This is a genomic window from Parendozoicomonas callyspongiae, from assembly GCF_023502345.1.
GTDB classification, from domain to species: domain Bacteria; phylum Pseudomonadota; class Gammaproteobacteria; order Pseudomonadales; family Endozoicomonadaceae; genus Sansalvadorimonas; species Sansalvadorimonas callyspongiae.
In genome coordinates, this window is the sequence record NZ_JAMFLX010000001.1 from 173015 (window position 1) to 229944 (window position 56930).

Annotated in this window: 59 protein-coding genes (2 of these 59 running past the window's edge); 15 read left to right on the forward strand and 44 right to left on the reverse strand. The window is 46.8% G+C overall.

Annotated elements, in window-relative coordinates; all coding sequences use genetic code 11:
* Positions 1-1181: the 3' portion of a hypothetical protein gene (locus tag M3P05_RS00730; RefSeq protein WP_249697309.1), read on the forward strand. It extends 40 nt beyond the left edge of the window; only the last 1181 of its 1221 coding nucleotides appear in the window; its start codon lies beyond the left edge, outside the window; its stop codon occupies positions 1179-1181.
* A 14-nt stretch (positions 1182-1195) separates the two neighbouring features.
* The gene (locus M3P05_RS00735; RefSeq protein ID WP_249697310.1) at positions 1196-3337 is read left to right on the forward strand and encodes a hypothetical protein; all 2142 of its coding nucleotides are present in this window, start codon (positions 1196-1198) and stop codon (positions 3335-3337) included.
* Between the two features lie 8 nt (positions 3338-3345).
* Here the strand turns inward: M3P05_RS00735 and M3P05_RS00740 are convergent, their stop codons facing one another.
* On the reverse strand, positions 3346-4164 hold the full coding sequence (locus M3P05_RS00740; RefSeq protein ID WP_249697311.1) for an alkaline phosphatase family protein: 819 nt from the start codon (positions 4162-4164) through the stop codon (positions 3346-3348).
* A 243-nt stretch (positions 4165-4407) separates the two neighbouring features.
* Between M3P05_RS00740 and M3P05_RS00745 the strand changes: the two genes are divergently transcribed.
* Genes M3P05_RS00745 through M3P05_RS00760 form a run of 4 tightly spaced genes read left to right on the forward strand, consistent with a single transcriptional unit; the run spans position 4408 to position 6987 of the window.
* Positions 4408-4902 carry a Fur family transcriptional regulator gene (locus M3P05_RS00745; RefSeq protein WP_249697312.1) on the forward strand — a complete coding sequence of 165 codons (495 nt, stop codon included), beginning with the start codon at positions 4408-4410 and terminating at the stop codon, positions 4900-4902.
* Entirely contained in the window at positions 4895-5662 is a 768-nt protein-coding gene (znuC, locus tag M3P05_RS00750) for a zinc ABC transporter ATP-binding protein ZnuC (protein WP_249697313.1), read from the forward strand. Before M3P05_RS00745 ends, znuC begins: the two co-directional genes overlap by 8 nt.
* Entirely contained in the window at positions 5659-6447 is a 789-nt protein-coding gene (znuB, locus tag M3P05_RS00755) for a zinc ABC transporter permease subunit ZnuB (RefSeq protein ID WP_249697314.1), read from the forward strand. Before znuC ends, znuB begins: the two co-directional genes overlap by 4 nt.
* Before the next feature lie 48 nt (positions 6448-6495).
* Positions 6496-6987 carry a hypothetical protein gene (locus tag M3P05_RS00760; protein ID WP_249697315.1) on the forward strand — a complete coding sequence of 164 codons (492 nt, stop codon included), beginning with the start codon at positions 6496-6498 and terminating at the stop codon, positions 6985-6987.
* 46 nt (positions 6988-7033) lie between these two features.
* Here M3P05_RS00760 and M3P05_RS00765 read toward each other — a convergent pair whose 3' ends face one another.
* From M3P05_RS00765 to M3P05_RS00785, 5 genes are all read right to left on the reverse strand, one after another.
* Positions 7034-7681, reverse strand: a complete 648-nt coding sequence (locus tag M3P05_RS00765) for an SCO family protein (protein ID WP_249697316.1) — start codon at positions 7679-7681, stop codon at positions 7034-7036.
* 4 nt (positions 7682-7685) lie between these two features.
* Positions 7686-8588, reverse strand: coding sequence for a heme o synthase (cyoE, locus tag M3P05_RS00770; protein ID WP_249697317.1), 903 nt, complete (start codon positions 8586-8588; stop codon positions 7686-7688).
* Positions 8589-8697: 109 nt separating this feature from the next.
* Positions 8698-9723: a COX15/CtaA family protein gene (locus M3P05_RS00775; protein ID WP_249697318.1), complete on the reverse strand. Its 1026-nt coding sequence runs from the start codon at positions 9721-9723 to the stop codon at positions 8698-8700.
* Between the two features lie 9 nt (positions 9724-9732).
* Positions 9733-10320: a hypothetical protein gene (locus M3P05_RS00780; RefSeq protein WP_249697319.1), complete on the reverse strand. Its 588-nt coding sequence runs from the start codon at positions 10318-10320 to the stop codon at positions 9733-9735.
* Positions 10317-11027 (reverse strand): SURF1 family protein, encoded by a 711-nt coding sequence (locus tag M3P05_RS00785; RefSeq protein ID WP_249697320.1) that lies wholly within the window; start codon positions 11025-11027, stop codon positions 10317-10319. Before M3P05_RS00785 ends, M3P05_RS00780 begins: the two co-directional genes overlap by 4 nt.
* Positions 11028-11126: 99 nt before the next feature.
* On the opposite strand from M3P05_RS00785, the gene M3P05_RS00790 reads away from it, so the two are divergent.
* Entirely contained in the window at positions 11127-11408 is a 282-nt protein-coding gene (locus M3P05_RS00790; protein WP_249697321.1) for a DUF2909 domain-containing protein, read from the forward strand.
* On the opposite strand, the gene M3P05_RS00795 is transcribed toward M3P05_RS00790, so the two are convergent.
* The 5 genes from M3P05_RS00795 to M3P05_RS21170 all read right to left on the reverse strand — a co-directional run bounded on the left by M3P05_RS00795 (position 11382) and on the right by M3P05_RS21170 (position 16537).
* Positions 11382-12275 carry a cytochrome c oxidase subunit 3 gene (locus M3P05_RS00795; RefSeq protein ID WP_249697322.1) on the reverse strand — a complete coding sequence of 298 codons (894 nt, stop codon included), beginning with the start codon at positions 12273-12275 and terminating at the stop codon, positions 11382-11384. The genes M3P05_RS00790 and M3P05_RS00795 overlap by 27 nt on opposite strands.
* Positions 12276-12313: 38 nt before the next feature.
* Positions 12314-12880: a cytochrome c oxidase assembly protein gene (locus M3P05_RS00800; RefSeq protein ID WP_249697323.1), complete on the reverse strand. Its 567-nt coding sequence runs from the start codon at positions 12878-12880 to the stop codon at positions 12314-12316.
* 26 nt (positions 12881-12906) lie between these two features.
* Positions 12907-14466, reverse strand: a complete 1560-nt coding sequence (gene ctaD / locus M3P05_RS00805; RefSeq protein ID WP_249697324.1) for a cytochrome c oxidase subunit I — start codon at positions 14464-14466, stop codon at positions 12907-12909.
* Positions 14466-15632 (reverse strand): cytochrome c oxidase subunit II, encoded by a 1167-nt coding sequence (coxB, locus tag M3P05_RS00810; protein ID WP_249697325.1) that lies wholly within the window; start codon positions 15630-15632, stop codon positions 14466-14468. The genes ctaD and coxB overlap by 1 nt, the downstream gene beginning before the upstream one ends.
* Before the next feature lie 515 nt (positions 15633-16147).
* Positions 16148-16537 (reverse strand): GNAT family N-acetyltransferase, encoded by a 390-nt coding sequence (locus M3P05_RS21170; protein ID WP_408635842.1) that lies wholly within the window; start codon positions 16535-16537, stop codon positions 16148-16150.
* A 195-nt stretch (positions 16538-16732) separates the two neighbouring features.
* Here M3P05_RS21170 and M3P05_RS00815 point away from each other — a divergent pair, with 195 nt between their 5' ends.
* Positions 16733-18181: an FAD-binding protein gene (locus M3P05_RS00815; RefSeq protein WP_249697326.1), complete on the forward strand. Its 1449-nt coding sequence runs from the start codon at positions 16733-16735 to the stop codon at positions 18179-18181.
* 7 nt (positions 18182-18188) lie between these two features.
* Here the strand turns inward: M3P05_RS00815 and M3P05_RS00820 are convergent, their stop codons facing one another.
* From M3P05_RS00820 to M3P05_RS00835, 4 genes are all read right to left on the reverse strand, one after another.
* Positions 18189-19607: a Fic family protein gene (locus tag M3P05_RS00820; RefSeq protein WP_249697327.1), complete on the reverse strand. Its 1419-nt coding sequence runs from the start codon at positions 19605-19607 to the stop codon at positions 18189-18191.
* A gap of 36 nt (positions 19608-19643) precedes the next feature.
* Positions 19644-19889 carry a YheV family putative zinc ribbon protein gene (locus tag M3P05_RS00825; protein ID WP_249697328.1) on the reverse strand — a complete coding sequence of 82 codons (246 nt, stop codon included), beginning with the start codon at positions 19887-19889 and terminating at the stop codon, positions 19644-19646.
* 119 nt (positions 19890-20008) lie between these two features.
* Entirely contained in the window at positions 20009-22042 is a 2034-nt protein-coding gene (prlC, locus tag M3P05_RS00830) for an oligopeptidase A (protein WP_249697329.1), read from the reverse strand.
* Positions 22043-22145: 103 nt separating this feature from the next.
* A complete protein-coding gene (locus M3P05_RS00835) occupies positions 22146-23825 on the reverse strand; it encodes a hypothetical protein (RefSeq protein ID WP_249697330.1) in 1680 nt (559 codons plus the stop codon).
* A gap of 118 nt (positions 23826-23943) precedes the next feature.
* Here M3P05_RS00835 and M3P05_RS00840 point away from each other — a divergent pair, with 118 nt between their 5' ends.
* The gene (locus M3P05_RS00840; protein ID WP_249697331.1) at positions 23944-24477 is read left to right on the forward strand and encodes a gamma carbonic anhydrase family protein; all 534 of its coding nucleotides are present in this window, start codon (positions 23944-23946) and stop codon (positions 24475-24477) included.
* Here the strand turns inward: M3P05_RS00840 and maiA are convergent.
* The 9 genes from maiA to gpt all read right to left on the reverse strand — a co-directional run bounded on the left by maiA (position 24474) and on the right by gpt (position 32468).
* Positions 24474-25112 carry a maleylacetoacetate isomerase gene (maiA, locus tag M3P05_RS00845; protein ID WP_249697332.1) on the reverse strand — a complete coding sequence of 213 codons (639 nt, stop codon included), beginning with the start codon at positions 25110-25112 and terminating at the stop codon, positions 24474-24476. The two genes, M3P05_RS00840 and maiA, sit on opposite strands and share 4 nt — an antisense overlap.
* Positions 25113-25144: 32 nt before the next feature.
* On the reverse strand, positions 25145-25591 hold the full coding sequence (locus tag M3P05_RS00850) for a YaiI/YqxD family protein (RefSeq protein ID WP_249697333.1): 447 nt from the start codon (positions 25589-25591) through the stop codon (positions 25145-25147).
* Between the two features lie 140 nt (positions 25592-25731).
* Positions 25732-27252, reverse strand: coding sequence for a hypothetical protein (locus M3P05_RS00855; protein WP_249697334.1), 1521 nt, complete (start codon positions 27250-27252; stop codon positions 25732-25734).
* 91 nt (positions 27253-27343) lie between these two features.
* Positions 27344-28327 (reverse strand): fumarylacetoacetate hydrolase family protein, encoded by a 984-nt coding sequence (locus M3P05_RS00860; protein ID WP_249697335.1) that lies wholly within the window; start codon positions 28325-28327, stop codon positions 27344-27346.
* A gap of 14 nt (positions 28328-28341) precedes the next feature.
* Positions 28342-29481, reverse strand: a complete 1140-nt coding sequence (locus tag M3P05_RS00865) for a homogentisate 1,2-dioxygenase (protein WP_249697336.1) — start codon at positions 29479-29481, stop codon at positions 28342-28344.
* 47 nt (positions 29482-29528) lie between these two features.
* Positions 29529-29870 (reverse strand): 4a-hydroxytetrahydrobiopterin dehydratase, encoded by a 342-nt coding sequence (locus tag M3P05_RS00870; protein WP_249697337.1) that lies wholly within the window; start codon positions 29868-29870, stop codon positions 29529-29531.
* A 76-nt stretch (positions 29871-29946) separates the two neighbouring features.
* Positions 29947-30726, reverse strand: coding sequence for a phenylalanine 4-monooxygenase (gene phhA / locus M3P05_RS00875; protein ID WP_249697338.1), 780 nt, complete (start codon positions 30724-30726; stop codon positions 29947-29949).
* The gene (gene hppD, locus M3P05_RS00880; RefSeq protein ID WP_249697339.1) at positions 30723-31841 is read right to left on the reverse strand and encodes a 4-hydroxyphenylpyruvate dioxygenase; all 1119 of its coding nucleotides are present in this window, start codon (positions 31839-31841) and stop codon (positions 30723-30725) included. The genes phhA and hppD overlap by 4 nt, the downstream gene beginning before the upstream one ends.
* Positions 31842-31985: 144 nt before the next feature.
* Positions 31986-32468, reverse strand: coding sequence for a xanthine phosphoribosyltransferase (gene gpt, locus M3P05_RS00885; RefSeq protein ID WP_249697340.1), 483 nt, complete (start codon positions 32466-32468; stop codon positions 31986-31988).
* 307 nt (positions 32469-32775) lie between these two features.
* On the opposite strand from gpt, the gene M3P05_RS00890 reads away from it, so the two are divergent.
* From M3P05_RS00890 to M3P05_RS00910, 5 genes are all read left to right on the forward strand, one after another.
* Positions 32776-33363: a YhgN family NAAT transporter gene (locus tag M3P05_RS00890; protein ID WP_249697341.1), complete on the forward strand. Its 588-nt coding sequence runs from the start codon at positions 32776-32778 to the stop codon at positions 33361-33363.
* A gap of 299 nt (positions 33364-33662) precedes the next feature.
* Entirely contained in the window at positions 33663-34679 is a 1017-nt protein-coding gene (locus M3P05_RS00895; RefSeq protein WP_249697342.1) for an amino acid ABC transporter substrate-binding protein, read from the forward strand.
* 66 nt (positions 34680-34745) lie between these two features.
* On the forward strand, positions 34746-35945 hold the full coding sequence (locus tag M3P05_RS00900) for an amino acid ABC transporter permease (RefSeq protein ID WP_249697343.1): 1200 nt from the start codon (positions 34746-34748) through the stop codon (positions 35943-35945).
* Between the two features lie 30 nt (positions 35946-35975).
* A complete protein-coding gene (locus M3P05_RS00905; RefSeq protein WP_249697344.1) occupies positions 35976-37073 on the forward strand; it encodes an amino acid ABC transporter permease in 1098 nt (365 codons plus the stop codon).
* A gap of 123 nt (positions 37074-37196) precedes the next feature.
* Positions 37197-37925 (forward strand): amino acid ABC transporter ATP-binding protein, encoded by a 729-nt coding sequence (locus tag M3P05_RS00910; protein ID WP_249697462.1) that lies wholly within the window; start codon positions 37197-37199, stop codon positions 37923-37925.
* A gap of 222 nt (positions 37926-38147) precedes the next feature.
* On the opposite strand, the gene M3P05_RS00915 is transcribed toward M3P05_RS00910, so the two are convergent.
* A complete protein-coding gene (locus tag M3P05_RS00915; RefSeq protein ID WP_249697345.1) occupies positions 38148-39173 on the reverse strand; it encodes a DUF2157 domain-containing protein in 1026 nt (341 codons plus the stop codon).
* Positions 39174-39221: 48 nt separating this feature from the next.
* Entirely contained in the window at positions 39222-40496 is a 1275-nt protein-coding gene (locus M3P05_RS00920) for a hypothetical protein (RefSeq protein WP_249697346.1), read from the reverse strand.
* 182 nt (positions 40497-40678) lie between these two features.
* Here M3P05_RS00920 and M3P05_RS00925 point away from each other — a divergent pair, with 182 nt between their 5' ends.
* Entirely contained in the window at positions 40679-41524 is an 846-nt protein-coding gene (locus tag M3P05_RS00925; RefSeq protein ID WP_249697347.1) for a crotonase/enoyl-CoA hydratase family protein, read from the forward strand.
* A gap of 60 nt (positions 41525-41584) precedes the next feature.
* On the opposite strand, the gene M3P05_RS00930 is transcribed toward M3P05_RS00925, so the two are convergent.
* From M3P05_RS00930 to M3P05_RS01015, 18 genes are all read right to left on the reverse strand, one after another.
* Positions 41585-42304 carry a glycerophosphoryl diester phosphodiesterase gene (locus tag M3P05_RS00930; RefSeq protein ID WP_249697348.1) on the reverse strand — a complete coding sequence of 240 codons (720 nt, stop codon included), beginning with the start codon at positions 42302-42304 and terminating at the stop codon, positions 41585-41587.
* 17 nt (positions 42305-42321) lie between these two features.
* Positions 42322-42972 (reverse strand): YiiX/YebB-like N1pC/P60 family cysteine hydrolase, encoded by a 651-nt coding sequence (locus M3P05_RS00935; protein WP_249697349.1) that lies wholly within the window; start codon positions 42970-42972, stop codon positions 42322-42324.
* A gap of 25 nt (positions 42973-42997) precedes the next feature.
* Positions 42998-43558 (reverse strand): Lrp/AsnC ligand binding domain-containing protein, encoded by a 561-nt coding sequence (locus M3P05_RS00940; RefSeq protein ID WP_249697350.1) that lies wholly within the window; start codon positions 43556-43558, stop codon positions 42998-43000.
* Positions 43559-43657: 99 nt separating this feature from the next.
* Positions 43658-44902, reverse strand: a complete 1245-nt coding sequence (locus M3P05_RS00945; protein ID WP_249697351.1) for a TadE/TadG family type IV pilus assembly protein — start codon at positions 44900-44902, stop codon at positions 43658-43660.
* A 2-nt stretch (positions 44903-44904) separates the two neighbouring features.
* Positions 44905-45492 carry a tight adherence pilus pseudopilin TadF gene (gene tadF, locus M3P05_RS00950; protein WP_249697352.1) on the reverse strand — a complete coding sequence of 196 codons (588 nt, stop codon included), beginning with the start codon at positions 45490-45492 and terminating at the stop codon, positions 44905-44907.
* Positions 45474-46001: a TadE/TadG family type IV pilus assembly protein gene (locus tag M3P05_RS00955; RefSeq protein ID WP_249697353.1), complete on the reverse strand. Its 528-nt coding sequence runs from the start codon at positions 45999-46001 to the stop codon at positions 45474-45476. Before M3P05_RS00955 ends, tadF begins: the two co-directional genes overlap by 19 nt.
* Before the next feature lie 44 nt (positions 46002-46045).
* Positions 46046-46882, reverse strand: coding sequence for a tetratricopeptide repeat protein (locus M3P05_RS00960; RefSeq protein WP_249697354.1), 837 nt, complete (start codon positions 46880-46882; stop codon positions 46046-46048).
* Entirely contained in the window at positions 46860-47726 is an 867-nt protein-coding gene (locus M3P05_RS00965) for a type II secretion system F family protein (RefSeq protein WP_249697355.1), read from the reverse strand. The genes M3P05_RS00960 and M3P05_RS00965 overlap by 23 nt, the downstream gene beginning before the upstream one ends.
* A 68-nt stretch (positions 47727-47794) precedes the next feature.
* Positions 47795-48718: a type II secretion system F family protein gene (locus tag M3P05_RS00970; RefSeq protein WP_249697356.1), complete on the reverse strand. Its 924-nt coding sequence runs from the start codon at positions 48716-48718 to the stop codon at positions 47795-47797.
* Positions 48715-49992: a CpaF family protein gene (locus tag M3P05_RS00975; protein WP_249697357.1), complete on the reverse strand. Its 1278-nt coding sequence runs from the start codon at positions 49990-49992 to the stop codon at positions 48715-48717. Before M3P05_RS00975 ends, M3P05_RS00970 begins: the two co-directional genes overlap by 4 nt.
* Before the next feature lie 90 nt (positions 49993-50082).
* Positions 50083-51372, reverse strand: a complete 1290-nt coding sequence (locus tag M3P05_RS00980) for an AAA family ATPase (RefSeq protein WP_249697358.1) — start codon at positions 51370-51372, stop codon at positions 50083-50085.
* A 4-nt stretch (positions 51373-51376) separates the two neighbouring features.
* Complete coding sequence (locus M3P05_RS00985) at positions 51377-51637, reverse strand: hypothetical protein (RefSeq protein WP_249697359.1); 261 nt, start codon at positions 51635-51637, stop codon at positions 51377-51379.
* Positions 51637-53055, reverse strand: a complete 1419-nt coding sequence (locus tag M3P05_RS00990) for a type II and III secretion system protein family protein (RefSeq protein ID WP_249697360.1) — start codon at positions 53053-53055, stop codon at positions 51637-51639. Before M3P05_RS00990 ends, M3P05_RS00985 begins: the two co-directional genes overlap by 1 nt.
* Positions 53056-53156: 101 nt before the next feature.
* Entirely contained in the window at positions 53157-53927 is a 771-nt protein-coding gene (gene cpaB / locus M3P05_RS00995) for a Flp pilus assembly protein CpaB (RefSeq protein WP_283777619.1), read from the reverse strand.
* Between the two features lie 392 nt (positions 53928-54319).
* Positions 54320-55132, reverse strand: a complete 813-nt coding sequence (aroE, locus tag M3P05_RS01000) for a shikimate dehydrogenase (protein WP_249697362.1) — start codon at positions 55130-55132, stop codon at positions 54320-54322.
* 73 nt (positions 55133-55205) lie between these two features.
* Entirely contained in the window at positions 55206-55553 is a 348-nt protein-coding gene (locus M3P05_RS01005; RefSeq protein WP_249697363.1) for a hypothetical protein, read from the reverse strand.
* Positions 55554-55599: 46 nt separating this feature from the next.
* Positions 55600-56517, reverse strand: a complete 918-nt coding sequence (hemF, locus tag M3P05_RS01010; RefSeq protein ID WP_249697364.1) for an oxygen-dependent coproporphyrinogen oxidase — start codon at positions 56515-56517, stop codon at positions 55600-55602.
* An 81-nt stretch (positions 56518-56598) separates the two neighbouring features.
* Positions 56599-56930, reverse strand: partial view of an endonuclease/exonuclease/phosphatase family protein gene (locus tag M3P05_RS01015; protein WP_249697365.1) — the end only. 727 nt of this gene lie beyond the right edge of the window; the window shows 332 of its 1059 coding nt (coding positions 728-1059); the start codon falls outside the window, past its right edge — the gene reads right to left on this strand; its stop codon occupies positions 56599-56601.

The window sequence follows — 56930 nt, forward strand, 5'->3', positions numbered from 1 at the left end:
GGCTTTCCAGCTTCCGCCAGTACTGTGCCACCCATGAAACCCCGTTCCAGAGAGAAAAGCTGGGAGACCACCCGCTCTGGACAACGTCAGATGGAAAAATTGTCTGGTTAAAAGTGGTCAAACCACAAAACCAGGTGGCCAGGCATGAACTTCAAACCTGTACTCTGGAAGAGTATTGCCAGAAGCCTCTAATACAAAGAGGTGTGGTGCAGCTTGATCGATACTACTCACCTCAAAAGCCTGACACCCCTATCCTTAAGCGCCGGGCCAGAGTGCTGCAGCAAATCAATTCATACTCAATATCCCATATACCACCCAGAAGGCAGCAGCCTAGCCTGGCTCAAAGATCAAGCAGGCCACACACTCCAGGGAGACAGGAAAACACAAATATCAAACCGGTTCCTGCAGCGTCTCAACAAAGAACAATTCCAACTCCCGGACAACACCAATCCCACCCTCAAAAGCTACGTCTGATTGAGAGAGTCAGTGAAATCGCTTATGGGGATATGGATGAAAGAGTAGGTCTGTTCCTTCGTAGAGCGGCCCGGGAAATTCCCGAAGATTCTGAACAGACCCAAAATCGCTGGTTTGGAATGAATGCCAGCGGGCATCTGGTGATGACCAAATCAAGCTGGCTTAGCTGGCTGCCTTTCATTTTTAAAAACCAGGATATTAAAAGGTTTATTAAGCATTACGCCCCAGCTCTTGCCCGAAGGGTACAAAGAAATAATTTAATCCGACAGTCGTATAACCTGCCACCAATTCACATCCAGGTTCCTGAGCAGGAGCACCACTGTCACGCTGAAGTATTACAAAAACAGCTTCTCGCTATCTCTGAACTGACCAACAAAGACTTTAAGTCCCTGCTGCACCGAAATATGCGATCAACAGCTCAGCTCCTTTTTCATTATCAGGACAGCAGTGACTCCCTGCCACCAGCAGTAAAACAGAAAGTTAAGCAAACCTGCCACTTGATTTCTGACTGGATGCAATGCGCCTCACCATCAGAACACCGTTTGATCATTGACTTGTATATGCATGAGATTAGCCAGATGTGTCACGACCCAACAGTTCGTGCCCACTGCCCCGGTATTGCGACAGGAATACTTAAAGCTGCTCCCCAACTCTTGCAGAGACAAATTCAGGGTAATCGAAACCAAACATCGGACGAGATTGATTAAAGGATATCTCCATCATGAGAATGCCTATTCACACACGATTTCATGGCGCGACAACCTCAGGTTTTGCTCGCTTTTACAAAGCCAATGAAAAGCAGTTTTCAAAGAAAACCAAAGAACAGGATGATTCAGAAGAAAATAACATCAAATTCCTTGAAACAAATGACGGGATGGTTGTTTACCGCACCCTACACAAGGATGGAAGCTGGGGTACCATCAGGGCTGCTTCGCCCCAGGAAGTACGCGATAACACGTTCATTTTAGAAAGTGCTCATGCACTTCGGAAAGAGCTGGGAATAGATAAGCTCGAAGATAAAAAAAAACCAAAGAAAAAAGTGTCCCTGTCACCACAAAAGTCAGTGCCCTCAGTAAAGCCTAAGCCACCACATAAACCATTCTACACTCCCGAAGAAAAGAAAACCGCTGAAACGCTGGTTATTTGGGACAAAAAAGATCATTCAAGCAGAGCCGAAGAGGCTTTTGTAAAAGGGTGCAACAAGCTGGTTCATGAATATAAGACAGATGACTCAGAGATCGCCGAGCATCGTGCTCGACTTATGGTTCATGGAGCATTAATTGCCAGCGGCACAGGAATTACCTGGCCTGATAATCCTGATCAACTCGATTCAGGAAAGAGCTTTGATCAACTAATGATCAATTTTTCTCAACTCCATCCGAATGGTTCAGGAAGAGATGAAGTCCAGGTCATAGAAAGTAGAATGATCGCTGCCCGTGCAGTTCTTAAAGCTCATAATAAGTTCACAAACTCTCCGACAATTTCTCCCGAACACATCCAAAAAGAAAAAGTTAAGGAAGAAATTAATGCAATGGTTCGTTTCATATGTAGAAGGGATCAAAAACAAGGCCTTAAGCAACCAACAAATATCCCTCAATACTTGCACTCAATTTGCCCGAAAGTTTCTGAAGAAAACATACAATGGCTTATTGACTCTGACTTTTCGGGCTCTGATATAGATGTGAATACCCCCCGAGTTTACACCTTATCAAAGCAAGTAACTGAAGATGTCAGTGCATTATCAGCAGCTTTAGCTGAAGACTCAAAGCAAGATGCAGAAATGAATATTGATAGTACGGACCGTGTAAGGAAAAAGGCAAAACACCCGGTTTATAAGCCAGTACACTCAAAATTTGCGTTAATGAATCCGGGGCTTTCCCAAAAGAGAAGTGGAACCAGTCTTTTTGCTCGCCTGCACGATCATGCAGGGCTTCCTGAAGTTGTAAACTGTAAGCTCGTAGCACCATTCACTTATGACGATGTTGATAACTTCCGCCACTATTACCAATCCACCTTTCTTACTTCAGAAGATATAACTCCACAACCTCAAACGGGAAAAAGGAAAAGTACCAGAAAGCGGAGAAAACCAGCCCCACTCGATTTGACAATCACATCACCAATATCACTTAAATCTCCTGAACCTTTATCTATTAGCACAGCGTCATCTTCCAGCTCTTCCGGGTTTGATAGTATTTCCCAGTCAGCAACCACAGTAACGCCAAGTACCAGCAACTCAAATTCACATTTTCCGTTTCCGCCACCTGAACCTACGACACCTCAAAGCTCCGGGATACACTCTCCAAACAAAAATCTGTTATCACCACAAATACCTCGGTCAGAACCACCTTCACCTCAGCCGTTACTATTTTCACCTCAACCAATAGAAGCAAAACCTGTGGAGAAGAGCGGAGATATACTTAATGAGCAATATTCTGCCCTGGCTAATGACATAGCCAACGATTACAACATTTCCGAACCACAAGCCAGATATCTGGCAAGTGCAGCCATGATTGCCAGTGGTTCAGGCATAAGCTGGGCAAATCCAGACAAGGAAGTTCCAGATTATAAAAATATCACTGTTTTTTACGGGCAATTAACACACCCTGAACCTTCTCAGAAAAGTGATTTCGAGAACATTCTCAAAAAACGTATCTGGTTGGCACGACAATATGTTGATGGTCATTTTCTTCATATTCACCAGGAACAAAGTAAACAAGGAACCGCTTCACATGACAGTCTGTTCAAGAAACTGGATGATCGAACTAAGTTCAGCGGTGGTAATTCAATTCCTCCGACCCTAACAACAGAAAACGTACGGAAATTCCAAGAGGCTTACATGAAAGAATTTCCGCAAAAAAAATAAAGCTCAACTCATTTAGAAGCAAACCCAAGAAGATCGGGGTTAAAAGATTTTTCATGGTCGTTCAGTCCTAACAGTTCACAGGACAAACCACAGATATCAGTCTGTTTCGCTTCACAGGGTTGATGGGAAAACCTTTCACCAATAACAAAAAGCGGAACCTCACGTTCTTCCGCCGTAGTGCCGCCATGTGAGCGGTCATCGTTCATGCCATGATCACTCGTCACCATGATTTGATACCCCTGATAAACCCAGTCAGAAAGCAAACTGGAAAGGTAGGTATCAGATCGCCGGGCTGCATTACGGTACTGCGACGAACTCAAGCCAAACTTATGCCCTGCATCATCAATATTCATTGGGTGTACGAGCAGGAAATCAGGGTCATATTTTCTACGCAAGTACTCAGCATCCAGAAACAGATGTTCATCTGGGTACTGATCCTGATGATAGAAACATCCGTGTTGAATATTCATTGAAACATCGCTGGTAAAGCGATCCCTGACCGGATCATAAGGCGTGCGGTTATAAAGCTCACTGAACCAGTGATAAGCAGCTGCAGCCGTGCATAAACCAGCCTCTCTGGCCAGACTGAAAGTACTGGTGGAACTGGATAGCCTGTTAATCGAATTATTAATAATTCCACTATCAATTGGTTTCTGTCCAGTCAGCAGACATTCATAAAGGGGACGGGACATGGAAGGCAGTTCAGTCTGCACTTTATAGAGTGAAGCCTGACCACTCTCTTTCAGGCCATTCAGATAACCCATGCAGTCATGAGCAACCTGATAGTTAAGGCCATCCAGAACAACAAGAATAACTTTATTGTTCATCAGGGATGTTGGCATATTTATTATTATTGTTATTAAGCCTGCGGTATTCAGATTACATGAGAAGATGGGTGAAAACAGCCCCAGGTTGCCCTTTACATTTTTCAGGATTATTGTGACTCTTTTGTTACCCACCCAAACCCTTCTCAAACCTCCACAGATTACAACTGAAGTCAGCATTTTGTACGCGTGCCAGCTTGCGGATGTTATAATGTTTCTTTTTTATAACAACTGGGATATTTCTGTGTGATTACCCCGGAAACCGCTTACAAGGATCATGACCACGGTCACTGCATTGAACATGCACTGGAGCAGGCAGCAGCCATTTGTGAACGGAATGGTCAGCGCCTGACAGACCTGCGCAAAACTGTCCTGCGACTGGTTTGGGATAGCCATAAGCCTGTTGGTGCCTATGATATTCTGGCCATGCTGTCTAAAGGACAGGATCGCCCGGCAGCGCCTCCTACGGTTTACCGGGCCCTCGACTTCCTTCTGGAACAGAGGCTGATTCACCGCATTGCATCCCGCAATGCATACATTGGCTGTAACAGTCCAGAACACCCGCACGATGGGACTTTCCTTATCTGCGAAAGGTGTAAGACAACCCGAGAGCTGGGAAACCAGGAACACGCCAAACTCCTCAGAAGCCTTGCCGATGCCACCGGCTTCAAAACCAACCAAACCCTGATTGAAATCTCCGGCCTCTGTCCTGCTTGCCAACAGGAGTATGCTGATGAGTGAGCCACTATTAGAGTTGAAAGATGTCCGGGTAGGATTTCATGGCCGAACAGTCTTACAGAATATTGATCTGCACCTGAATTCCGGAGAAATAGTCACCCTTATTGGCCCTAACGGTGCGGGTAAAACAACGCTGGTTCGTATTGTATTAGGCCTGCTGAAACCTGACAGCGGTCACTGCCATATGATGAAAGATCTGCGAATCGGCTATATGCCGCAGAAGCTGCAGATTGAGCCATCCATGCCTTTACCCGTTAGCCGCTTTCTCAGTCTGGCTGGCGCAAGTAAGAAGCAGATTCTCAACGCTCTGACATGCACAGGGGTTGAACACATTTACAACAGCCCAATCCAGACCCTTTCGGGTGGAGAAACCCAGAGAGTTCTACTTGCCCGGGCACTGCTGCGTAAACCACAGTTACTGATTCTTGATGAACCAGTGCAGGGGGTTGATGTGAACGGTCAGCGTGAACTCTACCACCTGATCAAGATTTTTAGAGATGAAACCGGTTGTGGGGTATTGATGGTATCCCACGATCTGCATCTGGTTATGGCTGCCACCGATAAAGTCATATGCCTGAACAACCATATCTGCTGTTCCGGGCACCCCAGTCAGGTCAGCCAGCACCCAGCTTATTTACAGCTGTTTGGCCATGAATCCAGTGAACTCGCGATCTACACCCACAATCACAACCATGCCATTGATGGCCATGTTATCGACTGCGGCGATTGCCAGTCAGGGAATCAGGATAAGTCACAGCAATGATTGATTTTATACTTTATCCATTACTGGCTGGTCTTGGTGTTGCTTTCGTTGCCGGTCCGCTGGGTACATTCGTTGTCTGGCGACGAATGGCTTATTTTGGAGAAACTCTGTCTCACTCGGCACTGCTGGGCGTTGCTCTCGGTTTTCTTTTTGATATCAACCTGAACCTGGCTGTCGCTATCTGCTCAATTATGCTGGCCCTGATTTTGGTCTGGCTTCAGCAAAAGCATCTAATGGCAACGGACACCCTACTCGGTATTCTTGCACACAGCGCTCTGAGTATTGGCCTGGTGACAGTAAGCCTGATGGACTCTGTACGCATAGACCTGATGTCCTATCTTTTTGGTGACCTCCTTGCTGTCGACGTTTCAGATTTATTCTGGATTTACGGAGGAGGAGCGGTCGTACTTGGATTGCTATGGAAGTTCTGGTCTCCACTTCTGTCAATGACAGTTCATGAAGAGCTGGCCCAGGTAGAAGGGGTTCCAGTTCGCGGAACTCGGCTACTGCTAATGCTTCTTATTGCTCTGGTGATAGCTGTTTCCATGAAGATTGTTGGGGTTCTGTTGATTACTTCCCTCCTGATTATCCCGGCAGCAACAGCTCAGCGTCTTGCCAAAACCCCTGAACAAATGGCCGGGGGCGCAAGCATCTGCGGCATGCTGGCTGTTGGTGGTGGTATTGCACTTTCGTGGATTTACGATACGCCGACAGGGCCTTCCGTGGTAGTCTGTAGTGCATTCCTCTTCCTGCTTGTCTTGCTTATCTCAGGAAACAGACGCTAACCATCATGACCACAATCGCGGGAAGGGTTTTACCGGAGTGCTTATAGAATGATCAGAAACCAACGACTGCTCCTCCCTGTGCTTGCTCTTATCCTGCTGGCAGGCTGTCAGGCTATCCCCCAGCACAATGACCCTGTGGCTGAACTTGTTTCAGCCATTGAATCAAACCTTGCTGTTAACAGGCTGACACTTCCTGAAGGCGACAATGCCATGGAGAAAATTGATCAGCTGGCAACCCTTTCTCCCAACGATCCCCGCATTGCCAAATACCGCAGCCGGGTGGTGAAAAAGCTGGTAACGATTGGACAGAAAGAGTTTCTTGAAGGTGACCTGTACCGGGCCAAACAGATGGCTTTCCGAGCTCTTGAGATAAACCCGGACAGTGCCGAGGCCGGTTACATCCTGACTGCAATTGCAGAAGCCAGCCGTCCTGTTCAGCTGGAAACCGGCACCTTTGAAGTTGAAACAGTGGATGAGTCAGGCTCTGTCGATATCATCACAGTGACAGTGCCTGACCTGGATACGATTGTTTCCGAATAGTGACTTTGCATTTCTTAATGGTTCCCACGCCTGTGTGGGAACCGACTCAAAACGCTTTCACGATATCAATTAAAGCCTCAGCCTGATCCTTTGGTTTCATAGGTGACTTTAAGAAACCCTGATAATCTCCCATTGGATTGACCAGAACCACCTGGGCGCTGTGTTCCACCAAATAGTCGTCAGACGTCGTATCCCCCACAAATTCAAAAGCAACGTTTAACTGCCGGGCCAAACCCGCCAGCACATTAGGGTCACCTGTGACACCATAAAACGCTTCATTGAAGTAAGGGACATACTGTGCAAGTTTTTCTGGAGAATCCCTGCCAGGATCGACACTGACCATAACCACATCGAGTTTGTCGGCAATTTCAGGCGCCTTTGCTTGCAGCTCAATCATCATCGTATTGAGCTGCGAAAGAGTTGCCGGGCAGATATCCGGACAGAAAGTGAAGCCGAAATACATCAACGTCCAGTGATCTTTCAGGCTGCTCTCTGTGTAGGGTGAGTTATCCTGCCTGATCAGGGGCATAAATTTAAAACTGCGGGGGGTATCAAAATAAACAACGCCCTTATCCCGCAAAGCATCCCTGTCCAGCTCGACAATACCATCTCCCCGCTTCAGGACTGTGAGAGCAACAACTCCAAGAATCACAACAAGCAATAGCAGAACTGTACTTCGTACACCTTTGGTCATCACATCACCCTACGTATAGATAGTGGTCTACCAGAAGCACAACAAACAGCAGCATCAGATAGGAAATTGAGAATTTGAATGTTTTTATTGCCGCATGAGGTCGGGAGTCACGCAGCAGAACCACTGCCCAGTAGAGGAATCGAAGACCCAGAGCTGAGGCTCCAAACAGATAGATCAGTCCGCTCATTCCTGTCATCCAGGGCATTATGCTGACCAGCAGCAGGACGACTGTGTAGAGCAGAATATGAAGCTTGGTGTAGGCCTCACCATGGGTCACCGGCAGCATGGGAATATCGGCCTTGGCATATTCTTCCTTGCGATGAATAGCCAGTGCCCAGAAGTGCGGTGGCGTCCAGGCAAAAATAATCAGAACCAGCAGCAAAGCGTTGCTATGAAACTCACCAGTAACAGCAGTCCAGCCAAGCAGGGGAGGGGCTGCTCCTGCAATACCTCCAATCACAATATTTTGTGGCGTAGCCCTTTTCAGAAACAGGGTATAGACAACGGCATAGCCAAGAAGGGAAGCCAGTGTCAGCCATGCGGTTAAAGGATTCACCATAACCAACAACACAGACATCCCTGTAACGCCAAGAACAAGTGCAAAAAGCAGGGCGTTTATGGAATCTATCTTGCCTGTAGCCACCGGTCGTTTATGGGTTCGCGCCATCAAGGCATCAATCTGCCTATCCACAACATGATTAATCACTGCTGCGGAACCAGCGCACAAAGCAACTCCCAGATTTCCAAAAATCAGCGCATCCAGTGGAACAAAACCAGGCGTCGCCAGACACATACCAATCACTACAGTCAGTATCATCAAGGCAACAACTTTGGGTTTGCATAACTCCAGATAATCTCGCCAGCCTGCCTGCTCGGAAATCACCGTTTCCAGATTATGACTTGCCATAGGCATCCCTCATGCGTCCTGTTTATTATTTTTATTGTTCAGGCGTTTTATCAGCTCAAAGCTTTTCACCCGCTCAGGGCTTTTCATCCGCTCAAGGCTGCTCACAAGCTCAAGGCCGTTCAATCTGCTCATACCTCAACCGGTAATTCAGCATCAGCAACGACACCAGCAGAAATGCTCCACCCAGGTTATGGGCGACAGCAACTGATAATGGCAGATAGAAAATAATATTACTGACACCAAGTGAAACCTGAAGCAAGAGAGCAAATAAAACCAGCCGGGAATAATTTCTAATCCCACTGTTTCCTTCTCTAAGCCCCACCAGCACCAGAGCACCCACCACCAGCAAAGTTATAATGGCACCAATCCTGTGAGCCATATGAATAGCCGTTCGGGCAGAATTATCCAGCTGCCCGCCAAGATAGTTAGGGCCGATAGACTGAGAGACATCAAGCCCCTGTTCGAAATCCATATTTGGCCAAACCTGCCCCTGGCATAAAGGAAAGTCCGGACAGGCAAGTGCGGCATAGTTCGAGCTGGTCCAGCCACCAAGGGTGATTTGAAGAACCACTACCAGTAAACCAGCTCCTGCCAGTGTTTTTAACTGAGGTGGTTTCAGCCTGGGGCGCCAGCCACCGGAGAGACGGAACGCTAGAAGAGTCAGCAAACTGAGAGTGGCAAAACCACCTAGTAGATGAGCAGTCACAACCTGCGGCCAAAGTTTGAGTGTGACCGTCCACATACCAAAGGCCGCCTGAAGAATTATTAATGCGAATATCAACAGAGGAAGCTTGAAGGGTTGCCCCTCTCTTTTACGGTTCCGAATCGCACTTGTGGCCAGCCCGGCAACAAGCAAAAGCAAAGCTCCGGCCACATATCGATGAATCATCTCCGGCCAGCCTTTGTCGACTTCTACCGGGGCATCCGGAAAGCGCGCCTCGGCAACCCTGATCTCTGCAGCACTGTCCGGTACGGTAAGAAAGCCATAACATCCTGGCCAGTCAGGACAGCCCAGTCCGGCATGAACAAGCCGTGTCCATGCTCCCAATCCGACAACAACAACGGCCAGTGCCGTTGCGATAACAGCCAGCCAGAAACCCGGTTTACGTCCACTGTTGCCTGCAAACTCACTCATATTAGGCTCCTACCCGATCCGGCTGTTCTTCAGAAGCTTCTCCAGATCTTTCAGGATCTGCTTGCCACTGTGCTCCTGGTTGAACCAGAGCATCACATTGCCCAGAGGATCAATCACAAACACCCTTACACTGTCGTTTGGGTGATTGTTGATTTTCGGCATTTTCCCCTTCAGAAGCTCTATACCCTGATGTTCATCATCAAGAAAAACTGTCAATCTTTCAGAACCCTGTTCCGACAGAACAAGATATCGGGACAACCGCTCAGCCCTGCGCCCGAGAGCAATATGGGCCTGACGGGTTTTGAACAGGGTTTCCCTGCATACAGAACCACACGCCCCATCAGGAACAACGACCACACCCCACTGTTCATCCAGTTTCTGGGAAGAGAATATTCCGCCTCGCTGTTCGCTCCACTGAAACTCTGCAACAGGGACAGGAGGCCAGATCAGGTTGCCCTGATGGTTACGGCTATCAGGGATCATCTGTCCACTGAAATACATCCATGCCGCCAGCCCCATGCCTCCAAAGGGGATAAGAAAAATCATAATGAGTGGCAGGCGATTACGGCTCGCCGGAGCCATTGCTTGTACTGTCATAACTCTTGCTCTGCACGTTTATTCTTATTAGTTCCAAACAAGGCATAACCTCCCAGCAAGACTAGGGCCAGTGCCATGGAAAACCACTGTACGGCGTAACCAAGATGGCGGGAGGGTGGCATATTCACTACATGAAAATTTCTTTGAAAACTGCCCGGCTGCTGCTCATCAAGCACAAGAAACCAGGGTTGAAGGGGTTGGTTTAAAGAAGACTGCATTCGTTCAAAATCAATGGACTGAATCAGCTTTGGCCATTCTGAAGACCACAGATCTTCCGCCAGAAGAAATGCCTTGCCAGCAGGCAGCCAGCTTTCTCCGGTAATAATGACCGAACCTTCAATATCAGGAATGTCTGGCAACCGGCTTCTATCTGGCAAGCCCGGAACCCAACCACGATCAACAAGCAGTAACTCACCATTGAAGGATTCAAACAGAGTAATGACATGAAAACCGACGCGGCCAGCCAGAACACGGTTATCAAGCAGAAAGGTACGGCTGTTATCAAAGGAACCTGAAGTAGAGACTTTGTAATAGCGGGGATCGTCTACAGCCTGAAGATCAGAGATAGAAAACGTTTTCTGTCGGCGAAGCTTATACTGCTCCTCAAGCTCCAATTTCTCCTGATAGCGTCCATATTGCCACAACCCCAGACCTATCAGCACAGGGAGAAGCAAAAGCACAAATGTCAGGATACGGGTCCGATACATCAACATCATCCAAATCGGCTTGTTCTTATTATTTCTGCCTCAAACCAGTTAATATGGTTTTAAAAAACAGCCTTGAGCTAGTAAAAAAGAGGCAGTGCCATGTGGTTAAAAGTCGCTATTGTTGTTCTTCTACTGGCAATGGTTGCCAGTCTTATCAATGCCTTTGTTGCCCTGATGAAGGATAAGAGCGGCTCACCGCGCCTGGTCTGGTCTCTTACCTCCCGGGTCATGTTTGCCGGCCTTATCCTTGCTCTTATTCTTTATGGAAAAATGTCTGGTCAGCTGGATGTTTCGGCTCCCTGGATCAGTTCTCCGGAAGCCTCTCAAATACCATCTCCTCAAAAGCAAGAGCAGTCACAAGATATAAACAAACAGGAATAACCCTATCCATACCACATCCACAAAGTGCCAGTACCAGCAGGCTGCTTCAAAACCAAAGTGATTTGTTGGTGTGAAGTGTCCTTTAATTATCCGGATAAACATCACCGTCAGCATTATAGCCCCGAGCGTTACGTGTGCTCCGTGAAAGCCCGTCAGCATAAAGAATGTTGATCCATAAATGCCCGAAGCCAGAGTCAGACCCAGCTCATGATAAGCGTGGTAGTACTCATATCCCTGCACACCAAGGAAAACAAAACCAAGAAGCAGAGTGACAAACAGCCAGTTCCTGGAACTGTCCCGGTTATTGTCCCTCAGGGCATGATGTGACTTTGTACATGTAATACTCGAGGTAACCAGAAGCAGCGTATTAATAAAAGGTAGAGTCCACGGATCAATAGTGCCCGTTGGACCTTTAAAAGATTCAGGATCAGGGTTCTTCATTAGCGGCCACTCTGCAGTAAAGCCGGGCCAAAGCATACCGGTAGCAGCCTTTTCCCCTTCACCGCCCAGCCACGGCACACCAAAGTAGCGAACAAAAAACAGGGCACCGAAGAAGGCCGAGAAGAACATCACTTCCGAGAAAATAAACCAGCCCATGCCCCAGCGAAAACTGCGGTCCATCTGGTCGCTGTAAAGCCCTTTGCGTGACTCTTCGATAACATTGCCAAACCAGCCGAACAGCATCCAGGCCATCATCAAACCGCCGGCAAACAAAACATAGTGACCAGTGGGATCATCCTCTCCCGCCGTCATACTGTTCATCATCATGCCCATACCGGTTACGGTAAGGAACAGGCCGATTGCCGCTACGATCGGCCATTTGCTTTGCGCCGGAACGTAGTAAGTTCCTTCACCATCATTTGCCATAATTGTTCTCCGTTATAACGCCTGTTGGCGCGAGGGACTTACAACCCGGCAGTCCTTTTCTTGTTCCCATTTCTTTTATCGAGAGCCGTAATATCAAACAGGGTATAAGACAGGGTCAGCTTTTTAATATGCTTTGGCAGATCCTGATCCACGATAATCTTAAGCGGCATTGTCTTCTCCCCCCTGGCCTCAAGAGGCTGGGAGGTAAAACAGAAACACTCTGTCTTGTGCAGAAAATCTGTTGCCTCAAATGGCGATACGCTGGGAATCGCCTGCCCAACCATATCCTTGTCACTCGGATTTCGTACATAAAAACTCAGTGAGCCAATTTCACCCGGATGAATTTTTACCTGGTGCACACTGGGCTTGAAATCCCAGTTCATACCTTTGTTGTTTGTTGCCAGAAACTGCACGGTAATCAAACGGGATTCATCAACCGCCGCTGGCACCGAGGTGTATGGCTCTGGATCTGTTTTGCCATTCAAACCGGTGACTTTGCACAATACGTTATAGAGAGGAACCATCACCCAGAAGACAAAGGCGAACATCGCCACAGCGGTTATGGCTGCTTTGACAATAGTCTTCTGGGCCGGATTTAATTTCATATTTCCTCGCTATCCCTACCTTCCGGTTATTTCACTTCAGGCGGAGTGCTGAAGGTGTGATACGGAGCAGGGGAGGGCACCATCCACTCCAGCCCATGGGCACCTTCCCAGGGCTTGGCTTCAGCCTTGTCTCCCGTTCTCACACACTTGATCACAATAAACAGAAACAGCAGCTGGGTGACCCCGAACATGAAACCGCCAACACTGGAAATCATATTGAAGTCAGCAAACTGCATGTTGTAATCGGGAATCCGCCTCGGCATACCAGCCAGCCCCACAAAATGCATGGGGAAGAAGGTCAGGTTCATACCGATAAATGACATCCAGAAGTGAACCTTGGATAACGCCGTGTCATACATATGGCCAGTCCACTTTGGCAGCCAGTAATAGACACCGGCGAAGATGGCAAAAATAGCTCCCGGAACCAGAACGTAGTGGAAGTGAGCTACAACAAAGTAGGTGTCGTGGTACTGGAAATCAGCCGGAGCAATGGACAGCATCAACCCAGAAAAACCACCAATGGTAAACAGAACCACAAAGGCCACAGCAAACAGCATTGGGGTTTCAAAGGTTAAAGAACCCTTGAACATTGTTGCCACCCAGTTAAAGACTTTCACCCCCGTTGGCACAGCAATCAGCATGGTGGCATACATAAAGAAGACTTCACCCACCAGCGGAATTCCCACCGTAAACATATGGTGTGCCCATACGATAAACGACAGGAAAGCGATACTGGCTACCGCATAAACCATGGATGTGTAACCAAACAGTGGCTTGCGGGCAAAAGCCGGAATAATTGCCGACACAATACCGAAGGCCGGGAGGATCATGATGTAAACCTCCGGGTGCCCAAAGAACCAGAACACGTGCTGGAACAATACCGGGTCACCACCACCGCCTGCGTTAAAGAAGCTGGTACCGAAGTGAATATCCATCAGCATCATGGTGACCGCACCCGCCAGCACCGGCATAACGGCAATTAGCAGATAAGCCGTGACCAGCCAGGTCCAGACAAACAAAGGCATCTTCATCAGCGTCATACCCGGAGCCCGCAGATTCAGGATGGTCGCAATCACATTAATGGCACCCATGATGGATGAGATACCCATCATATGGACGGCAAAGATAAAGAACGTTGTTGAGGGCGGACCATAGTCTGTGGATAACGGTGCATAGAAAGTCCAGCCAAAGTTTGGACCGCCACCTTCCATAAACAGCGTGCTGACCAATAGAGCAAAGGCGAATGGCAGTATCCAGAAGCTCCAGTTGTTCATGCGGGGCAGAGCCATATCCGGCGCACCGATCATCATCGGAATCATCCAGTTGGCAAGCCCTACAAATGCAGGCATCACTGCACCGAACACCATGATAAGACCATGCATGGTGGTCATCTGGTTAAAGAACTCAGGCTGCACGATTTGAAGCCCTGGCTGGAACAACTCCGCCCGGATAACCATGGCCATAGCGCCGCCCAGAAGAAACATGGCAAAGCTGAACCAGAGGTAAAGGGAGCCAATATCCTTGTGGTTGGTAGTCAGGACCCAGCGCATCAATCCTTTGGCTGGCCCGTGATGATGTTCACTCATTACTTGCCTCCCTCGGACGAATATTGTCCTGTGTACTTACCGTCCTTTTTGTAATCAAGAATATCCCTGGGGGTGACCACTTCCTTGGTGTTATTGCCCCAGGCATTTCGCTCGTAAGTGATAACAGCCGCCATATCGACTTCACTCAGCTGATCTTTGAACGCCTGCATGGCCGTTCCCTTCACACCATAGAGCAGGACTTCGATGTGTCTGCCGATCTTGTCCCGGTCAACAGCAATGGCATTTCCCTTAAGCGGCGGGAACATTGGCGGAATACCCTGTCCATTAGCCTGGTGACAGGCCACACAAACCTTGGTGTAAACCTCTTCACCGCGGGTCATCAGCTCATCCATGGTCCAGTCTTTCTGGGTCAATTCCTTGATCTTCTCAGCTTCAGCCCGCTTGCCTTCCAGCCATTCCTGATACTCATCCATAGGACGGGCATCAACAACGATGGGCATAAAGCCATGATCCTTGCCGCAAAGTTCGGCACACTGACCACGGTAGATCCCCGGCGTGTTAATTTTGGTCCAGGACTCGTTGATAAAGCCCGGAATCGCATCCTTTTTCACAGCCAGTTCAGGAACCCACCAGGAGTGGATAACATCTGCCCCCGTCACCAGGAAACGAATTTTCTTGCCAATGGGAACAACCAGCGGCTCATCCACTTCCAAAAGATAGTTTTCATTCTTTGGACGGGAGTTATTTATCTCATCACGGGAAGTGGATAGATTGCTGAAGAAGCTGACGTCCTCTCCTAGATATTCGTACTGCCACTTCCACTGGTAACCGGTCACTTTGATATCGATATCGGCATCATCCGCGTCGTACACCTCAATCAGTGTTTTAGTCGCGGGAATAGCCATCACCACAAGAATCGCAAAAGGAATACTGGTCCAGAGAATCTCAACCAGTGTGCTTTCATGAAATTCGGATGCCTTGGCACCTCTCGATTTTCGGTGAAATATCACCGACCAGAACATAACGGCAAAAACCAGAACACCGATAGCCACAGTGATCCAGAAGATCGTCATGTGAAGGCCATAAATCGAATGACTGAGATCTGTGACCCCTTCCGGCATATTGACTGCCCACTTGGCCCATAAAGCCGGAGACACCAGCAAACCGACCAGAAGCATGACAAGTCTTCTTGCTTGCAGCCTCATTCCCTTCCACCCTCTGACTTTTGTAGCTCTGTCGCGTCCTGACCGGGGGCTTCTAACCAATCCGACTACGCAGTAAGGACAAAGCTTGTTTTTGTTCTTGCCCGGTATTCGCCCGTTAGCTCTTACCTTAAGAGACGGACAAACCCGGAATGTTTAGTTGGATCAGACAGAAAAGTGCTTTCACGCCAGTGCGCGAGAGGAAGAACCAGTGAGATGGTTATCAGGAGAGCAGGTTTGTCGAAGGCCAAAACATCAAACAGACATCTTTCACAACCCAGAAACCCTGCGGGCGGCGAAAACAATTTATACAGCCCAGTTCGCTCAGACCTTGAATCCGGAAAAGTCCAAATTCAGAAGAGCGACGACACCACCTGCACCAAGACCCCACAAGTATTCCCTGCTGCTCAAGTCTGGATACAACAAAATGTCACTGAGTATAGAACTGCACTTTCATTAAACAACATGAGTCGACAAAAGCAAAGGGGTAGGTTCGGTTTAAGACTACAAAAACAGTTTTAAAACAGCTTTTCCATCACGAAGTTTGTTAGATGCTGGCCGCGAATATTGACCTGCTGTTGTTTAATTACAGCGAAACCAAAATGTTCAAAAAATGGTTTCGCAGTAATACTGACATGTGAATACATCCGTTTAATTCCTTTCTTTTTTGCCTCCTGATGAATCTTATTCATAAGAGCCTTACCAATACCTTCTCCCTGATGCTTCCAGTGGCAGAAAAAGTGATCAATATAGCCGCTGTTCTGAATATCCGCATACCCAACAATTTCACCATCAATTTGAGCAACAAACGGCTTAGTTGAAAGATAGCCCTTTAACCATTCCTCAAGATCGAAATGATCCGAAGCCCATGCTTTAACCTGAGCTTCGGAGTTGTCCCTGGTATTTATATTGCGAAGTCGTTACTTTCCATGGCTTTCCAGAAGTCCAGAACAACATCTTTTTCATTCACCGAATTATTATCCGTTCGCAGGTATGGGGCACGTCGGAGATTATCCCCCAGGAACCTTTAACTAACATTCACAAGAAACAATGAACTTCTTTTACGGATAATGGTCATACATGCTGTTTTCAGGGAGTAATTCATGTCTGTATTTCACATCAAAAGAGGAACAGCCAGCCTCTCCCTTTCTCTGCTCTTGTGGAGTACTTTCGCGCTGGCATCCGAATGTCACCCTGTCCGTGTTGAGTCTCCAGATCACTCCAAGGCCCTCGAGTTTATTGTTGAGCAGGCTCGGAGAAACCATTCCAAAATCAGCCTGAAGGGCGCCGGTTACAGTCAGGGTAATCAAACTTGTGCCAATGACGTTATCCAGATCAGCATGAATGAAATGATCCAGCTTATGACGCTGGATATTGAGAAGAATCTGGTCACCGTCCAGGCAGGTATGTCCTGGAAAAGGCTGCAGGAGCAGCTAGAACCTTTCGGGTTGGCAGTTTCTGCCATGCAGTCATACAACGATTTTTCCATCGGTGGAGCACTGGGAGTCAATGCCCATGGCCAGGATATTCACTGGAACCCAGTTTCTGAATCTGTGGAATCAGTTAAGGTTCTTCTGACAGATGGCCAGTACCTCACCGCAAGCCGGACTGAGAACCCTGAGCTTTTCAGCGCCGTGCTCGGTTCTTATGGCATGGTGGGCATAATTACCGAAGTGACCCTCAAGGTTGTTCCGAACCATATGCTGATCAAACTTAAGCAGCTGGTACCAACCAAAAGCTATGACCAATATTTCAAAGAGACACTAAAACCGGATAGCAGCCTTTCTCTCCATTCCGCCCGATTGTCCATAAACCCGCTTTACCGATTCCACAATATGGTTGTTGTGAACTATTTCGACACTGGCGAGCTGGCACCAACTGAAGAGCTGCTTGATAAACCCAAACACCCGGATGCCAGCCTGCTGAACTATCTCAAATACAGCTGGTTTGCCCGCGTCTTCCGCACAACATACGAGTATTACTTTTTAGAAAAAGAATCGAGAATGTCCCGCAACCAGGCCATGGGGGAATCAGTCACTACGCTGGCCAACACAGTCTCCGGAACAAAGGATATTCTTCAGGAGTACTTTGTCCCACCGGAGCAGCTACAGACGTTTATTAACTCCCTGCGTAAATGGACGGGCCGACATAACGACACCTTCAAACTCTTGAATGCCACTGTTCGCTGGGTAAATGCTGATAAAACGACCATACTTCCATTCGCGCCGGATGATCGCTTTGCGGTTGTGCTGTTTATGAATCTTTCAGATACAGAAGAAGCCGACAAAGCGATGGCAATCGCAACCCGCGAGCTTATCAATGAAACCCTGAAACTTGGCGGGCGTTATTATCTTCCTTATGCCCTGTATGCCACCAGACAACAGCTCTACCAGGCTTACCCTGAATTTCAGAAGTTGATTGAAATGAAGAACAAGTATGACCCGGAAGGGTTGCTGACCAATGAGCTGTTTGAAACTTACGCTGAATCCCTCCCAAAGCAAAACAAGATCGCCGGTCAACGGCCTTATACAACGGGAGCAGGGGTGGATTAATGCTGATTCAGGCGAAAGAGCAATAACTTAAAAATTTCCGACAGCCCTCTTGTTGTTCTCGCACAATTTCTTCTATTGAGTAGCCATCAAGAATATTGGGATCCTTCCAAATAACGGGCTTCAGGCCTGCGTGAATTCTTAATGCATTGGCGAGTATAAAACCAAAAAGCCTACAATTCCCATCATGATAGGGGTGTATTCTTTCCAGATGCGCTATACAGTGCGCAATTGCACGTTCTTTGATTTCTTCAGGTTCGTATTTATTTTCTACAACCTCATAACAATTATTTAGCAGATCATCAATCATTAATTTAATACCGTAATCACAAACAACCTCTGAATATTCTATTTCAATCTCACCATCCCGGTGACTCATACATGGTTTATGTGTAAAAACATATTGGTATTTTTTATGCTTGTATTTGTGCTTATTTCCGTCTTCACCAATTTTTACTGATTCAAAAATAAGTTCCTGCAAACCATCAGTGCTTAAGTTTTTATTAACATGTTTGCAGTATAAACTATAAGGTTTTTCATATTTCTTTTCCCTCATCCTTGGTTCTATCTCTTCGAATCTTAGTTGGGAATATGGAACATAAAAAACACCTTTAACGACTTCATCATGTATAACAGTTAAAACGCTACTATTTATTCTGCCCTTGTTTTCAACGATGCGTAATGCCATAGCCATCCCTCGATAACAACCTGAAAGATACCCTGGTTCATTTTCATACCCATATTTTCCTCTTTTTTCATGATCATCCCCATCAATAAATAGCCTCCATATTTGAGTCATATCAAACCCATCAAAAGCCTTATTACTGTTCGCTAGTTGAACTAATTCCATCTCAGCAACTTTAATAGTCCCTAAGTTCAAAAACATTATATTAATCATTTCTGAAAATTTTGAGATAAGCTTCATTTTAGCTTTCAAACTATCTACAGGCCTTTTTGAGAAAGAAATATTGCTACAACTTTTAGTATGCCAGCATGGAAAATTGCCAGAAACAGGTCCAATGTTTGAAATACCATCAATATGTTTTTGAATATTGCTAAGTTCACGAGACACAATTTCTTCCAACTTTTTTTGGAATTTCTGGCAGCTATTTACAATTATTTCTACAGGATATTGATTAAACAAAGATGTATCGAGTTTATGAAGCCTATCATCAACAACCACCTCAAAAAATTGCTCACAGAATTTTTCAATAGAAGTTTTATCAACTTCCGGCTCTGAGATTTTTTTTCTTTCAACGGTATGAGTTCCCGAGTCACAGCAAGGTTGATCTTTTATTTTTTTCTCCTGAACTGATGGGCTGGTTTCCCTGCCTGAGAAACATGTTTTTTTTGTTACGCTATCCTCTGACACCTCTTCTGAAATTGATACCGACCTTTGGGATCCTGTTCTTTTTCTATTAATATCCATAAAATCCTTTTTATTAACTCCATATCCTGCGAACTCTTAGTTCAGGATCTTTATCGGTTGAATATCTTCACTATCAAGATTAGCCTGATATTCCCCCTGATTCACACGCGTTTTTAACTCTTCCAGATTATCCTGTCCCACTTCCTGGTTTCTTTGGATATCGGTAAAACCACACTCAACGCACTCTCTAATGGTTTCCCCGTCTTCCTCAAACATAACCAGACGATCAACCGCCGCACATTTGGGGCAGACAGCTCCGGCAATAAAGCGCTTTTTCATCATTATCCTTCTAACTGGTATAAAGCAGCCATGAGCGGGTAATGCCCACCCCGAAATATGAAAATGTGATGGGCATTTCCATGGTAAAAGGGGAGCAGCCAGCTCCCTTTTCGGTACAACCTTTAGCCTGTAATCCCCTTATGGCGCAGCAGTGCATCAATTGTCGGCTTGCGGCCACGGAAAGCTACAAACATATCTTCCGGTTCACGGGAACCGCCGCGCTCCAAAATCTCGTGAAGGAACAGCTCACCAGTTTCCCTGTTAAAAATCCCATCCTCTTCAAACTTGGAGAACGCATCTGCGGACAGAACCTCTGCCCAGAGATAGCTGTAATAACCTGCTGCATAGCCTCCGGCAAAGATATGGGAGAAGCCATGCTGGAAGCGGTTAAATGCGGGAGGCACAACCACCGCTACCTGCTTACGCACTTTATCCAGAACTTTCTGGATATCCGTATCATCGCTCCAGCCATAGTGCAGTTTGAAATCAAACAGGGCGAACTCCAGCTGGCGCACAACCATCATGGCTGACTGGAAGTTCTTGGCGGCCAGCATTTTTTCCAGCATATCATCTGGCAGTGGCTCACCGGTTTCATGGTGACCGGAGATAATCGCCAGGGCTTCTTTCTCCCAGCACCAGTTTTCCAGGAACTGACTTGGCAGCTCTACAGCATCCCAAGGTACACCACTGATGCCGGAAACACCGGCGTAATCAATGCTGGTCAGCATATGGTGCAGGCCATGACCAAACTCGTGGAACAGCGTCACAACCTCATCGTGGGTAAGCAGCGCAGGCTTATCACCAACCGGTGGAGTGAAGTTGCAGGTCAGGAATGCAACCGGTGTCTGAACACCTTTATCCAGCTTACGGCGGCTATGGCAATCTGCCATCCAGGCTCCACCACGCTTATTCTCGCGAGCATAAAGATCCAGATAGAAGCGGCCAATTACCTCACCGTCACGCTCAATATCATAGAACTGAACATCCTGGTGCCAGGTATCAATGCCATCGCAGGGCTTGAAGGTGACGCCATACAAGCGGCTGACTACTTCAAACATGCCATTGATCACCTTGTTCGCGGGGAACCATGGACGCAGCTCTTCCTGGCTGATGGAATAGCGCTTCTGACGCAGTTTCTCTGCGTAATAGCTGAGATCCCAGGCCTGCAGATCCTCTGCTCCACATTCATCTTTGGCAAAGGCTTTCAACTCGGCCAGCTCGCGCTCAGCCTGCAGTTTACTGCGCGCAGCAAGATCTTCCAGGAAGCTGATCACCTGCTTGGGATCAGACGCCATCTTGGTCGCCAGTGAATAGTCGGCGTAAGTATCGAAGTCGAGGAGTCGTGCCTGCTCATAACGCGCAGCCATGATCTCCTTCATCGCTTCACTGTTATCAAACTCACCGGCATTTGGGCCCTGGTCGGAGGCTCGAGTGACGTAAGCGGTATACATCTCCTTGCGCAGCTCACGGTTATCGCAGTAACTCATTACCGGGAAATAGCAGGGGAAGTCCAGATTCAGCATCCAGCCTTCATCATGGCCTTTGCTCTGTGCCAGCTGACGGGCTCCGGCAAGTGCCATTTCAGGCAGACCGGACAACTCCTTCTCATCAGTCACCAGCTTGGTCCACGCCATGGTGGCATCAAGCACACGATCAGAGAAACCGCTGGTCAATTCAGACTGACGCATACTCAGTTCAACGAAGCGCTTTTGCTTATCTTCCGGCAGATCCACACCAGCAAGATGGAAATCACGCAGAGCGTTGCTGATGACCTTGCGCTGAGCTTCATCCAGCTTATCAAAATCACCGCTTTCTGAAATCTGCTTATAGGCATTAAACAGATCACGGTTTTGACCAACCCAGGACGAGAACTCAGACAACTTGGGCAGACAGGCGTTATAAGCGTCGCGCAGTTCGTCGCTGTTAACCACTGCGTTCATATGGGATACAGGTGACCATGCCCGGCCGAGCCAGTCATCCAGATCATCCATGGGTGCCAGCAGGTTCTCCCATGTATAGCTCGTCTCTCCCTGAACCAGTTTTTCAATCCCTTCCCGGGATTCTTTTAATAGCGCATCTATAGCAGGTTCAACATGCTCGGCTTTGATTGCCGAAAATGTTGGCAACTGATCCTGGTTCAGCAGAGGGTTGTTCATTGTGGCATTCCTTTTGTTCTGTCGCTCTATTATCGACTTCAATGGTGACAACAACAGAGCATTTCAAGCCAATAGTCAAATGGTTCAACTTTGCACGGCAACTTCAATCAGGCATGGCTTCGACACTAAAGTCCATAGGGACAGGAGTATCTCTGTCTCCAACAATAGACTCACTTCTCAGTCTGTGGAAAATGACAGACCTGGGTGGTTCTTGACTCTCTTCTGAATCAGTAGCATTAACTGAAAACCGTGGATGCTGTTTTTTCTTCTGTTCCTCCATCGCAAAGCTAAAGAGCTTCCTGGTCAAATAACCATAAAACATTGATGTCACAAAGCTGGAGGCTATCTGAACTTCTCCACGTGATGGCAACCACGGAAGACGTGTTTCAAGCCCTACCAGAGCAGTTGTACTGGTTGAAACAAAAGAAACATGTGTGAGCAGTGAAATTCGCGGCTCCATAACCCTTTGAGAGATATGATCATCAATAAAGAACACTCCCTTTGAACCCGCACTGATAATCGTATGATTTACAGATTGGCGGGGAACAGATAAGGCAACAAAATCCTTCTTCTCAGCGGAATTATTAATATCCGGTTTATAATAGCGCCAGCATGTTTGATTCCTGCAGCCAGTTGCTGGTTCAACCCTGTCTGCTCCTGCGGTAATCAATTCTTTCAGGTTCCTGGTTAAACTCACCAGGATCTGCTCACTGAAAGGGTTTGCCAGCGGACGGTCATACTTACGCCATTTATTCCATGCCTGAAACAGCCGGAACTGATCCTGTTTGTTATACACACCCTGCAGAGTGTGTTGATCCAGCGCATTCGTCCACCAGTCCATTTCCGATGCTGGCCCAAAGCTGGCTGGAAACCTGACCAGCGCTCCCGGTTTGTTCTCCGCAAAAATCTGGATATATAACTCGAGCCCAGAGCCTGACTCATAAGACTGTATAACCGGGTAAAACCGAATCCGGTTTATACCGTCACGAGCACAGATCTGATTTAACTCTACGAGAGCAGCCTCATACACAGACTCGGCAGAGTAGGTAGAGGGAGCTTCTGAAACAATTTCGAGATCCAGGTGAGAGAAGGGGGGAGCTTCTAAATCCTTTTTACTTCCAGACCGAAAGTAAGTGAGCTCCATGTATTCCTGTAATCTGACTGGTTCAATATTGATTGAGATATTGCCAGCTCCTATAACAGCCAGTTCCCAAAGAACCTCCGGAATCAGATAATACAAGCCAGGAAGATAAACAATTGAACGTTTCAGATAATAAATAATCCAGTCGGATCGATCTCCTTTTGGAGGGCGAAATAAATCAAGATTGGAAACGGAAAGTCGCCAGAACAGCTCCTGGGGTGTGTAGGACTGAACAGCGTCCGATAGAGCATCTCCAACCCGCCAGCCAATATCTTTGATTACCTTGTTATCCCTACCCGCCAGCCACCCTGCCGATTTAGCCATGATTGAGCTGAAAAACAGTGTACTAACAGGAAGAACATGGCTCTTTGTCAGGCTCCAGGCCCGATCCTTAACAGTACAAGGTTCCTGATAGATTTCACGCCACTTGTACTCAGGAAGCCACGCCAGCTCAGGAAGGCTTAGTTTTTTTTCCTGAACATCACAAACCAGCGGAGTCTCACCCGGTTCAACGGCCAGCTCATGCCACTGGCTTATTGCGGTTTGGATGTCCAGCCGGACTGCATGGGAATGACACGTCAAAAACAATATCCATAAAACAGCACTTGCGTTACCCAAAGTGCAGCGTGTCGGACAGGCCATACAGATCACCAAGAATACGAATATCAAAGAACCTGACCGGGAAATTAGCCAAGCCTCTGCCGCTTCGCCAGAACAGCTGTTAATCTGTCGTTAGTCTTCTATATGCAGAGCAATTGCCATGTCCATTCGCAGCTATAAAAACAAGAAGCCCGTTATCGATAGCAATGTCTTCATTGACGATACAGCTGTTGTCCTGGGAGATGTTGTTATCGGTGAAGACAGCTCAGTATGGCCATGTGCAGTGATTCGCGGAGATATGCACGAGATTCGTATAGGAAAGAGAACCAGTGTGCAGGATGGTGCAGTTCTGCATATAACCCATGCTGGCCCATACAACCCTGATGGCTGGCCACTCCATATTGGAGATGATGTCACCATCGGACATAACGCCACTCTGCATGGCTGTACAGTTCACAACAAGGTTCTTATAGGTATTGGTGCCATTGTTCTGGACGGTGCAGTGATTGAATCTGAAGTTCTGGTTGCCGCCGGTGCCATGGTTCCCCCAAAGGCTCGTTTGGAAAGCGGGTTTGTTTACAAAGGCAATCCGGCCAAAAAAGGTCGTCCACTGACAGACATAGAGCGAGACTTCTTTACCTATTCATCAAACAATTATGTGAAACTGAAGGATTATCACCGACAGGAAAGCTAAAAGCTGTCAGGCTGCTTCTCAGGGGCAGCCTTTGTAAAAGCTTCCAGTGTTTTGCAATGATTCCAGGTACTGAAAATCTTTGGATATTGACTCATATCCATCTGAAAACGTTGAGCGTTATAAACTTGAGGAATCAGACAGATATCCGCAAAGGTTGGTGTATCACCGAAGCAGAATGGCGATGCTTCAACTTGCTGCTCGAGGGCCTGAAAGCCGACATGAACCCAGTGGTGATACCAGCTTTCACCAGTTGGGCTCTCTACCTGGTGCTCATTCTTCAAATAATCGATAACACGCACATTATTCAAGGGGTGGATATCACAGGTAATGGCATAGGCCATAGCCCGCACTCGGGCTTTACTCCAGCTGTGCTCGGGCAGTATGGCAGGCTGAGGATAGTTTTCTTCTAACCACTCCATAATCGCCAGAGACTGGCTCAGAATGCCTTGACCTGTCACTAACGCTGGAACCAAACCAACGGGGTTAACCTTCCGATAATCATCTCCGAGCTGTTCGCCCTTAAGTAGATTGACTGGAATTTGCTGGTATTCCAGCTTTTTCAGGTTCAGGGCAATTCTCACCCGATATGCCGCTGAAGAACGAAAGTAACTATAAAGTTTCAGCTCCCTTTCCATCCCTTAGTCTCTGCCTGCCGTTTTGGTTGTGACTATTTATTTTGCGCCAGAAATCTATCGAGAGCATTGGCAAAATCCATCCTTTCTCGATTGCCTAGCGGAGGAGGACCACCACTCACCTGTCCTGTACTGCGCATCTCTTCCATAAAGTTACGCATAGCCAGCCTGTGTCGGATATTTTCCTGATCGTAGAACTCACCACGTGGATTCAACGCGTGAGCAAACTTTCGGAGAACTTCTGCCGCAAGAGGAATATCCGCTGTTATTACCAGATCGCCAGCAATGCACTCTTGCACTATATGGCTATCTGCAACATCAAAGCCTGGGGCAACCTGTATCGCATTTATCAGGGGTGAGGCAGGCGTTCGCAGATATTGGTTGGCAACTAGTGTCAGTTCAGTATTTGTTCTTTGCGCAGCTTTAAACAATATTTCTTTAATCACATTGGGGCAGGCATCCGCATCAACCCAGATTTTCATTCAGATGATCTACTCAGACTCAAAGCGGCAGCATGTCATAACTGCAGCCCAGTGTCATCCAGATGATGGCTTATACTGGCAGCTTTCAAATAGCCGTGAGCGGGCTACATGCACTTGCACTTGTATCGGCCTGTGGCAGACTAATATTTTGTCTTGGTAGTATTGAAAAAAGGTTTGAGGGTTAATCTTTTTAAAGCGTCAACCATTACAGGCTCATCCTGCACAGATTCTATCAATGATGCTTTATCTCCGTCAGTCTTTTTACGAGTGCCGGTCGTGGGTTCCACATCAATTCGGAATCTAGCTGTCTTCGCACCCAAGACAGAAAAAAATTCTTTATATGTTATCTTGCTATCATAAGTAATGCTCCAAACTGTCGATTGGGTTGGGTGATAAAACAACGTTGATCGACCACCAAATTTACCAATAATGCAGTCTTCTTCTCCATTTTCTTGCTCCCAGGAAATTGTGACAGTATTACTCTTGAGGAATTGGTAGAAACTACTTTTCATCCCCTTGAGGACTTCATCTGCAATCTCTTCCTCACGGGTTCTTGAGTACTGCAGGGACTGCCAGGATTGACCCATTCCGTACGATGCAGCTATACCTCGTATTCTTTCAGAGCCTTCAGGCACCCTGATATAGGTCTTCACCGTTTTCGAGAGAGGTAAGAACTCAACCCTTATTATTTGATCGCCTACTTCAAACCAGGGCAACACCGGAGGATATCTGCCGCAATTGTCTTCTTCTAGCCGGTGTAGATGAAAATCACTAGAAGACATCTCCACCAAAATAGAAGCTCCCTCTGATGCCGCTTCAGGTTTTGGGTTCACCCTTGTTACCTTTTTTTGTGGTGAAATTGCTAATTTGTAAGTTATTTCATTAGAGTCACCAGCAAAATTTTTCATATCCGAACTATCACCAAAGTTGAGGAACTTCTGAGCCTCGTAGCTGGCTATCACACCGTTAGAAATGCTTTTTTTCGCTTTTTTGTGCACTTGAGTTAATACAGCACTGAAACACTCCATATTCTCTGAGTCTGGAGTGAAAACAGCTAATGTATGTTGTGTCTGAGTTTCCCCTCCTTTCAAATCCGTTTTGATTTCAACTGTCTTGTGCAGAAGACCGAGTACTTTGTTTCGATAATATTTAGAGTCCACTCCTTTGGGGAACAGCAAGAATTCCGCCCGGATATGACGTGCGTCACCATTGAGCGAATATACTTTATAATTCAGGAGGGTCTTCATAAAATGACCCGGATGAATTCTATTCAATTCTTCCACAGAATAAGTTATTTCGTAGAACTGGTTCTCCGCAGTCTCACTGGCCGCAGTAACACCAACCTCTCCTGCGCATTCGGCCCCGTATGTTGTTGAGCCCACTCGAATCCAGCTCCCCCCCCACTCTTCTGCTGCTGTTGTTTCAAAATCCTCTTCATCGTCCTCATCCGCCAGTAAAGGCTTTTTGTCAAGTTTTTTTGGATCAGAGAGAAATCTCACTTTACCTTTAGCAGCAGGCCCACTTTCACTTTTTCCAGAGAGGGTGTCACCGCCATCAGCATGCGTCAAGGAGGCCAACAGAGAGAGAAACGCCGCTAAAATAAAAGCATTAAGCAAATACCATTTGTTTCGAAACAAGGCACAATGCACACCCATGGTCATGGTATTGTTCTCCACTGCCGTGAAGGCGAGAGTATAGACGACTTATCTCTCTGTAATTCTTTCAATACCAGCAAACAAAGCCGATTTGATATCAACAGGCATAGTGAACAAACTGCTGATCAATAGCCCCAAATATTGATTGCCCCTCCCTATCAAACATCTCAATACGCACCTGCTCACCAAAATCCATGAAAGGTGTTTTCGCTTCACCTTCTTCAATGATTTCCAGCATTCGGCGCTCAGCAATACAGCATGAACCAACACCGTGATCACAGTTGGATACTGTCCCTGATCCTATAATTGTTCCTGCTGCCAGATGGCGTGTTCTCGCCGCGTGCGCAACCAGCTTGGGAAAGTTGAAGGTCATATCAGTCGCACAGTCTGGACGGCCGAAAAGATCGCCATTCCGATGAACAAACAACCGGCTTTGAATCATTCCTTCCTGCAACTGATCACCCAGTTCATCAGGGGTCACAAACACCGGTGAAAAGCTGGATGCAGGCTTGCTTTGCATAAAGCCAAAGCCTTTGCCTAACTCACCAGGGATCAGGTTTCGAAGGGAAACATCATTAACCAGACCGAAAAGAACGATATGCTTGTCAGCCTTGTTTGGGCAGATACCCATGGGGACATCATTTGTCACCACGACAACTTCCGCCTCAAAGTCTATTCCCCACTCTTCATTGCTCAGAGGAATATCATCCTGAGGCCCCAACAGCTGGTCGGAACCTCCCTGGTACATAAGAGGGTCAGTCCAGAAAGACTCTGGCATCTCTGCGCCTCTGGCCTTACGTACCAGCTCAACATGATTCACATAGGCGCTGCCATCCAGCCACTGGTAGGCCCGGGGGAGGGGAGCAGTACATCTGGATACATCAAATGCTTCTGCTGCCGGCAGACCTTCACTGTTCAGCCGTTCGTATTTCTTTTGCAGCTTGGGGGCTTTGTCTTTCCAGTTATCCAGCGCCTGCTGCAAGGTGCAGGCGATATCAGGCACAACCACCATTCGTGTCAGGTCTTTGGAAACAACGGCCAGATGTCCATCTCGGCCTGCCTTCAGAGAAGCTAGTTTCATTATTAATCCTTTGCTTAAGCGTCGCCGGGATTTTTCCAGGAGTTCACATAATCACGGTCTTCTGCAGGCCATATGCTATCTACCATTTTCAGGGGCCTGCGGGAATCAATCATCACTGCAACTTCATCAGTTTCCTTAACCGGATCTTTCATACTCTTTGCCAGAGCCTTTGGGTGAGGCCCATGGGGGAAACCGCAAGGGTGAAATGTCATCATCCCCTTTTCAATGTGGTCACGGCTGAAGAAATTGCCACGGTGATAAAACAACACTTCATCGTAATCATCATTATTGTGGAAAAACGGAACCTTCAGTGCCCCGGGGTCAGACTCAACCGGTCGGGGAACAAAAGTACAAATCACACACCCGCTTCCCAGAAAGGTGGTGTGTACAGATGGAGGCAAGTGGTAGCGGTGACTCATGATCGGCCGGATATCCCGCCAATTGACCCGCAGAACCATATTGGTTCCATGCCAACCAACAGCATCCAGCGGGTTAAACGGGTAAGTCACCTTGGAAATATGCCCAGTTCTTTTCACATAAATCTGCCAGCTGTTTTCATCCTGCTGGGATAGGAACCGGTCATTAATTTTGGGGTGGTCCAGGCAGGCAGGGTCAAAGATCGCGTTATAACCGGCAAAGCCTTTGTCAGGCAGGGTCAGAATGCCATCTGTGTTTTCAATCATCAGGAATGAACAAGGCGTGCTGACTTCAAGGCGCCAGGCGGTTCCTCGCGGAATCAGCAGATAGTCTCCATCCCTGAACGTAAGGTGCCCATAATCACAATACAGATCACCTTCACCCTCATGGACAAAGAGCAGCTCATCTCCATCACTGTTACGCACCAGGTATTCCATATTCTGGTTAAGGGTCCAGTAGCGCAAACGAACATCACGGTTATAGAACAAAGGTGCCGCAAGCCAGGGGCTGATAGCTTCTGAATGGAGTTTGGTCAGATCAAAAGCATGTGGACGAAGAGGCCCTTCCCATTTACTCCATCCTGTGGGAGGGTGTTTATGATGCATATGGCTGACCGGGCCAAAGAATCCTTCCCGACCAAGCTCACGTTCATAGGTTCCTTCTGGAAGATCACAGTGTGCCTGCCGGGAAGTTTCTCCCTCTCTTACCGGCAAACCATCCCAGTATTTCTTATTCATTCTCGACATCCATTGTCGTTTTTCGGAGAATGGCGTTTACTGCTCTTTCAGCCAGATACAAGGTTGTCGGTTTTGGTTGCCATAATAAAATCATTCCGGTGCAGCCCTTTGATTTTGTGGGTCCACCAAGTGACGGTGACTTGGCCCCACTCGGTCAGAAGGGCGGGGTGATGACCTTCTTCTTCCGCAATAGCTCCCACAGCATTAGTGAAGTCGAGGGCCATTTTAAAATTACGGAAAGTGTATTCTTTCTCCAGCTGCAGAACGCCGTTACGGTTTTCAATGTTCCAGTCAGGGATCAAACCCATCAGTTCAGCCATCTCCTCGTCGGTCACTTTGGGAGCTCCCACGCGGCAGGCTTCACACTTGGCTTCAGCAAGTTCAGACATCTGTATTTCCTTATGCTTTTTGTAATCGAGAAACAGATCATAAGTATCGTATGTTGGCTGGAAATTGTTTGAAAATCTAATCCCTGGTGAACAACGGAGGCAACAGTCCCGTCTGCTTAGCTTCTGCAACCATCAGCATGATGTCCTGACCACCCAGTGAATGAAGCTCATGCATGCTTCCAATCACATAATACAGTGGCTGCAGGATATCTATCCGGTAGGGTGTTCTCAGAGCCAGAACCGGATCAAACCTTTCCTTTCTTGGAGCTATTCCCGTGGCCCACTTTGTTTCCTTGGGGCTGGAAAGAATTCCACCACCATAAACCCGAAAACCATCAGGTGTATCGATCAAACCAAATTCAACAGTAAACCAATAAAGCCGGGCCAGGAATACCCGCTGCTCATGAGTCGCACTTTTTCCCAGCTTGCCATAGGTATGGGTAAAAGAGGCAAACTCCAGGTTGGTTAACATCGGACAGTGACCAAAGATTTCATGGAAGATATCGGGTTCCTGCAGATAACCGATATCTTCAGGCCGGCGAATAAACGTGGCTACGGGAAACTTCTTTTCAGATAACAGCTCAAAGAAGCGGTCGAAATTAATCAGCGCAGGAACCCGTTCTACCTGCCAACCTGTTGCTTTGTGCAGGACTTTACTGATCTCATCCAGTTGCGGAACCCGGTCATGTGGGAACGCAAGCTGCTCAATACCATCCAGATATTCCTGGCAGGCTCTTTCCGGTAACAGCTGCAGCTGGGTATCAACCAGCTGCGCCCAGGTTTCATTTTCCTGCTCGGTATATTCAATAAAGCCGTTTTCACCCAACTCCCTGGCTGTATAGGTTGACTCCTTCATGCCGCATTGGTGCCCTTGTCCGGTTTATCTTCAAGAACACCCCGCCGGATTTGATCTCTTTCCATGCTTTCAAAAAGGGCTTTAAAGTTGCCTTCACCAAAGCCTTCATCACCTTTACGCTGGATAATTTCAAAAAAGATCGGACCAATCACTGTCTCTGTGAATATCTGAAGGAGAATACCTCCGTGCCCGTCGCCATCCACCAGCAGCCCTTTGGCTTTCAGTGACTCCACATCTTCTCCATGCTCTGGCAGACGGTTATCCAGCATTTCATAGTAAGTGTCTGGAGGAGGGGTCATAAAGTTCACCCCAGCCTTGCGCAGGGAGTTTACTGTTCGGTAAATATCGGATGTAGATAACGCTATGTGTTGAATTCCTTCGCCTTTGTACTCTTTTAAGAATTCCTCAATCTGGCTTTTATCATCCGATGATTCGTTAATAGGGATTCTGATTTTTCCGCAGGGGCTGGTCATCGCTCTGGATTTCAGACCAGTCAGCTTTCCTTCAATATCAAAGTAACGAATCTGTCGAAAATTAAAGTAATGCTCATAGAAAGCCGCCCAGCGATTCATATTGCCGCGATAAACATTGTGGGTCAGATGATCAATATCCAGGAGGCCAAAACCTCCATGTTCATTGTTAACGCCATCCAGTGCTTCGAAGTCCACATCATAGATAGAGCCAAGCTCATCATAGCGGTCAACGAAGTAAATATGGCTGCCACCAACACCTTCAATGCCAGGAATATTTAACTCCATTGGGCCAGCATCAGAACTTAAAGGGCTTGCTCCCATACTGACAGACCTGTCCATGGCATGTTTGGCATCGGCAACCCTGAGAGCAATCGCGCAGGCACATGAGCCATGCTTCTCCATAAACTCATGACTGAAACCACTGCGCTCGGCATTAATCAGAAAGTTAACATTGCCCTGTCGCCATAAAGTGATATTTCGTGAGCGGTGGCGGGCAACCGCTTTAAAGCCAAGAGAGATAAACAGCATCTCTAGATCGTGCGGATCATGGGCAGCGAATTCAACGAACTCGAAGCCATCCGTTCCCATCGGATTTAATTCTGTAATCAGTGCAGCATTTAACTTTCGGCGCAGCCCATTCATGGTGCCTCCGTTCGTTCTATTCTTTTTCGTTTGCAGTCGTCAGGTAAGTATAGATTTGGGTGACGGGAAGGCGTTGAAATTTTCTTAAAGTTGTGAGGAGTGGCTCAAACCACTCCTTAAAAACAAAACATTAAATTTTTTGAATCAGTTTCTGTTTACCAGAGGAGTGGAATAGCCCAGCTCCAGATCCCATGGGAAACGCAGCCATGTTTCCTGGGTAAATTCATAAACAGATGTATCCACCAGCTCTTTTCCAGCAGGTTTTACATAAAGCGTAGCGATATGGGAAGCCGGTAACCGTTCCCTGACAGAACGCAGGGTTGTTCCGGTATCAACAAGATCATCAATGACCAGGTAACCATCACCATCGGTATCAAGCATGGTGTCTTTCAGAACCCGGAGCTCTCCAATATGTTGTTCGTCATAGCAGGAGATGCAGAGAGTATCGATCAGGCGAATATTCAACTCACGGGCAACAATGGCTGCGGGAATCATTCCGCCACGAGTTACGGCAATAATCCCTTTCCACTCTTTTTTACTGAGCAAAAGCTGAGCCAGAGACCGACTATCACGATGCAGCTCATCCCAGGATTTGATCACATCATTGGTATAAGTGGTGTTGGACATAGTTATAGATATTGGTTTTGGGTGAAGTAAATCAGAAAATTTTACGGCTGACGCACTGAAAAGAACAGAACTGATTGGATGAGATCTGCGGCGTATCAGGTTATCCCGGCACATATAAGCGTAAGCGCAAGTTAAACCGCTGAAGTTACTAACCCAAGGTCGCCCCCCCCCTTAGACGAAAGTATCGATAACATCTGCGTTATACCCACTGTCAGGGTGTTCCACACACAGGTTTTGAGGCAGAATAGCTCACCTTTTTTTAATCCCCAGGGGAGTTTGCCCCAATAAACTGTGTGGAAGTAATGTCATGGAAATCTGGAGTGCGGCACTGACGCTTTGGCTGATTATGGACCCGCTGGGCAACTTGCCGGTGTTTATGTCAATCCTGAAAGCTGTTCCTGAAGAACGCCGATGCAAGATTCTTATCAGGGAGCTTATTATTGCCCTGATTATTATGCTGATTTTCCTGTTCTCTGGTGAAAGCATCCTGAAGATGATGCACCTGAGAACCGAGTCGGTCAGTATCGCTGGCGGTATCATCCTGTTCCTGATCGGTATCAAGATGATTTTCCCCCAGAAGAGCAATGGATCCTCATCAGAGGAATCAACAGAAGAACCATTTATTGTTCCACTCGCGACACCGTTGATTGCCGGGCCATCTCTTCTTGCTGCCCTGATGCTGCTGGCCAATCGCCAGCCCGATATGACACTTGAATGGACAGTCGCCACCATTGGTGCCTGGGCAGCTTCCTCCCTGATTCTACTTGCCTCCGGCAAGCTCTATAAGATTCTGGGAGATCGGGGCCTGACTGCTATTGAGCGCCTGATGGGTATGATTCTGGTCATGCTCTCTGTCCAGATGCTGCTTGATGGTTTTGTAGAGTACCTCCGTTAATCGGGAAATGTTTGTTTTTCGTAGCACAGAATTGTTACATTAACTTTTCATGCCTGTTGGTTACCAAAACCTGCAGGCATGACAAAACCCGCAGGGAAGGGGATCCCTGAAACAGCCTTGAGCTTAAAAATGCTGATCTTCAGCATTGATAAAAATCTGGCCTTGAGATTGCTGAGAAAAAGCACAGGGCTGGAAAACATTGAAAGCCTGAAAACAGCCATGAGCGAAGAGAATTTTTATTTGCTTTAGCGAAATGAAAATATCTCCGTGGTGAAAATAATAATAAAAAGGGAAAGACAATGAAGAAACTCCTCCAACTGGCGGGTGCCACACTGGTACTTGCTGCCACCGCAGATCTGGCCCAGGCCGCAACCCTTGATACTGTCAAAGAGCGTGGATATCTCCAGTGTGGTGTCAGCACAGGTGTTCCCGGGTTTTCCAACCCTGACGACAAAGGTAACTGGACCGGCATAGATGTGGACGTCTGCCGTGCCATGGCCGCAGCCGCCCTGGGTGATGCAGCCAAAGTTAAGTACGTTCCTTTAACAGCTAAAGAACGCTTTACTGCACTCCAGTCTGGCGAGATTGATGTTTTGTCTCGCAACACCACCTGGACCCAGACTCGTGACACGTCCCTTGGTCTGAACTTTGTTGGCGTCAATTACTATGACGGCCAGGGTTTTATGGTGAACAAGAACCTGGGTGTTAAAAGCGCTCTGGAGCTTGATGGTGCGACTGTCTGCATTCAGGCAGGTACAACAACCGAGCTGAATCTCGCCGACTATTTCCGCGAAAATGACATGACTTTTCAGCCAGTGGTTTTCGACACATCTGCTCAAAGCATTCAAAGCTTTGAAACAGGTCGCTGTGATGTGCTGACATCGGATCAGTCCCAGCTCTATGCCCTGCGCACAAAACTTGCCAAACCCAGCGATGCCGTTGTGCTGCCGGAAGTAATTTCCAAAGAACCTCTTGGTCCGGTTGTCCGTCAGGGTGATGACCAGTGGCTGAACATAGCCAAGTGGTCGCTCTATGCCCTGATCAATGCTGAAGAGCTTGGCCTGAACTCTTCCAATATTGATTCCAAGGCCAAGAGTAAAGATCCGGCAATATCACGCTTCCTCGGCAAGACAGGAACAGGTGGTAAAGGCTTGGCTCTTCCTGACGACTTCGCCTATCAAGTGATCAAACAGGTCGGCAGTTATGATGAGGTTTTCGAGAGGAACATTGGCTCCAAGTCACCTCTCCTGATCGAACGCGGCATCAATGCCCTCTGGACAGATGGTGGCATTGTCTACGCACCTCCTTTCCGTTAATACCAGCCGGTAAGCCCGGATTAACTCCGGGCTTACCTTTTTCTGATATTTGTAAGGGCTGGTGCCATGTTCAGGAAAAACACCTTATCTTCAGCAATGGCTGAAAGCGCCAGCATGCGCTTTTGGTATAACCCGACCTTTCGCAGCGTATTCTTCCAGCTGTTGTTTATCGGTCTGCTTTTTCTTCTGGTGGCAACAATTGTCAACAACACCACAGAAAACCTGGAGCAGCGGGGGATAACCACTGGTTTTGACTTTCTAAACCAGGAAGCTGGCTTTGGCATTCTTCAAAGCCTGATTGAATATGATGAAACCCACACATTTGGCAGAACATTTGTTGTCGGCCTGCTGAACACTGCGTTGATATCTGTTCTCGGTATTGCTCTTTCCACCATTGTTGGTTTTCTGGTTGGTATTGGGCGGCTGTCTGGCAATTGGTTGATAGCAAGGCTGTCGACTGCCTATATCGAAATATTCCGTAATATTCCTGTTCTGCTGCAGATACTGTTTTGGTATATCGCTGTTCTGAGAACTTTGCCGTCACCAAGACAAAGTATCGCCCTGGGAGACTCTATTTTTCTTAATCTTCGCGGGCTTTACCTCCCATCACCCGTGTTCCATGAAGGTCCAGAGCTGGTATTAATTGCACTGGCTTTGGCTCTTGTTGTCACTATTGGCTTTATACGCTGGAGCCATCAGAGACAGGAAAAAACCGGAAAATCACTGCCAAACTTCCGAATTGGTTTAGGGCTGTTGGTTGTTCTTCCTCTGATCACCTGGTTTGCTTCAGGCCAGCCGGTTAGCTGGGATACACCTGTTCTTAAAGGGTTTAACTTCAGGGGCGGGTTTGCAGTTATTCCAGAGTTGATTGCTCTACTGCTCGGCCTGACTTTTTATACCGCTTCATATATTGCCGAAAACGTTCGCTCAGGTATTGAAGCGATAAACAAAGGGCAGACAGAAGCTTCAGGAGCTCTTGGTCTTCATACAGGCCAGACGATGCGACTGGTGATTGTTCCACAGGCAATGCGGGTAGCAATTCCTCCCCTCGCAACCAATTACATGAACCTGATCAAAAACTCATCCCTGGCGACAGCCATTGGCTACCCGGAACTGGTCAATGTTTTTATGGGAACAACCCTGAATCAGACAGGCCAGGCTATTGAGATTATCGCTATGACCATGGCTGTGTATCTCACCATGAACCTTTTGGTTTCCCTGTTTATGAACTGGTTTAACAAACGCATGGCTCTCGTTGAGAGGTAGGCCGAGGCTATAAAAAATGGGTAATGGACAATGATTGTTAATCCCGAAACTATACCTTCACGGCCAGCACCGGCTTCCCGGCGGGGTATTATTGGCTGGCTAAGAGCAAACCTGTTTTCTTCTCCTTTAAATTCTCTGCTCTCCCTCAGTGGTCTTATCTTTCTGGCCTGGGCTCTCCCTCCCGTTGTTCAATGGGTATTTCTTGAAGCCAACTTTCTTGGAGAGAACAAGGATGCCTGTACCAGCGAAGGAGCCTGCTGGGTATTTGTCAGCGCACGGTTTCAGCAGTTCCTCTATGGTTTTTATCCAGATACAGAGTTGTGGCGGGTAAACCTGTTTTTTTTCGAGATGGCTGCTGTGCTGACCTGGGTTCTGTGGGACAAAATGCCCAAACGGCTTTGGGGAGGTATCTGGTTCCTGACCGGGTTTCCACTTACCAGCTTCTTCCTCCTCTATGGTGGTTTTGGACTCGAAACCGTTGAAACCCATAAATGGGGCGGCTTGATGCTGACTCTGGTGCTGTCACTGGTTGGAATGGTGATTGCTCTGCCTGTCGGCATACTGCTGGCCTTGGGGCGCCGCTCTGATATGCCTGCAATCAGTTCTTTCTGCACGGTCTTTATCGAGCTTTGGAGAGGAGTTCCACTGATCACTATCCTGTTTATGGCTTCAGTGATGCTTCCACTGTTTGTACCGGGCGATATTGAGCTGGATAAGCTTATACGGGCAATGATTGGTATCAGCCTGTTTGAAGCAGCCCTGATTGCTGAAGTAATACGCGGAGGGTTACAGGCGATGCCAAAAGGTCAGTATGAAGCGGCAGATGCAATGGGGCTGACTTACTGGCAGGGAATGCGGCAAATCATTATGCCTCAGGTATTAAAAATATCTATCCCCGGAATCGTAAATACTTTTGTGCAATTATTTAAAGATACAAGCCTTGTTTTAATTATTGGTCTCTTTGATTTACTCGCTGTTATGCAGGCAGGTATTGCTGATGTGAATTGGCCAAATGTTGCAATAGAAGGCTTTGTTTTTACAGGATTTGTTTTTTGGCTGTTTTGTTTTGGTATTTCAAGGTACAGTCAGTTATTAGAACGTAAACTTGATACCGGGCACAAAAGCTAGAGGGTGCCTTCAAAATAATTTAACTACAGGAACTTGCCCTATAGGAAAAATAATATGCAAGCTGAACTACAAAAACAAAAAAAATCAGCTGTTAATATTCCTTCGGAAGTAGAAACAGAAACAATGATCTCCCTGAAGGGAGTTAATAAATGGTACGGCGATTTTCACGTTCTTAAAGATATTAATCTCACTGTTAAGAAAGGTGAGCGTATCGTTGTATGCGGGCCATCCGGTTCCGGAAAATCAACCATGATTCGCTGTATCAATCGCCTTGAAGAGCATCAAGAAGGTGAGATTGATGTAAACGGGGTAACTCTCACCAACGATCTCAAGAACATTGAACATATCCGCAAAGATGTGGGTATGGTGTTTCAGCACTTCAACCTTTTTCCTCACCTGACAGTTCTGGAAAACTGCACTCTGGCACCGATCTGGGTTCGCAGAATGCCCAGGCAGGAAGCCGAAGCTATAGCCATGCAATACCTGGAACGGGTGCAGATCCCCTGCCAGGCCCATAAATATCCTGGCCAGCTTTCGGGGGGACAGCAGCAACGCGTGGCCATTGCCCGCAGTCTGTGTATGAACCCTCAGGTTATGCTGTTTGATGAACCGACATCAGCCCTTGATCCTGAAATGATCAAAGAGGTTCTTGATGTTATGGTCGAGCTGGCGGAAGAGGGGATGACCATGATCTGCGTAACCCATGAAATGGGTTTTGCGCGTACAGTGGCTAACCGGGTTATCTTTATGGATGGCGGTCAAATTATTGAAGAAAATGCGCCGGAGCCTTTCTTTAATGACCCCCAGTCAGATAGAACCAAGCTGTTTCTCAGTCAGATTTTGAGTCACTAGTTTAGGTTTGAGATTCTCGTTTTTCCTTTATCTCATGCTTCCTTTATCTCATGCTGTCGGGATAACACTGTGTGTTATCCCTGCTCCTGCTAATTCCAGAATGTGCCTTTGCACTTGCAGTTCTTATGACTTGTTCCTTCAACACCCTATGCATCATAAAGCACTTTACCGGTATACTCCGGTTCAAGAAGCACACCTGTTTCCAGCTCAAACACATCTTTTTTATACATTCCGGCTTTCTAGTAACTCTCTGAACGACACCGGAAGGATAGAGCGAATGCGTTCTGTTATCACCGCTTCATTTTTCTGCCAGAGAACGCCGAGCCAGATCACACTTAAACCAATCAGAGCCAGAGCAATCGGGAACAGCCAACTGTTTTCAAACACATCATAGGCAAGATGACCAAAGTACCCGCAGCAACCAAACGCACCAAAAACAACAAACACTTTTCTTACAAGAATTGCACCAGCCCCAATCAGCATGAGGTTTACGCAGAAGTACAGGAATTTGTTCAGCTCACTATTGGAGTCTTGGGAAGTAAGACCTCCCCAGAAAGCGATAACACCAAAGATATAGAGCCAGAAGGCATAGTCGAGAGTTTTACGGGATCGGATATCTACCAGAAATGCCAGAAGTATCATCCCAAAGCCAAACCAGATAGAAACAAGGCCACGCTCCTTCCAGGTGAAATCAAAACCATAAAAGAGTTCGGTCATATCCATCGACATATACCAGAGCGTGACAGCTACGGGCATCAGGATAAACGGGTACCGGTATTTCCATGTAACAACTGCCCCAATCAGCAGGGTACCGAGTTCCATATATATCCACAGAAACTTGATATACCTGTGATACTCGCGATAAACCATTTCATCAGGCCACCAGCCCATTCCTTGCTGGAAACCGTAAATAGCAAGAGGCGTCAGCGCCACAACAAATGCGGCACAGATTCCTGCCGGGATATGTCTTTCCCTATTGCCGAAGTAGTGGGTGAGAGTAAATCCTGTTATTGCATAGGTTAAACTGAGCCCCAAAATTCCCCAGCCTCCAAACTCTTCCCACCCAAGAGTCATAAACAGAGTGAGCGCACCTATAGCGAGCAGTCCACCGAAATAGTAGAGAACATGGGTAAAATCGAATTTGGGAATTGCAGAGTTTTGCTGCTGCAGGAAGTGGAAGAGGGGGGCTACCTGTTCCTGATGGAGAAGGCCTTTATCAGCGGCCTGTTTCAGTAGTGCTTTACTCACCGACACGAGACTGTCCCCCTCAAGACACAGTCTCAAACATTACCTGATTTACTGCTCTTGTGCCTGCCCTTTCTTTGCTTCATGGTTCTTGTAGTGGTGAACCCATAAATTTATGACAGCCGGGTTCTGTTTGACTAAATCTTCCAGTGCCTGATCAAAGGCTGATACTTTATTCCGTCTCTTATCTATCTCCCTTCGGAAGCGATTTTTTCGTGCACCTTTTGCTGCATTTTTTACTTTTTTCTTTTTAGTGCCCTTGGGTGTTTGTTGCTCTACCTCTTCAGGGGATATCACAGGTTGTCCAGTACTTGCTCCATGTCTATCAATTCCTGCCTGCTCAAGACTTGCTGGTATCTGCTTGAGTGCATTATTGAAAAACTTACCCAGTCGAGTCTTTTCTTTTGTTGTACCAGCTGCCTCAATAACTGATTTTCCCAGTCGGGCTACATAGAGGAATTCTTGAAAATCATATTTTCGTTCGATCCCAAAAGGCCACTCCGCTTCTTCCGCTTGTTTATTTCCATCCAAATACGAACAGTAATTCATCAGCTGTATATCATCACCCGCAGCATCCGTTGTTACTTCATTCTTTTGAGGAGGAGTAGCAAGCAACTCACATATCTCAATTTCCTGCTGAAGAGCTAAAGGCAGGGCCTCCTCCACATGCAGAGACCTGCTTACAGAAGGGTTCTCAACTGATAGCTCAGGCTCGTTCTCCTTTAACTCCAGTGAATGTTCTGTTGGAGTATCATCCTCATCAACAGACACATTACTTATAGAGACATGGGGAGTATCAGGGGTATCGATAGAAGTTGCAGAAAGAGAGCCCTCTTTCTCGTTAAGTTCCAGGCTGGTCTCTTCAGCTACTGTGTTGTCATTTTGCTGCTGAACGATTTGGTCATCAAGTTCAGGGGGGTCTTCCAACACAACAGGCTCAAGGAAACTATTTGGTCTTTGCAGCAGTGAGCTAGCTGGTGTTTCTTCATGGCTCACAATAGAACTTGGCTTATCTGCGGTTATCACACTTTTAACAGAACTTTCAGGAGCAATGTGGCGATTTAGAATGGGCTGCTCTTTTGGGGTTTCTGTTGTCGTTTCCCCTGCCTGAGGAGTAGCACGAGCAGTCTGACTAGAATCCTGATACTTAGGCTCAAACCCAAAAAGGACCATCACGGTATTTACAAAAGTGTGCCATGCCTCAACAACCGAAACCTTCCAACCATTAAAGAAACCTGTTTTCTGAGGTGCTGGACGCTCTTCCTGAGAGCCGTTCACACCTTGGATGCTTTGAAGCGAGGCGGGCCCTTTATCTTCCGATTTCATAGCTATCTGACGTCCTTGTCGCTGATAGAAGGAGTATAGGTAAAAACCTGATGCTGCAATTTCTATCAATGACAGCCAATCTGCACTTTCTATCAATGACAGCCAATCTGCATGGAAAAATCTGGAAAATGAGGGTAAAAGTATGGAATCATGCCCGACAACAATGATAATGAGATATGAAAATGTCCAATCTTGCAGGGGTACAGAGTTCTAATATTGAGGATTCCCGTGTTCTATTCCGGGTAGAGGAACATATTGCATACGTCTCGCTCAACCGTCCGGACAAGCACAATGGTCTGGATTATTTATTGTTCAGAGAGCTGATTGCTACAGCTAAAAAAATACGCAAAAACAAAGCTGTACGTGCTGTAATTCTGTCTGGAGAAGGTGATTCTTTCTGTGCCGGACTGGACTTCAAATCTGTCAGCAAAACTCCTTCGATGGTACCAAAGCTGTTTCTGAAACTTCCCTGGACATCCATGAATGCTTTCCAGCAAGTGGCTTATACCTGGAAGAGACTTCCCGTTCCGGTTATTTCCGCCATCCATGGCAACTGCTTTGGGGGTGGTCTGCAGATTGCTCTAGGTACCGACTTCAGGGTTATTCACCCCGAGGCAAAGCTCTCAATTATGGAAATTAAATGGGGACTGATTCCTGATATGAGCGCAACAGCCACCCTCTCAACACTGACCCGCTACGATATTGCCGAAGAGTTGACCATGACGGGTAAAGTTTTCAGTGGCCAGGAAGCTTTCAGCTATGGTCTTGCCACCCGGGTAACAGAGCATCCAATGCGCGAAGCCAAAGCCCTGGCCAAGCTGATCAGTGAGAAGTCCCCTGATGCTATAGCTGCCAGCAAGTATCTATATCGCAAAACCTGGAATGCAGGCCCGCGCCTTTCTCTCCTGTGGGAACGTCTGATCCAGATGCGTCTGCTCGGCAGGAAGAATCAGAGGATAGCCATGTCTAATGGTCTGGCTGGAAAAGACAAAGAACCGAAGCCTTTTGAAGACAGATCGCTGTTTTAATTTTTTTATTCACCCGTCACTTCCTTAGTAAATGGCGGGTGAATAAAGCACAGATCGTTCTTAGCGAATCACCAGCTTTGGATTATCTGTAAACACACCTGATACTCCCCAGCTCCACAACTCATCAGCACGGCTTTGAGAGTTCACTGTGTAACAGTAAACCTCATAGCCTTCATTTATCACCTCCTGAACCTGGGATCGCTTCAGCGGCTTCTGCCCAAGGTTAATAGCAACAGCCCCGACCTTTCGAGCCTGCTCCTGCCAGTCAACCGACAGTTTCTCAAAGAGGTGGGCAACAGGAATGGCAGGCATATGTTCATGAAACAGCTTCAAAGCATCATGATCAAAACTGGAAACCAGCAGCTTCCCGTCTGGTAAAGATTTCTGTTTAAGAGCCTCCACCACAGGCAGTACCAGCTTATCCACAGGATGTTTATGCATCTTGATTTCCAGGTTCAAACCCATACCCAGCTCTGACAGAAGATCAATGACCTCCTTAAGAGTGGGTACTTCCTCACCAGCAAACTCTTTTGAAAAGCCGACTCCAGCATCAAGAGCTTTAATTTCTTCGAGAGTGGAGGAAAGCAGTTCTCCACTACCATTAGTGCATCTATTCACAGCCTGATCGTGGTGGATAACAAGTTGTCCATCACCAAGAAGCACAACATCCATCTCAACCCATTCCAACCCAAGGGCATGAGCGGTGCGAATTCCTGCCAGGGTATTTTCCGGAGCCAGTTGGGCTGCGCCACGGTGCCCGATAACGGCACTCATTCTCATAAAAAACTCTTCCTGTGTTAGGTTCTGTTGTGTTTGAGCTGTTGGAATATCCCATAACTGCCCACAACTTCCAGCGTTTCTGACCGTGACAGAAGTGCCGGGTGAGAACCAGGCAGGCCTTGCGGGACTTCCATCTCTCTTTCCTGATAATACTCTTTCCAGAACTCCATAACAGAGCCGGTGGCTGGATCCCGAAACTCCAAAGGCGTTTCCTTGAAGAACCCCTGGCTGCTGAGGTGTGGCTTGGAGCAGAAGTGAGCATATTGCCAAGCATCTATTACAAGAGAACTGCAATACCAGCTTTTTGTACATGGCATATATGTCTCGTTGTAGGGCATGCCAATACGCTTAACTGCCCTAGTAATGGCTGTTTCTATATGATCATCCCCGGCATCAGAAACACGGCAAACCAGAACCCTTGGCCGGCCAGCCTTATCCCTATGGGAGTTATCAAGAAAACGTTCAAGAGAGACTTGCCGGACACAGGGTGGAGCCGCCTCAATCAACTCTCCCTCTGCGACACAGAGAGCTACATGATCAATCACGAAGTTATGAACACCGGAGAAAATGCGGGAGATCGCAGCTCGTCCCGGCTCTTCAGAGGTATGCTGGAAAAGAAGGTCGCCAGGGCGAGGAGGGCAGGGGCCAGGCAAGTCAGGATATCTCATAACGCCATCAGCCCCCTTACGAAACCTACATAAGAACCAACCGAGTATCTGTTCTGGAAAGAGCTTTGACAGTTTTACCCCCTGAGCCAATTGCCCGAAGAGTGCGGAACCCTTCATCAATTACGGCCATCAGTTTGTCCAGAGTTTCAGCCTCGGCGTAGAACACGCCATCGTGGCTACCCAAGACATTATAGGCGGCGATAATTTCAGGGTGGTGGCCAAGCAACTTCTCAGTCAGATGCTTGCTGCCAATCTTTTGGTCAGTAAAGATCCAGGCACCTTTACCATTGGGGACACTGTGGGTATCCCGGGTCATCTCCTGGCCATACTTATCCATAACCAGCAGGGTTTCGGTGCGCTCGATAGGGTTAAAGCGATCTTCCAGCAGGTTGGGAACCTGATCTTCCATCAGGGTTTTCAGTTCATCCATACCACTTACAGAGCCATAACATATCAGGTCAGTGGGGCCGAGAGGGCAGTGGACCACCTCAATGGCACTGAGCTGTAGAAAGGCTTCCCGGATTTTGTGTACATCATTATCCCCGGCATCGACCAGAATCAAAAAACTTAATCGATCTGCTGGCATATCCTCTTCCCCGTACTGTCTTTTTATTCAGCTCAATGCTGCGCTGATGTTCTGATGGAATGATATTACATGGTTGAGGTGGTTACGAGCTTAATCAAATCACGCCTTGGGCCTGGTATACAGGCGCCCTACTTCTTCGCTGATTAGTTCCATCAGTCTGTTATATACATCTTCCATATTTGTTGCGGTGAAAACGTTATTTACACCTGCACAGCTTTGCAGATTAGGATCTGATTCAGCATCATAATTAATGCCAATAACAGCAATTTTTGATTGGACCTCTTTTCCATCCTTAGTTTTCTGAGAATTCAGTTTATTTCTAATTAAATCACAGTACTTTTTTTCTAACAGCTTTCTATGCCTGTTGGGCCTATTATCCATACCATCTGACAATATAACTATTAACCGCCTTTGGCTATCACCTAGCAATGCAATTTGTCCACCTCGAATAATGCCCTCATAAGAAGATGTTCCCCCTCTCGCATCCATATTCTTTAATGATTCGGATACAGATATTACATCTTCTGATAGAGGTGCAGTATAAAAATTACCATAATAATAATCTGTGCACTGTTTTGCTTTTGGTGTGAACATTTTCTTTATTGTTTCATCATAATCAATGTACCAACCTTCTGGATTCGATTCCCTATACTTCCATATAAGATTCTCAATGTAGCATTTTTGTCCTGCCGTCTTATCCATCGTATACCAGTTAAACGGAACAACTGCTAAAGAGTTGTTTTCATCCCCAGCCTTAAATATCTCAAGTTCCTCGGCTATTCCTTCAACAACCTCTTTAAGCATATTGATTTTTTTTCTTCCATGCCACAACCAAGTCATAGAACCAGAAAAATCTGTGATTAATATTACATCTACTGTTGTTCCCTGGTACTTCCTGGTCATAGCATGCCCAAGGGCGCTGACATCCTTGCCAAAACCCAGCTTTTTGTTGAAAGAAGGAAACAGACTGTCGTATGTAGCTTCACCAACTACTTCAAACTGGAAATAACGGCGGCCATCAGGGTCTGGATCACAACCAGGTGTACCAGTCGGTTCGCAGGCGGTATGGGTAACTTGTTTGATTTCTATCCTGCTGGCTCCTGGTGTTAAATATTCCAGATAATCCTGAGCGATAGGCTGATAAATTGAGGGGTTATCGCTGCCTCTGGCGCTTAATGCCAGAGCTGTTACCTCTACAGCATCTCCCGCACGTGCCCTGGCCCGAAGAAAGTGCGCACCATCCATGCCCAAGGCAATAAACATAAAAAGAATGGGAATCATAATTACGAACATGATGGCGGCAACCCCACGTTGACGCCTCGTAGACGGGCTGCGTTTTTTCATGATTATCTCCCCAACATTAAGGAGCTGGCGGCAACCCTTGAATAGTCGCTGCCATCCCCCAGCGCATTACCGAACCAGTTATCCCCCCGGTAACACAGGGTTACCTGGTACAAAGTCGCCATTCGCCCCCAGGATGTTTCGATGTGAAGCTTTGGTTGTGTACTTAACCTGTGTGCTGGTTCGCACTCCAGTGTTCCGCGTTTAAAGCTCACGGGATCTTGATCAAAGCTACCGTTGCCATTTCTAATAAACCGAAGCTGTTCCAGATGCATGGCAAGCCTTTGCCGATCAAAACCAGACATACTTCTACCCATGGAGTTGCTGATGATATTGAACAGTGTATTGACCTGATTATCATCAACTTGATCACTTTCGTTATAAAGTTGGGTCCTTTCCTTAACGACATTGACCGCAGAATAGCTGAGTCTCTGCAAATGTCCCTGCAGAGTCTGTTTGGATACCATGTCAGATATAAACGCCAGAATCATAGCGATAAAAACGCCAGCCAATGCCAGCTCTACAGAAAAAACCCCTTTCTGCCAGGAAGGCTGTGCGTGCTTACCAAAACTGATTAGTTGTTTGATTGCCATTTGAACAGCTCCCTTTCATATTCCTGGACGGTTATCACCTCTCTACTGATATTCATTGCCCCTGTGTTCTCAAACAAAAGCTGTGCGAATATTGGCTGATAAGGATACGACACCCGATAAACTGCTAACGGCTGGTTCTCTGGCGATCCTGCTCCATCACAAGCTCCTGCCGTGAAATCAGTATCACAGCCATTCAATGAACCAATATCCTTGAAGTACCTGACATCCACATCAAACTTTGATTCATCAATCAGACTTGACCAGACAGAGTCCGCCCCTTTGATTGTTTTTCTAAAGATCTGCCGGTAATCATCATACTCAGCCGTTCTGGCTACCCGACTGGCTTCTGCTACAGAAAAGTCAACTGTTGCTGAAACAAACCCCATATAGCTGACTTCTATCCAGTAAAATATCATCATAAAGAAAGCAAGCGCACCTATTGCAAATTCAATAGCCACAACACCTCTTTCCCATCGCATTTTTTTTTTGATATTTCGTTTAGTTTCCATTTTTTACTCCTTTGGTCGGAGCTTTATTTTGGATAGGCTATTTTTTATTCACCCTGAAAACCCTCATGTATGGCTTGACTGCCAGCCAGAGCCTGAAACAGAGCAAGCCTCTCTTCTTCTTTCTTTCCAGCACCAAATAGCGAGACAAAATCCTGATAACGCCCACTCTTGGCAAGAGAAAATGCCAAATTTGATTTTACCTGATCATCCGCTCTACCTGTTTTGAAAAACGTCAACAGTCTTTTTGCAGCGTTATGGTAATTTCCTTCAAGTATATCCAGCATAGCCAAATTATTTTGAACGACCATGTCATCAAGTAATTCTTTTCTGGCCTTTTCAAAATGCCTGCGAGCTGCCTGGTAATTGCCTTTGGCGGCCTGAACCCTCCCCAACTGGTTAAATACCTGTGGAGTTTTTGAATCAAAACCGTAGGCGGTGACCACTGCCTGTAAGGCTAAATCTCTTTCGCCGCTTGCCAAAAGAGCTTTGGATTTCAAAAGAAAATACTCTGCAGAACCGCTTTTATGTTCATTCACCGACTCCAGGTGGAAAAGGGCAGACTCATAATCCTCCATATGAACATAAGCTTCCGCTATTTGAATACGATATTTATCAGAAGTCTGGATATCATTATCTCCCACCTGGCCCATTTGTTTCTTATAAAGATCAATCAGCCCCATATAATTTTCTGTAACTTTCAGCAGCGCTTCATTATGCTCTTCAAAAGCACCTTCTCTAGGTGTCTGTGATTTCTCAGCATCTGAAAATTCCTGACCACTACCAGCAGATACGCACCCCTGAACAGCCAAAATTCCGCCAAGCAAAAAAACACGACACCATCTGTTTTTTCTCCCAGATTTACCCAAACGGACCACCATCACTTACCATCCTCATAATGCCTGGAGCTGTAATCAGAATAACAATCGGGAACATAATAAAAAGGATTAAGGGTACCGACATTTTCGCCGACAGCTTGCCAACTTTCTCTTCCAGCTCCAGCATCTGCACTTCTCGAATATTGGAGGAGAGGCTGGTCAGGACTTCAAAAATTGAACTGCCATACTGAAGACTTTGATTCAGCGTATAAACGAAACTGCGCATCTCATTTGATGGATACTGATCCAACAGCTCCTCCAAAGCCTGTTCAATACCGATAACGCGGGAACGAGAGTCTACCTGCCACATGATTCTGGCTAAACCTTTATCAAAGCCTTTTAGTTCATCGGAAAGGTATGCAATTGATGATTCGATAGTCATACCTGTCTGAATACATACGGCCATAAGGTCGACGACATAAGGCAATTGACCCGATACTTTGCGTACACGGTTTCGGCTTCTTTTCTGAAGCCAGATATCTGGTCCAATTATTACCACAATGAATGGAATCAATATCGCACCCACCAAGTCTGTAGAATTGACCAGTCCAAGCTCATTCTGAAAAAAATACCCGCTAGCAGCAATAACAGCCGCCAGGGTAAATTTTGCTGGTAGATACAGTGCTGCTACTCTGGAATTGTAAATGCCTGCCTGAACAAGGTTTCTTTCCACACTTTTACGACGATAAGAAAAACGCGCTTCAAGTGTTTCAAACAACGCATCCCAGCTGGTAACTGTGTAAGAAAGCCCCAGCCAGCGACGTGATGCCTGCCTGGAGAAGTAGCTGTTAATCCACATAACAGGAAGAACTGCAACCCCCAGAGATAGTAAAAGATACCCCACATCCATTCTTATCTCCCCCTCTTTACCTCTTAGTCTTTTTGCCGACTACTGACCAAGTCGACCTGTTATTATTCTTACGTTTGGGTTTTTCTCATCAGGAGCCAGATAATTGTTATGCCAATCACTTCGCTGGCCAGCACATAGTAGAGAATGATCTTTCCCGCCGGATCATAAAAAACAAAATGAAAGTTTTCCGGGCTCATCAGGTACATAAAACCCATAAAGAAAAAAGGAATTGCCGCCACAATTTTTACCGACATGCGTGCTTCCGCAGTCATTGCGCCTTTTTTCTTCTCTATAGCGCGACTGTTAAACATAACCTGGTTCAGCCGCTTGATAATCTCCTTAAGTTGTCCACCCCGGTTGATATTGGCTCGCAGGGTAATAGTAAAAAAATAGAACGGTGCATAGGGAAAGCGATGACAGGACTGACTCAAAACTTTCTCGGCAGGCTGGCCAAGCCGTAGTCGCTGCCCCATCAGCTTAAATTCTCTACCGACTGCCCCCTCCATTGAGTTTCCAACATAAATTATGGAGTGCATCAGGCTTTCTCCAGAGCTGACTGCCCCATTCAACAGGTTAAGTGCATTGGGAAATGAAACCTCAAATACTTTTCTGTCGTATATTTGCAAAATTCTGATAAATAGCAGGGATGTGATTAGAAATACCAAAGGCAGAAGTACCAGAATATACATGTCGCTCAGCAGGTATTTCTGCAGATAAATACTTGCCACAACAACCACCCCCAGGAATAACACACCCTTAAATACTGCGTGCCCACCAATACGGGCTTTGAGGTTTTCGATCCCTACCCTGATGCGAACTTTGAACGGCTCATCCGTAAGCATTTTGATATTCACAGCCTTGAGGTCAGCATCTTCGTCTGCATCATGAGATCCCGTTCCCTCCAAAAAGGCAAATGAGTTCTCTTTTTTTTCCATGCCCAAGGCCACAAAAACAAGAACAAGAGCCAGACCAATCATGACCAGATAGATCATCTTACAACCTCCCGAAACACTCTATTTAACTCTTCCTCCCTACCAAACAGACGGGCTTTCTTCTTGATAACCGAGCGACTTATCAAGCCTGGACTGAGATACTCCCCTTCAATTCTTTCACCTGCACGCACCTGAGCAGGCTCAAAATGGAAGATCTCTTCCAGAACAATATTTTCACTTTCGATCCCCATAATTTCACTGATGCTCACAACCTTCCGGCTACCATCAAACAGTCGTGTAACCTGTATAACCAGATCTATTGCACTGGCAATGTTGCGGCGTATTGCATCAAGGGGTAGGTTGGGAGCGGCCATCATCACCATGCTTTCCACCCGGGCCAGAGCATCACGAGGTGAATTAGCGTGCAGAGTAGACATGGATCCATCATGACCTGTGTTCATGGCCTGCAGCATTTCAAAGGCTTCAGGCCCACGGCATTCGCCAACGATTATCCTGTCTGGACGCATCCGCAGAGCGTTGATAACCAGATCGCGCTGATGAACAGCTCCTGTATTCTCAATACCAGCGTGGCGAGTTTCCATCCTCACGACATGGGGTTGCTGCAGTTGCAGCTCTGCTGCATCCTCAATGGTCAGGACCCGTTCGTTTTCAGAAATATATTGGGATAGAGCATTAAGCAGTGTGGTCTTTCCGGAACCCGTCCCCCCGGAAATCAGGATATTCAAACGGCAACCTGAAGCTATTCGGAGTAATCCAGCCATTTCTCTGGACAGGGAATCAAGCTCCACCAACCTGCCCAGCCCGATATCCATACGGCTGAACTTACGAATGGATATCGCTGTTCCATCAAGAGAAATTGGCGGAATAGCTATATTCACCCGGCTGCCATCTTTAAGGCGTGCGTCACACATTGGCTGGGACTCATCAACCCGGCGCCCAACAGTGGCAGCTATGCGTTTGGCGGTACTCAGCAGCTGGGCTTCATCAATAAAGGTTACGTCTGTTTTAATCAACAGTCCTTTCTTCTCGACGTAAACGCAATCAGGCCCATTCACCATAATGTCGGTGATTTCCGGGTCATCAATCAGGGGTTGCAGGGGGCCAAGCCCCTTGATTTCATCAATAAAGCGACTTACAAACTCCTGGCGCAGTATAACAGGCGCGGTAATTGCCTCTTTTTCAATTAACGCATCCACAGCATGGCGCAACTGGTCACGTAACCGTTCATCAGACAGATTTGTAACAGCTTCTGCATCCAGTGCATTAAAAATCTTGCTCCTTAGTCGCAGGTAGATAGCCTGTGGTGCGTACATAAGCCCTCCTTTTCATTATTTTTTCAGAGCCAGCGCATCAATTTACGTTTTCATTCGAGCTGTTCTTTTTTGCTTTTTGATCAGCCTTGTTTATACATCTGCTGTTGGTTCTGTTTTGTTTCTTATGTTTTTATCTTTAATATTGCTTTTTCCTTTCCTTCTAAAGAAAGAAAATACTCCACCATTAACAACAGGCTTGCCGACAACCAGCCTGGCTAAATTAATGAATGGCCGAGTTAATGGTGTTTTGCTGCTTACAAACCTTTGACCAGATGTCAAAAACTCTTCACATTGTTTGAAATAAGGAATATGAATATCAACTGGACGCTGCAGGTACTGTTCAATTGATTCCTTTTCTACACTGTCTTTCGGATTGCAGTGGTTTAGAACAAGAATTGATCGAGCGGGGTTGGATAATACTTCATTCACCCGATTAAACACCTCCAGGAACTGTCTAGTTTCAAAAACACTGCTTAGTGTAGGCTGTACAACAATAATCACACAGTCCATTAATAGACAGAGCCATTTCGGCTGAGGATAAAATTTTACCGAAGCAGAATAATCTTCAAGAATGAAGTTTGCGTCATTGCGCAGGGGCTCCAGGACATTATTGGTATATTCCCGCAGCTCATCCCCCCCTCCATTTTCAATTTCAAAACCAAGGTAACTGATCTTCTTGTCTACCTGGCTGAGCTGACTTTGAGCCCCAACATGATCAAGAATATTACCCAGTGTATGATGGCGTTGAGCCTGCTCACTGATAGGCATACGCTCTAGATCTCGCTTGCCCAGCATTATATGCATGGCACTTCCGGTATAACCGTGATCCACAAGAATCACCTGCTGCTGAGTTTCCTTCACCAGTCCGTGGGCCAGCTCACAGGTAATCATGGTACAGCCGCTGCCTCCCTTAGGCCCCACCACCGCCACACGTTTTGCCAGACGTGAAGACTGCGGCCCCTTGCCTTGCTGGAGGTCTTCCTGCAGCTCGTGAAGAAATGCGGCTACATCTGTTTTTTCCGCCGGCCAGTAGAGATAATAGAAACCAAGATGTTCCACCGTGCGCAAAGAAGTTATGGTGTTCTCGCGCCCTATCAGAACAACACGGGTCTGATGGGAGATCAACGGATGAAGAAGGCGGGCCAGATTCACCAGATCCTCCTTGATTTCCACCAGAACCAGAGGGCTCTCCACGCCGGTAATTACATCAGTTATATTGCTGTCGGTGCATGGGTGACAGAAAGGAACCTCCATGCCTTCATATTTCATAGCCTCTTCAAGCTGGTTTCTGCACTCTTCTGTCTGGTAGAACAGAGTGCAGCTCGCTGCCGTAACTTCTCTTTTTTTCTTTTGTCCGGTCAGACCTTCCAGTGCAAGCATGGCTTCACTCCTTAACCTTTAATAGTTGTTCAGGGTGAGCCGCCTTTTCCGGATGAACCATCATCTGCCAGCGGCCACTTTCCACATAACAGCCAAACAGCATCGCCCGCTCTGATGATGTGTTATATACCTCACAGGCAGGAACCTGAACGCCCTCCGGGGTCACTGTTATTTTGGGGTTCTCATAAGGCTTAAAGCGTCCAAAACAACCTGTAAGCATCACCACAGCTACAATCAGCAGAGACTTCCTAGCAATTAATTTCATTACTTGAATCCTCCACTCTTCATGATTTTCTGAGCTTCTTTTGACTGAACCTGTTGCTGATAGCGCTCTTCGCCGCCCCTGCCAGGCAGGTCCAACCGGAAGTAGCGCAGCAGGGTGTTGGTGAAATTATGCCGTGGCACCTGCACAGTGCCTGTAGGTACAGGCTGCACCAGGCTGACTGTCGCGACAATAATCAACTCACTCTTGCGTCGCTCGCTCTCTGTGTGACGAAACAGGGCACCGATGACTGGCAGGTCTCCGATAAGTGGAATTTTCGCTAATGCCTCACGGTCTTCAGAGTTCAAAAGCCCCCCAAGAACAAAACTTTCACCATCGGCCAGCTGGATTGTGGTCCTTGCTCTGCGTGTCTTAAAGGTTGGTATGCTTAAAACAGTGTCCTTGTACGTTGAGTCTACAGCGCTGACCTCTGGCATCATGGAGATCTTGATCTTGTCATCACTCAGCACCTTGGCAGCCATTTCCAGCCGGATACCAAACTCTTTGTATTCCACGTTATAAGACTGGTCGTTGTAATAAATAATCGGGATCTCACCGCCAGCCAGGAAAGATGCTGTTTCACCAGAAATGACTGACAAATTAGGCTCTGCAAGAACCTGCCCGACGGAATCATCATCTATTGCTGTGATGTAACGGGCTATATCCTGTGAATTAAAACTACGAAGGGTTGACTGGAACAATTTGCCATTACCAAGAAAGTTGGCACTGCCGCCAGTTGATACCATGGTTCCCCACTTCACCCCTAGTTGACGAATGAAGGAATGGGATACCTCGGCTACAGTGATCTTGACGTTAACCTGCTTGACTTCAGACACTTTGATGTTATTAACCAGCCAACGGAACCGGCGCCGAGTCATGAAATCAATTTCAAGTTCCTGACTCCCCAGGTCCCAATTGATCTTATAATCCTCATACTCCTTACCCAGCAACTCACCAATCAAGTAATAGATATTCTGACGCAGCTCTTCCGAAGGCACTGTTCCGGTTAGAACAACCTGATCACCAAGATTAGTTATATCAATATCGTGTTCAGGAAACCGGATAGCCACTTGCTGGCGAATATGAGCAAGGCTCTTGTTGACGACCAGAGTCTTGTTATCAATTGTCTTACCTTTTTCATCCAAAACCACCAAGGTAGTACTGCCAACCTGCTTGCCGTAAATAATAAGCTGGTTACCCCGAACAACCTGATAATCAGCGATTTCTGGATTAGCAATAAAAACGGTATCGACAGGCGTTTGATATTTCAGGGGGGTAGCCTCATTCAACCCAAGATTTATGATCCTGGTTGCGGCTGTGGCGGCTCCACCAAAAAGCATTAGCAGACTAAAACCAAGAATAACCCTCTGAACAGGCGCAGCCGTCAACACCCGCCAGAAATATCGGTTTCCAAACTTCATATAGCCCCCTGCCCGCAAGCCTTTTTATTTTTTCTATTTGTGCTGGGTTCAAGCAATAACTGCCTGAGCAGTGTCTGGCATTGCAGCGATTTTGGTTTTGATTAATTTACAATCTTTTCAATTCCGCGCAATTCGGTAACAGATGAAAAATCTGGTAAAACATCCCCGGCCCGTATCTGCGGTAAAGTTCCATCTGTGGTTTTGTGGATATCAAGAACACCCATGCGCTTAGCCAGCATTAGCTGTGAAAGCTCTTTTCGAGTTAGCTCAAGAACTATAATGGTGCTGGCTTCCTCTCCTGTCATACCCTTGCCATCCGGGCCAACGCGTAAAACCTTTCTGGCCTTCAAAAGGGGAGCAACACTCAAACCTTCAAACTGATCAACTGCATCTTTCATCGCCAGATTCTGATTCAATGAAGAAATCATCACTACATCAACTTTATCTCCGGGCGAAAGAATCAATGGATAGCCGTTACTTCCTTTGAATTCCAATGGGTAGGGAATCATACCAGGCTTGATAAGAAGATCGATATAGTTGGGATGATCAGGTTGTACCACCTGATTTTCAGTTACAATAGATCCAGCCTTCATAGGCGAAGCAGCCAGACTGCCTTTTACCAGAGTAAACCGTTCTTTACTGGTAACCCCGTACTTTTGTGCTTCGATCTGATCAATAATTACAGGAAGTAGCCGTTCGGAGGTTATCTCTTCGCCCACCTGCACTGTTTGCTTAACCCGCCAACTGAGAAATTGTTCCTTTTGCGTCTGCATTTCGACATTTTCTGGCTGTTCTGTTTTTTTTGCTAACAACCCGTAAACACCACCAGAAATAAGAACAAAAGCGAAAGTGAGTAGTATACGACGATTCATTTCCTACATCCTTTTGTACTTGGCACCTCTGTACAAACCGTATGAATAAAAATGCGGGATGTAGCCAGCAAACCTCATCATCCATAGCTCATGGCGCATAGTTTTTTATCGATAGAAGCAGCAATACCCACAGCGCATATTCAGCAGCAAGCACTACGCTCATCGATAACAAGATCACCAGAAAGCAGCTATTTCTTCATATATAATCTGGCGCCCCCTGTATGCATTCCGTCAAGATCAAGCAGGATTCTTCAATGCTGAGTAACTCTAAACAACCTTTCCTTACATTCACCTGACATTGGTATTTTAGTACCATCAAAGAAATGGAGAGATAGCAGAATAAACCAAAACCTTGGTCAATATGTACCTACTCAGGAGCTTGTGCAGACTTGTTAGGACAAAGAGCTAATCAGTTCTGTGGTTTCAGGAAGAATCCCACGCCAGATAGAAAATGATTCGGCAGCCTGTTCTACCAACATTCCCAGACCATCCAGTGTTTTAGAGGCTCCATGTTCCTGTGCCCAGTGGTTAAATACCGCTTGCTCTTTTCCATACATCATATCGTAGGAAACGGTGGTGTTTTTGATGACTGATGCAGGCAGGGGAGGGAGGTCACCCTGTAAACTGGCAGCGGTTCCATTAATGACCAGATCAAACATACCAGTAACCTGCTCAAACCCAGACGCTGTAACTTTTCCAAGATCGCTAAACAACTCAACCAACTCTTCAGCCTTAGAGACCGTCCGGTTAGCGATCACGATCTCGGCTGGATTTTGTTCCAGCAATGGCTGCAAAACACCTCTCACAGCACCGCCGGCCCCAAGCACCAGAACCCGTTTTCCCTGAACTGTTACTTTGTGGTTACGGGTTATATCCCTGACCAGACCAACTCCATCTGTGGTATCTCCCCAAAGCTGGTCTTTGTCGTCTTTCCAGAGTGTGTTCACAGCACCAGCCCGCTTGGCCCGTTCAGTAAGCTGGCCAGCCAGCTCCCAGGCCTGTTGCTTAAAGGGCACTGTAATATTCAGCCCTTTTCCCTTGTTTTGTTCTGTAAAAAACTCACTGACAGCCTGGGCAAAACCATCAAGCTCAACGTGGATGGCTTTATATTCAAGCTGCTGTTTGGTTTGGGCTGCGAATGCAGTATGGATCTGTGGTGATTTGCTGTGGCTTATGGGGTTGCCCATTACGGCGTATTGATCCATTTTTCTGTCTTTATTCCTGTTTCATTATTACTTTTTACATTCCCACATTAATGGAAATGCCACACCCGTTTTCTTATGTGCTTTTCTCTGCCTGCATGGTTTCCAGGATGCTCAGTATTCTTTCCATAAGCTGCCGGTCTGATGCTCTGTCCAACCTGACTTCTGCAAGATCTGTTTTAACTCCGGCGAGATCTGTCTTGACACCTGCAATATCCTTCTTGACATCTCTGAAGCCAAGAGAGAACTCCTTGAGGCTTAAGTCCACCTTTTCCCGCCATAGCCTTATCTCTCTGAACTCAATACTGGTACGTTCAGAATCGAGCTTGACGAACTGTTCCAGTCGACACAACCGCTCATTGATCTGTTCTGTTTGGCGAAGGTATTCAAACTCTCTTTCATCAAGGGTTGCTGACTGGCTCATAATACCTTCACCATTGTTTATTTTCTGAGCGATCTAGTTTAGCAGGCTAAATCCACTTCTCTGGTTTCAGATAGTTGTCGTAGAGTTCTGCTTCAGCAGTTCCAGGCTCCGGTTGCCAGTTATATCTCCATTCAACTTCCGGCGGCATGGACATAAGAATTGATTCCGTTCTGCCACCTGACTGCAAGCCAAATATCGTTCCCCTGTCGTAAACCAGATTAAACTCAACATAGCGGCCACGTCGGTACTTCTGGAAGCTTTTTTCTCTTTCTCCCCATGGCGTGTCTTTACGTTTTTGGATTATTGGGAGATAGGCCTTCAGGTAGCTGTCTCCAACACTGCGGATAAAGGCAAAAGTCTCTTCAAAGCTCCATTCATTCAAATCATCAAAGAACAACCCACCGATACCCCGGGGCTCATTACGGTGTTTGAGGTAAAAATATTCATCACACCATTTTTTGAAGCGTGGATAGACGTCATCACCAAAAGGTTTACAGGCCTCACTCGCTACCTGATGCCAGTGCTGGCAGTCCTCATCAAAACCATAATATGGCGTTAAGTCATAGCCACCACCAAACCACCAGACGGGTTCGGCGCCTTCTTTCTCTGCAACAAACAATCGAACATTGGCATGTGAAGTGGGGACATAAGGGTTTTCAGGATGCATAACCAGAGAAACACCCATAGCCCGAAAACTGCGACCAGCCAGCTCTGGGCGGCGAGTACTGGCGGTTGCAGGCAACGATGCTCCCTGCACAGAGGAGAAGTTCACTCCTCCCTTTTCAAAAATACTACCCCCTTCGATAACACAGGCTCTCCCACCGCCACCACCTGTGTGTTCGGTAATATCCTCCTGAAAAACAGCTCCACCATCGGCAGCAGCAAGTTCTCTGCAAATGGTTTCCTGCAGGTTTCTCAGGTATTGCTCTACAGCTTGAGTATCAATTTTATTCTGGCCGCTCATTAACTGCCTGCCCTTTAGGCTATTTCTAATGGGATTGCCTGCATCCTAACATACAGGTACAAATATCGTTGCTCTTAGCTCTTACCTCTGCAGCTCAAACTCCCCGATAACAGGCATATGATCCGACAAGTCCATAACTTCCTTTGACCAGACCCGCCCCTTTATCAATGAAACAGCCGGGGAGTAAAACATATAGTCCAGCGTTTGATCCAACCCACACTCTTTTATCAGTATCTGGGTAAACCAGTTGCTTCTATCTGCTCCGGTTGCATCTTCAACTGATGGGATGGCTGAGTATTGATCAGTCAGTTTTTTGAGTTCACTTTCAGGCTGGTACCAGTTCTGCCCTTGAGCACATATGTGCTCGTACTGGCCTGGAGGCAGAAGATTAAAGTCTCCTCCGGCTATCCACA

What these genes read in the sequence shown, in the direction of transcription:
- M3P05_RS00735 (WP_249697310.1), top strand. Translation starts at nt 1,196, where the DNA reads ATGAGAATGCCTATTCACACACGATTTCATGGCGCGACAACCTCAGGT.
- M3P05_RS00740 (WP_249697311.1), bottom strand. Translation starts at nt 4,164, where the DNA reads ATGAACAATAAAGTTATTCTTGTTGTTCTGGATGGCCTTAACTATCAG.
- znuC (WP_249697313.1), top strand. Translation starts at nt 4,895, where the DNA reads ATGAGTGAGCCACTATTAGAGTTGAAAGATGTCCGGGTAGGATTTCAT.
- znuB (WP_249697314.1), top strand. Translation starts at nt 5,659, where the DNA reads ATGATTGATTTTATACTTTATCCATTACTGGCTGGTCTTGGTGTTGCT.
- M3P05_RS00760 (WP_249697315.1), top strand. Translation starts at nt 6,496, where the DNA reads ATGATCAGAAACCAACGACTGCTCCTCCCTGTGCTTGCTCTTATCCTG.
- M3P05_RS00765 (WP_249697316.1), bottom strand. Translation starts at nt 7,681, where the DNA reads ATGACCAAAGGTGTACGAAGTACAGTTCTGCTATTGCTTGTTGTGATT.
- cyoE (WP_249697317.1), bottom strand. Translation starts at nt 8,588, where the DNA reads ATGGCAAGTCATAATCTGGAAACGGTGATTTCCGAGCAGGCAGGCTGG.
- M3P05_RS00775 (WP_249697318.1), bottom strand. Translation starts at nt 9,723, where the DNA reads ATGAGTGAGTTTGCAGGCAACAGTGGACGTAAACCGGGTTTCTGGCTG.
- M3P05_RS00780 (WP_249697319.1), bottom strand. Translation starts at nt 10,320, where the DNA reads ATGACAGTACAAGCAATGGCTCCGGCGAGCCGTAATCGCCTGCCACTC.
- M3P05_RS00785 (WP_249697320.1), bottom strand. Translation starts at nt 11,027, where the DNA reads ATGTATCGGACCCGTATCCTGACATTTGTGCTTTTGCTTCTCCCTGTG.
- M3P05_RS00790 (WP_249697321.1), top strand. Translation starts at nt 11,127, where the DNA reads ATGTGGTTAAAAGTCGCTATTGTTGTTCTTCTACTGGCAATGGTTGCC.
- M3P05_RS00795 (WP_249697322.1), bottom strand. Translation starts at nt 12,275, where the DNA reads ATGGCAAATGATGGTGAAGGAACTTACTACGTTCCGGCGCAAAGCAAA.
- M3P05_RS00800 (WP_249697323.1), bottom strand. Translation starts at nt 12,880, where the DNA reads ATGAAATTAAATCCGGCCCAGAAGACTATTGTCAAAGCAGCCATAACC.
- ctaD (WP_249697324.1), bottom strand. Translation starts at nt 14,466, where the DNA reads ATGAGTGAACATCATCACGGGCCAGCCAAAGGATTGATGCGCTGGGTC.
- coxB (WP_249697325.1), bottom strand. Translation starts at nt 15,632, where the DNA reads ATGAGGCTGCAAGCAAGAAGACTTGTCATGCTTCTGGTCGGTTTGCTG.
- M3P05_RS00815 (WP_249697326.1), top strand. Translation starts at nt 16,733, where the DNA reads ATGTCTGTATTTCACATCAAAAGAGGAACAGCCAGCCTCTCCCTTTCT.
- M3P05_RS00820 (WP_249697327.1), bottom strand. Translation starts at nt 19,607, where the DNA reads ATGGATATTAATAGAAAAAGAACAGGATCCCAAAGGTCGGTATCAATT.
- M3P05_RS00825 (WP_249697328.1), bottom strand. Translation starts at nt 19,889, where the DNA reads ATGATGAAAAAGCGCTTTATTGCCGGAGCTGTCTGCCCCAAATGTGCG.
- prlC (WP_249697329.1), bottom strand. Translation starts at nt 22,042, where the DNA reads ATGAACAACCCTCTGCTGAACCAGGATCAGTTGCCAACATTTTCGGCA.
- M3P05_RS00835 (WP_249697330.1), bottom strand. Translation starts at nt 23,825, where the DNA reads ATGGCCTGTCCGACACGCTGCACTTTGGGTAACGCAAGTGCTGTTTTA.
- M3P05_RS00840 (WP_249697331.1), top strand. Translation starts at nt 23,944, where the DNA reads ATGTCCATTCGCAGCTATAAAAACAAGAAGCCCGTTATCGATAGCAAT.
- maiA (WP_249697332.1), bottom strand. Translation starts at nt 25,112, where the DNA reads ATGGAAAGGGAGCTGAAACTTTATAGTTACTTTCGTTCTTCAGCGGCA.
- M3P05_RS00850 (WP_249697333.1), bottom strand. Translation starts at nt 25,591, where the DNA reads ATGAAAATCTGGGTTGATGCGGATGCCTGCCCCAATGTGATTAAAGAA.
- M3P05_RS00855 (WP_249697334.1), bottom strand. Translation starts at nt 27,252, where the DNA reads ATGACCATGGGTGTGCATTGTGCCTTGTTTCGAAACAAATGGTATTTG.
- M3P05_RS00860 (WP_249697335.1), bottom strand. Translation starts at nt 28,327, where the DNA reads ATGAAACTAGCTTCTCTGAAGGCAGGCCGAGATGGACATCTGGCCGTT.
- M3P05_RS00865 (WP_249697336.1), bottom strand. Translation starts at nt 29,481, where the DNA reads ATGAATAAGAAATACTGGGATGGTTTGCCGGTAAGAGAGGGAGAAACT.
- M3P05_RS00870 (WP_249697337.1), bottom strand. Translation starts at nt 29,870, where the DNA reads ATGTCTGAACTTGCTGAAGCCAAGTGTGAAGCCTGCCGCGTGGGAGCT.
- phhA (WP_249697338.1), bottom strand. Translation starts at nt 30,726, where the DNA reads ATGAAGGAGTCAACCTATACAGCCAGGGAGTTGGGTGAAAACGGCTTT.
- hppD (WP_249697339.1), bottom strand. Translation starts at nt 31,841, where the DNA reads ATGAATGGGCTGCGCCGAAAGTTAAATGCTGCACTGATTACAGAATTA.
- gpt (WP_249697340.1), bottom strand. Translation starts at nt 32,468, where the DNA reads ATGTCCAACACCACTTATACCAATGATGTGATCAAATCCTGGGATGAG.
- M3P05_RS00890 (WP_249697341.1), top strand. Translation starts at nt 32,776, where the DNA reads ATGGAAATCTGGAGTGCGGCACTGACGCTTTGGCTGATTATGGACCCG.
- M3P05_RS00895 (WP_249697342.1), top strand. Translation starts at nt 33,663, where the DNA reads ATGAAGAAACTCCTCCAACTGGCGGGTGCCACACTGGTACTTGCTGCC.
- M3P05_RS00900 (WP_249697343.1), top strand. Translation starts at nt 34,746, where the DNA reads ATGTTCAGGAAAAACACCTTATCTTCAGCAATGGCTGAAAGCGCCAGC.
- M3P05_RS00905 (WP_249697344.1), top strand. Translation starts at nt 35,976, where the DNA reads ATGATTGTTAATCCCGAAACTATACCTTCACGGCCAGCACCGGCTTCC.
- M3P05_RS00910 (WP_249697462.1), top strand. Translation starts at nt 37,197, where the DNA reads ATGATCTCCCTGAAGGGAGTTAATAAATGGTACGGCGATTTTCACGTT.
- M3P05_RS00920 (WP_249697346.1), bottom strand. Translation starts at nt 40,496, where the DNA reads ATGAAATCGGAAGATAAAGGGCCCGCCTCGCTTCAAAGCATCCAAGGT.
- M3P05_RS00925 (WP_249697347.1), top strand. Translation starts at nt 40,679, where the DNA reads ATGTCCAATCTTGCAGGGGTACAGAGTTCTAATATTGAGGATTCCCGT.
- M3P05_RS00930 (WP_249697348.1), bottom strand. Translation starts at nt 42,304, where the DNA reads ATGAGAATGAGTGCCGTTATCGGGCACCGTGGCGCAGCCCAACTGGCT.
- M3P05_RS00935 (WP_249697349.1), bottom strand. Translation starts at nt 42,972, where the DNA reads ATGAGATATCCTGACTTGCCTGGCCCCTGCCCTCCTCGCCCTGGCGAC.
- M3P05_RS00940 (WP_249697350.1), bottom strand. Translation starts at nt 43,558, where the DNA reads ATGCCAGCAGATCGATTAAGTTTTTTGATTCTGGTCGATGCCGGGGAT.
- M3P05_RS00945 (WP_249697351.1), bottom strand. Translation starts at nt 44,902, where the DNA reads ATGAAAAAACGCAGCCCGTCTACGAGGCGTCAACGTGGGGTTGCCGCC.
- tadF (WP_249697352.1), bottom strand. Translation starts at nt 45,492, where the DNA reads ATGGCAATCAAACAACTAATCAGTTTTGGTAAGCACGCACAGCCTTCC.
- M3P05_RS00955 (WP_249697353.1), bottom strand. Translation starts at nt 46,001, where the DNA reads ATGGAAACTAAACGAAATATCAAAAAAAAAATGCGATGGGAAAGAGGT.
- M3P05_RS00965 (WP_249697355.1), bottom strand. Translation starts at nt 47,726, where the DNA reads ATGGATGTGGGGTATCTTTTACTATCTCTGGGGGTTGCAGTTCTTCCT.
- M3P05_RS00970 (WP_249697356.1), bottom strand. Translation starts at nt 48,718, where the DNA reads ATGATCTATCTGGTCATGATTGGTCTGGCTCTTGTTCTTGTTTTTGTG.
- M3P05_RS00975 (WP_249697357.1), bottom strand. Translation starts at nt 49,992, where the DNA reads ATGTACGCACCACAGGCTATCTACCTGCGACTAAGGAGCAAGATTTTT.
- M3P05_RS00980 (WP_249697358.1), bottom strand. Translation starts at nt 51,372, where the DNA reads ATGCTTGCACTGGAAGGTCTGACCGGACAAAAGAAAAAAAGAGAAGTT.
- M3P05_RS00985 (WP_249697359.1), bottom strand. Translation starts at nt 51,637, where the DNA reads ATGAAATTAATTGCTAGGAAGTCTCTGCTGATTGTAGCTGTGGTGATG.
- M3P05_RS00990 (WP_249697360.1), bottom strand. Translation starts at nt 53,055, where the DNA reads ATGAAGTTTGGAAACCGATATTTCTGGCGGGTGTTGACGGCTGCGCCT.
- cpaB (WP_283777619.1), bottom strand. Translation starts at nt 53,927, where the DNA reads ATGAATCGTCGTATACTACTCACTTTCGCTTTTGTTCTTATTTCTGGT.
- aroE (WP_249697362.1), bottom strand. Translation starts at nt 55,132, where the DNA reads ATGGATCAATACGCCGTAATGGGCAACCCCATAAGCCACAGCAAATCA.
- M3P05_RS01005 (WP_249697363.1), bottom strand. Translation starts at nt 55,553, where the DNA reads ATGAGCCAGTCAGCAACCCTTGATGAAAGAGAGTTTGAATACCTTCGC.
- hemF (WP_249697364.1), bottom strand. Translation starts at nt 56,517, where the DNA reads ATGAGCGGCCAGAATAAAATTGATACTCAAGCTGTAGAGCAATACCTG.